The 51,292-nt window shown below is 45.1% G+C and carries 67 protein-coding genes; 19 read left to right on the forward strand and 48 right to left on the reverse strand.

The features are described 5' to 3' along the window. On the forward strand, positions 1-471 hold a 471-nt coding region (locus QUB12_RS24130), incomplete at its 5' end, for a tyrosine-type recombinase/integrase (RefSeq protein WP_333308683.1). Positions 472-512: 41 nt separating this feature from the next. Then, the gene (locus QUB12_RS24135; RefSeq protein WP_333308685.1) at positions 513-1,580 is read left to right on the forward strand and encodes a GIY-YIG nuclease family protein; all 1,068 of its coding nucleotides are present in this window, start codon (positions 513-515) and stop codon (positions 1,578-1,580) included. Positions 1,581-1,640: 60 nt separating this feature from the next. Here QUB12_RS24135 and QUB12_RS24140 read toward each other — a convergent pair whose 3' ends face one another. Beyond that, entirely contained in the window at positions 1,641-2,486 is an 846-nt protein-coding gene (locus QUB12_RS24140; protein ID WP_333308687.1) for a hypothetical protein, read from the reverse strand. Between the two features lie 330 nt (positions 2,487-2,816). Here QUB12_RS24140 and QUB12_RS24145 point away from each other — a divergent pair, with 330 nt between their 5' ends. Then, positions 2,817-3,371 (forward strand): DOPA 4,5-dioxygenase family protein, encoded by a 555-nt coding sequence (locus QUB12_RS24145; protein WP_333308689.1) that lies wholly within the window; start codon positions 2,817-2,819, stop codon positions 3,369-3,371. 2 nt (positions 3,372-3,373) lie between these two features. On the opposite strand, the gene QUB12_RS24150 is transcribed toward QUB12_RS24145, so the two are convergent. Together QUB12_RS24150 and QUB12_RS24155 are read right to left on the reverse strand one after the other, a co-directional pair. Next, complete coding sequence (locus QUB12_RS24150; RefSeq protein ID WP_333308691.1) at positions 3,374-3,715, reverse strand: HepT-like ribonuclease domain-containing protein; 342 nt, start codon at positions 3,713-3,715, stop codon at positions 3,374-3,376. After that, positions 3,712-4,020 carry a nucleotidyltransferase domain-containing protein gene (locus QUB12_RS24155; RefSeq protein WP_333308693.1) on the reverse strand — a complete coding sequence of 103 codons (309 nt, stop codon included), beginning with the start codon at positions 4,018-4,020 and terminating at the stop codon, positions 3,712-3,714. The genes QUB12_RS24150 and QUB12_RS24155 overlap by 4 nt, the downstream gene beginning before the upstream one ends. Positions 4,021-4,189: 169 nt before the next feature. On the opposite strand from QUB12_RS24155, the gene QUB12_RS24160 reads away from it, so the two are divergent. The 3 genes from QUB12_RS24160 to QUB12_RS24170 all read left to right on the forward strand — a co-directional run bounded on the left by QUB12_RS24160 (position 4,190) and on the right by QUB12_RS24170 (position 5,784). Then, a complete protein-coding gene (locus tag QUB12_RS24160; protein WP_333308695.1) occupies positions 4,190-4,570 on the forward strand; it encodes a GNAT family N-acetyltransferase in 381 nt (126 codons plus the stop codon). Further along, positions 4,563-4,754: a hypothetical protein gene (locus tag QUB12_RS24165; RefSeq protein WP_333308697.1), complete on the forward strand. Its 192-nt coding sequence runs from the start codon at positions 4,563-4,565 to the stop codon at positions 4,752-4,754. Before QUB12_RS24160 ends, QUB12_RS24165 begins: the two co-directional genes overlap by 8 nt. 898 nt (positions 4,755-5,652) lie before the next feature. Further along, on the forward strand, positions 5,653-5,784 hold the full coding sequence (locus QUB12_RS24170) for a hypothetical protein (RefSeq protein WP_333308698.1): 132 nt from the start codon (positions 5,653-5,655) through the stop codon (positions 5,782-5,784). 49 nt (positions 5,785-5,833) lie between these two features. Here the strand turns inward: QUB12_RS24170 and QUB12_RS24175 are convergent, their stop codons facing one another. Then, positions 5,834-6,475: a hypothetical protein gene (locus QUB12_RS24175; protein WP_333308700.1), complete on the reverse strand. Its 642-nt coding sequence runs from the start codon at positions 6,473-6,475 to the stop codon at positions 5,834-5,836. Between the two features lie 74 nt (positions 6,476-6,549). On the opposite strand from QUB12_RS24175, the gene QUB12_RS24180 reads away from it, so the two are divergent. Next, a complete protein-coding gene (locus QUB12_RS24180; RefSeq protein ID WP_333308702.1) occupies positions 6,550-6,900 on the forward strand; it encodes a hypothetical protein in 351 nt (116 codons plus the stop codon). Positions 6,901-7,096: 196 nt separating this feature from the next. Beyond that, positions 7,097-7,837 carry a PEP-CTERM sorting domain-containing protein gene (locus QUB12_RS24185; protein WP_333308703.1) on the forward strand — a complete coding sequence of 247 codons (741 nt, stop codon included), beginning with the start codon at positions 7,097-7,099 and terminating at the stop codon, positions 7,835-7,837. A 9-nt stretch (positions 7,838-7,846) separates the two neighbouring features. On the opposite strand, the gene QUB12_RS24190 is transcribed toward QUB12_RS24185, so the two are convergent. Continuing rightward, a complete protein-coding gene (locus QUB12_RS24190; protein WP_333308704.1) occupies positions 7,847-8,170 on the reverse strand; it encodes a hypothetical protein in 324 nt (107 codons plus the stop codon). 297 nt (positions 8,171-8,467) lie between these two features. Here QUB12_RS24190 and QUB12_RS24195 point away from each other — a divergent pair, with 297 nt between their 5' ends. Continuing rightward, positions 8,468-8,740 carry a hypothetical protein gene (locus tag QUB12_RS24195; protein ID WP_333308706.1) on the forward strand — a complete coding sequence of 91 codons (273 nt, stop codon included), beginning with the start codon at positions 8,468-8,470 and terminating at the stop codon, positions 8,738-8,740. Positions 8,741-8,882: 142 nt separating this feature from the next. Here the strand turns inward: QUB12_RS24195 and QUB12_RS24200 are convergent, their stop codons facing one another. The 3 genes from QUB12_RS24200 to QUB12_RS24210 all read right to left on the reverse strand — a co-directional run bounded on the left by QUB12_RS24200 (position 8,883) and on the right by QUB12_RS24210 (position 13,017). Beyond that, positions 8,883-10,262 carry an amidase gene (locus tag QUB12_RS24200; RefSeq protein WP_333308708.1) on the reverse strand — a complete coding sequence of 460 codons (1,380 nt, stop codon included), beginning with the start codon at positions 10,260-10,262 and terminating at the stop codon, positions 8,883-8,885. A 37-nt stretch (positions 10,263-10,299) separates the two neighbouring features. Next, positions 10,300-11,673, reverse strand: coding sequence for a cystathionine beta-synthase (locus QUB12_RS24205; protein ID WP_333308710.1), 1,374 nt, complete (start codon positions 11,671-11,673; stop codon positions 10,300-10,302). A 63-nt stretch (positions 11,674-11,736) separates the two neighbouring features. After that, positions 11,737-13,017: an aminotransferase class I/II-fold pyridoxal phosphate-dependent enzyme gene (locus QUB12_RS24210; protein ID WP_333308711.1), complete on the reverse strand. Its 1,281-nt coding sequence runs from the start codon at positions 13,015-13,017 to the stop codon at positions 11,737-11,739. 232 nt (positions 13,018-13,249) lie between these two features. Here QUB12_RS24210 and QUB12_RS24215 point away from each other — a divergent pair, with 232 nt between their 5' ends. After that, positions 13,250-13,552 (forward strand): hypothetical protein, encoded by a 303-nt coding sequence (locus QUB12_RS24215; protein ID WP_333308713.1) that lies wholly within the window; start codon positions 13,250-13,252, stop codon positions 13,550-13,552. A gap of 20 nt (positions 13,553-13,572) precedes the next feature. On the opposite strand, the gene QUB12_RS24220 is transcribed toward QUB12_RS24215, so the two are convergent. From QUB12_RS24220 to QUB12_RS24275, 12 genes are all read right to left on the reverse strand, one after another. Further along, positions 13,573-14,085, reverse strand: a complete 513-nt coding sequence (locus tag QUB12_RS24220) for a hypothetical protein (RefSeq protein WP_333308715.1) — start codon at positions 14,083-14,085, stop codon at positions 13,573-13,575. A gap of 24 nt (positions 14,086-14,109) precedes the next feature. Then, entirely contained in the window at positions 14,110-14,601 is a 492-nt protein-coding gene (locus QUB12_RS24225; protein WP_333308716.1) for an HD domain-containing protein, read from the reverse strand. A gap of 39 nt (positions 14,602-14,640) precedes the next feature. Beyond that, positions 14,641-15,018, reverse strand: a complete 378-nt coding sequence (locus QUB12_RS24230) for a hypothetical protein (protein WP_333308718.1) — start codon at positions 15,016-15,018, stop codon at positions 14,641-14,643. A 68-nt stretch (positions 15,019-15,086) separates the two neighbouring features. Then, positions 15,087-15,599 (reverse strand): hypothetical protein, encoded by a 513-nt coding sequence (locus QUB12_RS24235; protein ID WP_333308720.1) that lies wholly within the window; start codon positions 15,597-15,599, stop codon positions 15,087-15,089. Beyond that, positions 15,583-15,810 carry a hypothetical protein gene (locus QUB12_RS24240; RefSeq protein WP_333308722.1) on the reverse strand — a complete coding sequence of 76 codons (228 nt, stop codon included), beginning with the start codon at positions 15,808-15,810 and terminating at the stop codon, positions 15,583-15,585. The genes QUB12_RS24235 and QUB12_RS24240 overlap by 17 nt, the downstream gene beginning before the upstream one ends. Further along, positions 15,800-16,291: a hypothetical protein gene (locus QUB12_RS24245; protein WP_333308724.1), complete on the reverse strand. Its 492-nt coding sequence runs from the start codon at positions 16,289-16,291 to the stop codon at positions 15,800-15,802. The genes QUB12_RS24240 and QUB12_RS24245 overlap by 11 nt, the downstream gene beginning before the upstream one ends. Then, positions 16,246-16,584 (reverse strand): hypothetical protein, encoded by a 339-nt coding sequence (locus QUB12_RS24250; protein ID WP_333308726.1) that lies wholly within the window; start codon positions 16,582-16,584, stop codon positions 16,246-16,248. The genes QUB12_RS24245 and QUB12_RS24250 overlap by 46 nt, the downstream gene beginning before the upstream one ends. Positions 16,585-16,633: 49 nt before the next feature. Then, positions 16,634-16,900, reverse strand: a complete 267-nt coding sequence (locus tag QUB12_RS24255; RefSeq protein WP_333308728.1) for a hypothetical protein — start codon at positions 16,898-16,900, stop codon at positions 16,634-16,636. Between the two features lie 94 nt (positions 16,901-16,994). Next, positions 16,995-17,468, reverse strand: coding sequence for a hypothetical protein (locus QUB12_RS24260; RefSeq protein WP_333308730.1), 474 nt, complete (start codon positions 17,466-17,468; stop codon positions 16,995-16,997). Between the two features lie 2 nt (positions 17,469-17,470). Beyond that, complete coding sequence (locus QUB12_RS24265) at positions 17,471-17,701, reverse strand: hypothetical protein (protein WP_333308732.1); 231 nt, start codon at positions 17,699-17,701, stop codon at positions 17,471-17,473. 61 nt (positions 17,702-17,762) lie between these two features. Next, entirely contained in the window at positions 17,763-18,059 is a 297-nt protein-coding gene (locus QUB12_RS24270; protein WP_333308734.1) for a hypothetical protein, read from the reverse strand. A 185-nt stretch (positions 18,060-18,244) separates the two neighbouring features. After that, the gene (locus QUB12_RS24275; protein ID WP_333308736.1) at positions 18,245-19,234 is read right to left on the reverse strand and encodes an HNH endonuclease; all 990 of its coding nucleotides are present in this window, start codon (positions 19,232-19,234) and stop codon (positions 18,245-18,247) included. A gap of 143 nt (positions 19,235-19,377) precedes the next feature. On the opposite strand from QUB12_RS24275, the gene QUB12_RS24280 reads away from it, so the two are divergent. From QUB12_RS24280 to QUB12_RS24295, 4 genes are all read left to right on the forward strand, one after another. Beyond that, positions 19,378-19,641, forward strand: coding sequence for a hypothetical protein (locus QUB12_RS24280; protein WP_333308737.1), 264 nt, complete (start codon positions 19,378-19,380; stop codon positions 19,639-19,641). A 3-nt stretch (positions 19,642-19,644) separates the two neighbouring features. Further along, positions 19,645-19,854, forward strand: a complete 210-nt coding sequence (locus tag QUB12_RS24285) for a hypothetical protein (RefSeq protein ID WP_333308739.1) — start codon at positions 19,645-19,647, stop codon at positions 19,852-19,854. 109 nt (positions 19,855-19,963) lie between these two features. After that, the gene (locus QUB12_RS24290; protein ID WP_333308741.1) at positions 19,964-20,413 is read left to right on the forward strand and encodes a DUF5049 domain-containing protein; all 450 of its coding nucleotides are present in this window, start codon (positions 19,964-19,966) and stop codon (positions 20,411-20,413) included. Further along, positions 20,410-20,835 carry an HNH endonuclease gene (locus QUB12_RS24295; RefSeq protein WP_333308743.1) on the forward strand — a complete coding sequence of 142 codons (426 nt, stop codon included), beginning with the start codon at positions 20,410-20,412 and terminating at the stop codon, positions 20,833-20,835. Before QUB12_RS24290 ends, QUB12_RS24295 begins: the two co-directional genes overlap by 4 nt. On the opposite strand, the gene QUB12_RS24300 is transcribed toward QUB12_RS24295, so the two are convergent. From QUB12_RS24300 to QUB12_RS24370, 15 genes are all read right to left on the reverse strand, one after another. Continuing rightward, positions 20,798-21,655 carry a 3'-5' exonuclease gene (locus tag QUB12_RS24300; RefSeq protein WP_333308745.1) on the reverse strand — a complete coding sequence of 286 codons (858 nt, stop codon included), beginning with the start codon at positions 21,653-21,655 and terminating at the stop codon, positions 20,798-20,800. The two genes, QUB12_RS24295 and QUB12_RS24300, sit on opposite strands and share 38 nt — an antisense overlap. A 167-nt stretch (positions 21,656-21,822) precedes the next feature. Then, positions 21,823-22,113: a hypothetical protein gene (locus tag QUB12_RS24305; RefSeq protein WP_333308746.1), complete on the reverse strand. Its 291-nt coding sequence runs from the start codon at positions 22,111-22,113 to the stop codon at positions 21,823-21,825. 2 nt (positions 22,114-22,115) lie between these two features. Further along, positions 22,116-22,340, reverse strand: coding sequence for a hypothetical protein (locus tag QUB12_RS24310; RefSeq protein ID WP_333308748.1), 225 nt, complete (start codon positions 22,338-22,340; stop codon positions 22,116-22,118). Positions 22,341-22,342: 2 nt separating this feature from the next. Beyond that, positions 22,343-24,202 (reverse strand): hypothetical protein, encoded by a 1,860-nt coding sequence (locus QUB12_RS24315; RefSeq protein ID WP_333308750.1) that lies wholly within the window; start codon positions 24,200-24,202, stop codon positions 22,343-22,345. 4 nt (positions 24,203-24,206) lie between these two features. Then, entirely contained in the window at positions 24,207-24,668 is a 462-nt protein-coding gene (locus tag QUB12_RS24320) for a hypothetical protein (RefSeq protein WP_333308752.1), read from the reverse strand. A 2-nt stretch (positions 24,669-24,670) separates the two neighbouring features. Continuing rightward, entirely contained in the window at positions 24,671-25,441 is a 771-nt protein-coding gene (locus QUB12_RS24325) for a hypothetical protein (RefSeq protein WP_333308753.1), read from the reverse strand. Between the two features lie 45 nt (positions 25,442-25,486). Beyond that, positions 25,487-25,849 (reverse strand): hypothetical protein, encoded by a 363-nt coding sequence (locus tag QUB12_RS24330; RefSeq protein ID WP_333308755.1) that lies wholly within the window; start codon positions 25,847-25,849, stop codon positions 25,487-25,489. A gap of 41 nt (positions 25,850-25,890) precedes the next feature. After that, positions 25,891-26,217, reverse strand: a complete 327-nt coding sequence (locus QUB12_RS24335; RefSeq protein ID WP_333308756.1) for a hypothetical protein — start codon at positions 26,215-26,217, stop codon at positions 25,891-25,893. Positions 26,218-26,230: 13 nt separating this feature from the next. After that, positions 26,231-26,530: a hypothetical protein gene (locus QUB12_RS24340; protein WP_333308759.1), complete on the reverse strand. Its 300-nt coding sequence runs from the start codon at positions 26,528-26,530 to the stop codon at positions 26,231-26,233. Continuing rightward, on the reverse strand, positions 26,520-26,744 hold the full coding sequence (locus QUB12_RS24345; protein ID WP_333308761.1) for a hypothetical protein: 225 nt from the start codon (positions 26,742-26,744) through the stop codon (positions 26,520-26,522). Before QUB12_RS24345 ends, QUB12_RS24340 begins: the two co-directional genes overlap by 11 nt. Positions 26,745-27,109: 365 nt before the next feature. Further along, positions 27,110-27,712: a hypothetical protein gene (locus QUB12_RS24350; protein WP_333308763.1), complete on the reverse strand. Its 603-nt coding sequence runs from the start codon at positions 27,710-27,712 to the stop codon at positions 27,110-27,112. Next, the gene (locus tag QUB12_RS24355; RefSeq protein ID WP_333308765.1) at positions 27,684-28,034 is read right to left on the reverse strand and encodes a hypothetical protein; all 351 of its coding nucleotides are present in this window, start codon (positions 28,032-28,034) and stop codon (positions 27,684-27,686) included. The genes QUB12_RS24350 and QUB12_RS24355 overlap by 29 nt, the downstream gene beginning before the upstream one ends. 103 nt (positions 28,035-28,137) lie before the next feature. After that, positions 28,138-28,323, reverse strand: a complete 186-nt coding sequence (locus tag QUB12_RS24360; RefSeq protein ID WP_333308767.1) for a hypothetical protein — start codon at positions 28,321-28,323, stop codon at positions 28,138-28,140. Next, entirely contained in the window at positions 28,320-28,886 is a 567-nt protein-coding gene (locus QUB12_RS24365; protein WP_333308769.1) for a hypothetical protein, read from the reverse strand. The genes QUB12_RS24360 and QUB12_RS24365 overlap by 4 nt, the downstream gene beginning before the upstream one ends. 160 nt (positions 28,887-29,046) lie before the next feature. Further along, positions 29,047-29,331, reverse strand: coding sequence for a hypothetical protein (locus QUB12_RS24370; RefSeq protein ID WP_333207412.1), 285 nt, complete (start codon positions 29,329-29,331; stop codon positions 29,047-29,049). 257 nt (positions 29,332-29,588) lie between these two features. Here QUB12_RS24370 and QUB12_RS24375 point away from each other — a divergent pair, with 257 nt between their 5' ends. The 3 genes from QUB12_RS24375 to QUB12_RS24385 all read left to right on the forward strand — a co-directional run bounded on the left by QUB12_RS24375 (position 29,589) and on the right by QUB12_RS24385 (position 30,683). Further along, positions 29,589-29,741 carry a hypothetical protein gene (locus QUB12_RS24375; RefSeq protein WP_333308771.1) on the forward strand — a complete coding sequence of 51 codons (153 nt, stop codon included), beginning with the start codon at positions 29,589-29,591 and terminating at the stop codon, positions 29,739-29,741. 199 nt (positions 29,742-29,940) lie between these two features. Beyond that, positions 29,941-30,207 (forward strand): hypothetical protein, encoded by a 267-nt coding sequence (locus QUB12_RS24380; protein ID WP_333308772.1) that lies wholly within the window; start codon positions 29,941-29,943, stop codon positions 30,205-30,207. 158 nt (positions 30,208-30,365) lie between these two features. After that, positions 30,366-30,683 carry a hypothetical protein gene (locus tag QUB12_RS24385; protein WP_333308774.1) on the forward strand — a complete coding sequence of 106 codons (318 nt, stop codon included), beginning with the start codon at positions 30,366-30,368 and terminating at the stop codon, positions 30,681-30,683. Here the strand turns inward: QUB12_RS24385 and QUB12_RS24390 are convergent. After that, positions 30,669-31,514 (reverse strand): IS5 family transposase, encoded by an 846-nt coding sequence (locus QUB12_RS24390; RefSeq protein ID WP_333308775.1) that lies wholly within the window; start codon positions 31,512-31,514, stop codon positions 30,669-30,671. The two genes, QUB12_RS24385 and QUB12_RS24390, sit on opposite strands and share 15 nt — an antisense overlap. Positions 31,515-31,587: 73 nt before the next feature. Here QUB12_RS24390 and QUB12_RS24395 point away from each other — a divergent pair, with 73 nt between their 5' ends. Next, on the forward strand, positions 31,588-32,322 hold the full coding sequence (locus tag QUB12_RS24395) for a leucine-rich repeat domain-containing protein (RefSeq protein WP_333308777.1): 735 nt from the start codon (positions 31,588-31,590) through the stop codon (positions 32,320-32,322). A 425-nt stretch (positions 32,323-32,747) separates the two neighbouring features. On the opposite strand, the gene QUB12_RS24400 is transcribed toward QUB12_RS24395, so the two are convergent. The 12 genes from QUB12_RS24400 to QUB12_RS24455 all read right to left on the reverse strand — a co-directional run bounded on the left by QUB12_RS24400 (position 32,748) and on the right by QUB12_RS24455 (position 50,449). Next, entirely contained in the window at positions 32,748-34,034 is a 1,287-nt protein-coding gene (locus tag QUB12_RS24400) for an MFS transporter (protein ID WP_333308778.1), read from the reverse strand. Positions 34,035-34,069: 35 nt separating this feature from the next. After that, complete coding sequence (locus QUB12_RS24405; protein ID WP_333308780.1) at positions 34,070-35,521, reverse strand: NAD/NADP octopine/nopaline dehydrogenase family protein; 1,452 nt, start codon at positions 35,519-35,521, stop codon at positions 34,070-34,072. 44 nt (positions 35,522-35,565) lie between these two features. Then, positions 35,566-36,468: an archaetidylserine decarboxylase gene (asd, locus tag QUB12_RS24410; protein WP_333308782.1), complete on the reverse strand. Its 903-nt coding sequence runs from the start codon at positions 36,466-36,468 to the stop codon at positions 35,566-35,568. Positions 36,469-36,530: 62 nt separating this feature from the next. Then, positions 36,531-37,160, reverse strand: a complete 630-nt coding sequence (locus QUB12_RS24415; protein ID WP_333308784.1) for a CDP-alcohol phosphatidyltransferase family protein — start codon at positions 37,158-37,160, stop codon at positions 36,531-36,533. Positions 37,161-37,166: 6 nt separating this feature from the next. Next, on the reverse strand, positions 37,167-38,069 hold the full coding sequence (locus tag QUB12_RS24420) for a phosphatidate cytidylyltransferase (RefSeq protein ID WP_333308786.1): 903 nt from the start codon (positions 38,067-38,069) through the stop codon (positions 37,167-37,169). A gap of 36 nt (positions 38,070-38,105) precedes the next feature. After that, positions 38,106-39,053, reverse strand: coding sequence for a diacylglycerol kinase family protein (locus QUB12_RS24425; RefSeq protein ID WP_333308788.1), 948 nt, complete (start codon positions 39,051-39,053; stop codon positions 38,106-38,108). Positions 39,054-39,106: 53 nt separating this feature from the next. Beyond that, complete coding sequence (locus QUB12_RS24430) at positions 39,107-40,717, reverse strand: lactate racemase domain-containing protein (protein WP_333308789.1); 1,611 nt, start codon at positions 40,715-40,717, stop codon at positions 39,107-39,109. 5 nt (positions 40,718-40,722) lie between these two features. Then, positions 40,723-41,949, reverse strand: coding sequence for a zinc-binding dehydrogenase (locus QUB12_RS24435; protein ID WP_333308791.1), 1,227 nt, complete (start codon positions 41,947-41,949; stop codon positions 40,723-40,725). Positions 41,950-42,162: 213 nt separating this feature from the next. Continuing rightward, entirely contained in the window at positions 42,163-42,828 is a 666-nt protein-coding gene (locus QUB12_RS24440; RefSeq protein ID WP_333308793.1) for an HAD-IB family hydrolase, read from the reverse strand. Between the two features lie 31 nt (positions 42,829-42,859). Then, positions 42,860-49,429: a MupA/Atu3671 family FMN-dependent luciferase-like monooxygenase gene (locus tag QUB12_RS24445; protein ID WP_333308795.1), complete on the reverse strand. Its 6,570-nt coding sequence runs from the start codon at positions 49,427-49,429 to the stop codon at positions 42,860-42,862. A 380-nt stretch (positions 49,430-49,809) separates the two neighbouring features. Next, entirely contained in the window at positions 49,810-50,034 is a 225-nt protein-coding gene (locus QUB12_RS24450; protein WP_333308797.1) for a hypothetical protein, read from the reverse strand. Between the two features lie 124 nt (positions 50,035-50,158). Then, on the reverse strand, positions 50,159-50,449 hold the full coding sequence (locus tag QUB12_RS24455) for a ParB N-terminal domain-containing protein (RefSeq protein ID WP_333308798.1): 291 nt from the start codon (positions 50,447-50,449) through the stop codon (positions 50,159-50,161). Between the two features lie 461 nt (positions 50,450-50,910). Here QUB12_RS24455 and QUB12_RS24460 point away from each other — a divergent pair, with 461 nt between their 5' ends. Next, entirely contained in the window at positions 50,911-51,060 is a 150-nt protein-coding gene (locus QUB12_RS24460; protein WP_333308799.1) for a hypothetical protein, read from the forward strand. The last annotated feature ends 232 nt before the right edge of the window (positions 51,061-51,292 follow it).

Here is a 51,292-nt window from a genome sequence, read left to right on the forward strand (position 1 = left end):
GGCACCCGCACTATCCCGATCATTCAAGAGTTGAGGCTGCTGTTAGAAACCTACAAACATCCCTCACACCCCTACCTATTCCCCAGCCGCCACCTCAATCACCGCTGGAAACACGCAAACCCGGAAGCCGCCTCTCACCTATTCCAAGAAGCCTGCGAAAAAGTTGGCATCATCGGCGCTTCCACCCACAGCCTCAGAAGGTCGGCACTCACTCAGATGAGCAACGCCGGGATTCCATTGCGGATTATTCAAGAAATCAGCGGCCACCGCAACTTAGAACAATTGCAGAAATACTTAGAAGTGCGGCCCGACCAAGTAAGGGGAGCCGTCTCTGCACTCTCTACCCTTTCCTACGTCAGGAAACTTCCATATCCTGATATAGCACCCCCAACGCCAGAAAATCCGTTACCCCCTCACCAACTGTCACAAGGCCTATCAGACTCGGAGCCTGAAGAAATTCCCGATTGGTGATGAGCAATTTTAGATTTTAGATTTTAGATTTTGGATTTTGGATGTGGGATGCAAGGATTCAAGTCACGCATCAAGAGCATCGAATGCCGATCGCTTTCTTTCCCAAGGCAGAAGCCCTCACCCCTGGATTTGTTAGAATCGTTGGTCATGTGGAGCGGGTGCATCTCCAAAACCTGCTTTTAGGAGAACTTTTGATAATGTGGCTAAAATTTGGCGTTGCTCTCAGTGGCGAACTGACGAGCATTGATGAGGTTGTGCGCGGAAAAACTAACCTCGCTTGCCTCTACTGCGGTGGCTCGCTCACAGCAAAAAAGGGTTCGGTGAAAGAACATCACTTCGCGCACACCGGGGAGACTTGCAAGCCCGTGTCGCAGCGGATTAAAACCAAAGCGTTTCCATCGCTGCCTCTCTACGACAACTTCAACATCCAGCTTAAGGGTGAGGAATTAGAACAGTTGAAAGTGCTGTGGAAAGAGTACGGGGCCCAAAAGCGATCGATTCCCAGAGACTTGGTAAACTTTCGATGGGAGTTGAAGGGATTGCTAGAGTCAGTTGGCGATCGCTCTTATCACTTTACCGACTTGGGTAAAATTCCAGTGGGTGCGCTTCCCCTGGTGTTGTTCAACCAAGTCCAAGAACCGCTGCTGCTATCAGAGTTAATGAAGTTAGAAGGTTCTGTAGAGATTGCTGAAGCTGCGGGTTTATCTTGTTTGGAAGAACGGCGGGCTGATTTGCTGATTTATCGAGCACAGCTTCGTCGGATTCTAATCAATTCGCTCTATTTCCTTGAGGTCAAAGCAGACGGTCAAACGTTCTACAAAATTGGAATTACTACTCGTCAGATTGAAGAGAGGATAGCTGAAGTGCAGCGGGATGTGAAAGGGCATTACTCGGATGTGACCGTCAATTTGCTGGGACTGTGGGAACATCGGGGGAATGTCGAGCTGTACTTCAAACACCGCTACAAAGCGTTTAATTACCGCATTGGCAAGCTGACGGAGTATTTTGTGTTTCCCAATGTCAAGCTTGTGCTGAACGATTTGTACGGGATGGAACCCAAAATGTTATCGGATGTTGAGTTGGATGCGATCGATCCGTGTTCGAGGTGAGTGCGCTCATCCTCCCTAAAAAACTCTGGTTTAAAGAGAGCGATTTGGAAGTAATAAAGTTTACATAAATTCTGTTTGGATAGAGGGACTTTCAATAAAGTTAATAAACTGCTTTCCTAATTCTGTAGTTTTGCTTGCTTGACTAGATGAACGATTATTTCTAAGGAGAATATCTATATCTTCTCGGTGCTTAAAGGTTTTCATTTTTATCTCTTTTCCGCTCTTTCTTTTGCCTCGATTATAGCTGCTGCCATAAGAAGCTAGAGGTATAGGACCCCCTAACCTTTGCAAATATATATCATCATCATCTTCTTCTGTAATGTAAACTTCTCTTAAACTTATCAATCCTCGATCTGCTAAGTCTTTCAAAACCTGATTGTAGACAGCCCTATTTTGTTCGAGCATAGGAAAATATGTGTGTAATTCCTCTGGTGCATACCTATCCATGTAGTGAAGGTGCTTGAGAGTAAAGATATGAAGTGCGGTAAAACCATCAATCCAGTTGAGAAACATCGCTAAAATATCATCCTCTAAGGCTCTGGGAATAGATGAATTAAGAACTACATTCCTCAAGGCTTCAAGTTTTTGCTCCTTATGAGTGCGACAAGCTATCTGAGATGCATGGAGAAAAGTTGTCACAAAAACGGGACTTTCAAAATCAACTGATTCGATCTTAGATTTTAGCTTCTCTAATTCTTGGACTAAAATTTCTAAAAATTTATAAGTCCTTTGCGTTGCTGGAGGAACAATATAGCTGTCGAAAAAGCCTACAGCTAATGACCCGACTGCTGGTACAGAGCTAACGACTGCTTTGAGAGCATTATAATTTTTGTCAGAATTATCGCTATCAAAAGCCGCTTTGAGTTTTTCTTCGAGCGAGTCTTGATTTTGGGGGCTGTTGCTCATAGTTACTTTTCGCAAAAGGATTTATAAAGCGTAGCGTTCGCTTTTGAGGGGTTGATTAGAATTTTCCGTATTGCTGAGAGTCGGTTTTCACTACCTAACTCCAGAACTTGTTGGCGATCGCAGCCAACACCCAATTCTGGGAGAACTGGAACCACCCAACACTCCTGTCACGCCCAAAATCCATCAGAGTGTGTAGGCTCCATCCGGGGCGGAGCCATTGCGGCCTTGCGGTAACGCACACAACCCCACCTCCTAAGTGACGTTCACCAAGTTAGCCTGAAGTTAACAGCCGTTTTATTATGATGCCGGCTCAATAACCCACTGAAAATAATGAAAGAAGACACCATCGAAATTGTTGGTTTTCACGCACATATTTACTTCGACGCCGATAGTCGTGATGCTGCGGAGCGTGTACGCGAAGGATTGGCTCAGTTTGAGGTGCAGCTAGGGCGCTGGCACGACAAACCCATTGGGCCCCATCCCCAAGCCATGTATCAAGTTGCGTTTTTACCGTCGCAGTTTGGCAAAGTCGTTCCTTGGTTGATGCTCCACCGCGAGGGGTTAGATATTCTCGTCCATCCCGAAACAGGAGATGATGTGGCAGACCATACTCTACATTCTTTGTGGCTGGGAGAGAAACTAGAGCTGAATGTCGAAGTTCTGCGACAAGCGAACAGGCAACGCGAGTTTCTGAGCGATCGCTCCCTAAAAAGTAGCAGTTCCTTCGTTAACTTGCTTTTGAGTTCAATTAACAGTAAAGGCGCTTGGACTGCATTAGACCACGGGGCGCTTTTACGGTCATCAGAAACTCTTAGGAAAAACGCTGCTGCCAAAAACTCTGGGGAAAAACGCTGCTGTCAGAAACGCTGCCAGAAACGCTGCTGAACTCACACCTCTGGTAACTCCTGTAAAATCTGTTGTACTGTTACCTTCAACGGAGGTAAATTATTTTGTACGATCGCCCAAACTAGGTTTAGCGAAACTCTGAAATATTCATGAACTACAAGATTTCTAAACGCTACAATTTGCGCCCAAGGCACGGACGAATATCGGCTAGTTAACTCGGACGATAACGCATTTGTTGCTTCTCCAATAATCTGCAGGTGATGAACAATCCAAATTTGGATTAATTCTTGATTATCAAATGCCTGCCTGCCTTGGCTTGCATATCGCTCAATTGCAGCTATTGCATCTAATATATCTTGCAGCCGTTCCGCTTCCCGCCTCAAAGTGGTACAGCCTCCTGCAAAACGCGCTCCCGAATGCGTTCTTTGAGCATATCGACTGTGGCGATATCAACCTTGCGATTGAGTAGTTGTTCTAAATCAAGCAATAACCCACCTGGAAACCAAGGCGTAATTTTTTCTAAATCGTAATCCACTAACAAATCAATATCGCTTTCTGGGGTCGCTTCGCCCCGTGCTACTGAACCGAATACGCGCACATTGTAGGCTCCGTGCTTTTGGGCAATTGCTAGAATTTGCGATCGCTCATCATGCAGTAATTCTTGAATGCCTAATCCTGTTTTGGTCATCAAACCCTCCTCAACGCCTTAATATGATGCCTCCCACACTGGGGTCATTGCTAGTTAATCAGCAAAAATAGCCTAAATCTGTAAGCATTCAAAGCCAAGCTATCAGACATTGTAGAGTATTGTAGTATGTTCAATAAAGCTTTCAGAGTTAACAGGAGTTCATGTGGGAATGCAAATTGAACCCTACGACCCTCACCACCTTGATGCTGTTGTTCGTCTTTCGCTTCGAGCATGGGCTCCGGTCTTTGATTCGATTCAGAAGGTGATGAATGCTGATGTGTACCAGGCATTCTATCCTAATCATTGGCGTGTGAGCCAACAAAAGGCTGTGGAGGATGTTTGTGCTGCGGAAGACACGAATGTATGGGTTGCGATCGATGCAGGTTCTACTGTGGGCTTTGTAGCCGTGAAACTACACGTTTGGGACAGCATGGGTGAAATCTACATGGTTGCTGTCGAGCCAGACTTTCAAGGTCAAGGGATTGGTAGCGCTTTGATAAAATTTGCTCCCTGTTGGATGAAAGATGCGGATGTCTGTGGCGATGGTTGAAACTGGAGGCGCTCCGGGTCATGAAAGAGCGCGTCGCACCTATGAAAAGGTGGGTTTCGAGCTATTTCCAGTCGCGAGATACTTCAAGAAGCTCGCTTGTGCAGATGTTAAGTCTCAAGGTTTACTTGGTTCTAGAAGGGCGATCGCACTCGTTCGAGTCATGTGTGGTTTCACGTTACCTTGATTCACCAGCAAGGACTTGACAGACTCAACCCAACTTACAGAGGATCTCGCACTGGGTCTATTTGGCTTTACAAAATATCAAAACCAAAGCTATTAAGTTGGAGAAAATACCCAATGAAATTATAGAAAAACTAGGGGGTTCTGTGACTAATAAACTTGACTGTTTAGGATTTTGTAAAAAGCTATTAATCGTAGATACTGTTTCTCGCTTACGTTGGGCATAGTTACTGGATATTGAGCCAAATCTTAATACTCCTTGCTCCGTTACTAAACTACAAACGATTATTTTAGAACGTGGTGATTGTTTGACTCTAGCTTCTTTAAGCTGACTTAGTTGAAATCGCTTAAAACTTTTTCCCCACAAGGTAGAGTGAGAAATTTCACAGGTATTGGAGGCTGTTCCAGTTCGACTACAAACAAGTGAATATACCTGAAATCCTTCCGAAATTAGAAAGATTCCCAGGAGCAGAAGTAGTGTAACACACATCCATTTTTTCCACGGCAAATTACCAATATACTTCATAAGTATTGTTGATAGTTTTTGTCTTCTCATATTTTCTATTTGTTAAGATTGCCTGTTGTTTTCTTTAGGTGTATCGTCAATATTAATTCTGTACGCTTGAGAGCTTAAGATATTTTACAACAAATAAAGTTATTTAATCTTAGACAGACTTGCCGATCGATGTTAAATATTATTAAATCAAGTCAGCACTGGACACAATACCCTGGCTCAATCTATCAAGGAACTACCCAGAACGCCGACACATTGAGTGGTGTTGCTCTCAAAAACTCCCGAAATTCCCAAATCGTCCGCCAATTTGAAGCGTCTGAATTGATTTTTGCACGTTCCAGGTACAGGATGCTAGGAAAGGCTGCAAACAATCAGAGGGGATTTTATTGTGAAATCTCGAAGACTGCAATCATGGTTCCGCGATCGCCACCAACACCTCAATTTTTGGCAAACTAAACCCAGACCAAAACCTCAAACCCTCGCCATGCCCAAACTCTCCGTTTTACGTCATGCTCCCTAACGGTCAAGGCCCTGAGTTTTCACTATTTTCTGGTAATTTCCCCTCGACTCTACCTCTCGGCTTTACCCCGAATTAACGCGAACGAATTGAAAAACTTGTCAGCTTCCTGAGACAGAACCGCCTCTGCTGTTGCGATTGCTATCAGCACGTAGAATCGTTTGTTTGCATAGTAGAGCCTGACTCTCTTGAACGAACCATCAGGAGCTTGGAATTCTATCTCCTTTCCTGAGTAGCCATCCAGTTGAACATCCCGCTCCCTTAGTAGTTTGCCTCTTCCAACTATTTCATCGCGGAAACGGTTAAAAAATTCAGGGCTGGGGTGTGCGTCAACCCGGCTGGGGTCGGATGGATTGGTCAGAACAACCTCGGTCAAGTTGTAATTAATTGTGAACGCGATGGGTGGAGATTTTTGAACGGCTATTAATACACGAATCACAATTTGGGGATTTGAGGAACTGCGCCGCATGAACTCCTGTGGTTTTCCAGGCATTAAGATGCTGAAGCCCCCCTCTGGTGAAGAGAATTGCTGCCATTGTCCATCAGTTGATTGAGTTTGAGCAGTTGTTGCCTGTACCAAGAAAAATGCTGGGATTGACCCGGAAGTCCCCAAAGCCCTGGCTTTGTGGAATGGAACTGTGGCAAAGAGAACAGTTGCAGTGAGAAAGCTGACCTGGCTAAAACGAGAGAGCATGAACGTTCTGAATAATTAAAATTAAAATAAATGCAAAGTAACGGAAACTTGGCATAAACCGCAACCCCCCCGTCATGCCCAAACTCCCTGAGTGCGATCGCTGTCTCCTCTTTGCCCGCAACCCATACCTCATCTGTGCCGTGCATCCCACAGGCCCTAACACCGACACTTGCCTTGACTTTCGAGAAAACCCCGATGCTGAACCCGAAGAATTGTGGGAACCCGAAGGCGCGACCTACTACAACGGCGAATTGATTTTGCAACCGAGGCAGCGGTGGACGCTAGAACAGCAGTTAGAGCTTTTGGACACGCACCCACTATTCACCGGTCGGTGTCCCCAGTGTGAACGCCCGTTCCCCCAGTATGAAACGACCCCGGTGCATTGGGATTGTTCGGAGTGCGGGTGGATGGATGATTCGGTTTGAGGCGATCGTTCTGTTTTGATAATGGCGATCGTTACCTGCTCTCTACAGCATTTATGCAGGTAACTTTATGGTTAAGATTTAATAATTAAAATACACAACTAGGGTTTTTTAAGTAAGCTAGCTGGTATTTAGGTCGTTTGATTACTGAATGGGCTTTCCACTCAACTTGTTTACTATAAAAGGAAATTTAGTTTTTATGAGCAATCTCTACCATAAAATAGCAATTGCCTCTGTTTGCACCGCTCTAGGTTTTGCATTAGGAGCTAACGAAGAAGCTTATTCAGCTACATTTAGCTTGCAACCTACTACCGCCTTTGCAGTCAGAGATTCTAACTCGGACGGACTGGGAGACCTGCTGATTTCTCTTGAAAATACTATCGGTATTCGGAAGGCAGCGCAGGTTGAAGACGCAGAGTTTGCCGAATTCAATCTCAGTTTTCCTTTTACCCCTAATACAGTTGTCAACAGTGCTGTTTTTTACACTCGTATTGCAACTTTTGAGGTATCTGAGGTGGGAATTGGTAACCCTGGTAGTCTTGGTATCTTCGGCTATGTAGGAAACGGCACAGCCGAAACATCAGATTTTGAGGCAGGAACATTCTTAAGCTCTGTAAATACTCCATTCGGTACCTACGATCTTGCCTTTGACGTAACTCAGTTTTTGAATCAACGAGTTAGAAACGCCGATGCTTTTGCTGGGTTTGGCATTCGTGCCTTGAACTTGGGTAACGTCGCCCTGGGGGGTTATCGTGGGACTCCTATCGCAACAAGACTGATAGTTGAAACCGACATCGTTGCCGAGCCTGTGCCTGAACCAACCACAATCTTTGGTTCAGCTCTAGCCTTGGGCTTGGGAGGATGGCTCAAACGAAAGAAATCAAGTCAGCAGCATAAAACAACGCCGATGCGGTTAATCTACGGTTTGACAAGAGTTTAAATAAAGTTATCAGTTACGGGCAACAGCTTGCTCGAAAACCCACTTGGAAGTGCAGCCGACTAATCCCCCAACAAACACCACAAACGCACATTGAGGGAATACAGTTAGCAAGACTAACTTGTGTGGCCACCACTGCCACGCACAGAAAAACATTGCAGTGTAAAGAGCGAGTTCGGTTATTTTGCCACTGTTTGCTTCACCGATCGTCCAACCCCGGTACATTCCCTGACAACAGGCGACTATCAGTTGAACGAACAGCACCAAGTTCAAAACGCTGATGATGGCGCTGTTGATGTTGCTGTTGATGTTCTGCAAAAAGGTGATGAAATCCATAGCGTTGATTTTTTAGGACAACTTCAGGATAGCAAGCTTAACAGAAGTTGTGTAGCCGCTGCTTGTCAAGTTTCCTCACCATCATCAGCCCAGGAGTCACAAACTAAAAAACCTAGGGGTCGCCGGGATTGTGTGCGATCGTCAAGCGAGTTTCTGCTGTGTATTTTGTGTACTCTCACTTGGCGATCGAGCGCTGAGGATCGTGCCACAGTTCAGCAATCACGACTGGCTAAGTTCGGTTATCCGCTGTATTCGTTGAAAAGCTAAAAAATGAGAATATTTTGTACAGGAGCAACCGTGAGCTTAATTAATCTCGTTATACCTTCGCCACCCGGTACTACTGCCGACATTGGCACAATCTTAAAACTGATTTGGGATAATCCCAACAGCATATTAAAAGTCGTGCACTTGTACCGCGAGCATCCTGAAAGTACCAGCACTTTTATTGCATTTTTTAGAAAACCAAACTCTATTTATCAAATTACAGCAGCTCTCAATGTGTGGGGTACGTTGTTTGGATACAGCGGGGAAGGAACTCGCGGTTTGGCGTGCAATTTGTTCTGCAATTGAAGGCTTGAAACTTCCTTTGGAGCAGCACGAGTGGCGGGAGTTTTCCCATATCAAAAAAGGGTTGATTCATCGGGATTGGTCTGATGGTTCTCGGTCATTGCGAATGCCACCAGATGCGCGACACCAATGACAAATCACATTTCTAATATCCAGGTGGGCGTTGAAAAAAACCAGTTACTTGAGTTAATTTTTCCGCAATCTCTAGCAGTTTTAGATCGCTTCCGCGCCGTCCCACCACTTGCACGCCGATGGGTAGTCCTTCTTGTGATTGTGTAAAGGGCAGCACTACGGCAGGGTTGCCAGTTAAATTAAAAATTGTTACGTAAGCACCTATTGTGGTCAAATAAGAGAACTCGCGACCATCCACCTCAATAGGTTCTCCTGGCTGACGGTGGGTGAAAGCAGGCACTGGCACCACTGGACACAGCCAAGCATCCCAATTAGATAAGAAACTTTCGAGATTGGCAATCAGAATATCGCGCTCAATGAGGGCGGTGACATATCGTTGTTGCTGTTGAATCTGTGTCAAGTCTGGGTGAGATAAACCCAATTCAAAATTATAAATATTGAGGTAAGTATCGCGTACCGCATTGCTATCAAAATTTGGCGGATCGTTGTGTTGCTCTACACAGCATCCTAGCTCGGTCAGGGATGATGCTAATTTTTCTAGAGCAGATGAGGTTTGAGCTGTGGCTGGAATCTCACCAAAACCTTCTGTCCAAGCGTAACGGCACGATTGTAGCGCGATTGCTGGGTTAACTTGTGTGGATATCGGTATAACTTCTGACTGGCGGGGGTCTGGATCTTGAATCAGTGACAGGCACAATCGCAAGTCTTCTACAGAGCGGGCAAGAGGCCCTATTGTTTGTAAGTGGTGGATAGTTTTAGGTGTTCCTGGTAATTCTGGAATATGCCCAAATGTTGATACGCGATTCTGGGTTGGTTTCAAGCCGAAAATGCCACAGAAGTGAGAGGGAACGCGGATTGACCCACCAATATCACTACCAAGTTCTAGAGGGGATAACCCCGCAGCGATCGCACTCGCTCCACCCCCAGTGCTGCCACCTGGTGTATATTCATGGTTCCAGGGGTTGTTTGTTCTACCAAACAGAGGACTGTTGGTCTGAAAGTTATCAGCTAGTTGTGGTGTATTCGTCTTGCCCAAAATAATGGCTCCAGCAGCGCGTAATCGAGCGACGACGGTAGCATCTTGCTTTGGGACATAATTAGCTAAGGGTTGATAACTGCTGGTTGTGCGTAATCCTTTGGTTTCGAGGGTGTCTTTGATAGTTACGGGAACTCCATGTAAAATCCCCCAATTTTCTCCTTGAGCTAATGCTCGATCTGCTGCTTTCGACTGCGCGATCGCATTTTCTGCATCCAGAGTCACAATTGCATTTAGCTCTGGGTTGTATTGAGCAATCTGACTCAAATAAGCTTCTATTACTTCTGTGGAAGAGACTTGGCGGTCGCGGATTGCTTTTGCTAATTGATGAGCAGATAAAAAAACTAAATCATTCATTCTACTTAACTATACTGTTAGGAAATCACACTATTTTTCATTCATAATTCAGAGGTTCCGTTGGGCTTGCCCAATATTTAATTAAATCCGTTCTAGTAATTAATCCAACCGGAATACTATTTTGTTCAACAATAATAGCATTAGTTGCTGATAGAAAAACTCTATAAGCTTCGGAAATATCGACTTTCTCATCTAAACTCGGTAAAGGTTTACTCATAACAGGCGCAACTTTTTGGTGAGCAAAATTAATCCCTTCATGCAGTAGTTTCATTAAAGCTGCTTCATTTAAACTGCCAATGATGTGATGGTTTTCAATAACTGGTACTTGTGAGATATTCAGTCTTTGCATAACTTCGATGACTTGACTCAATGTGTCCTGCGAACTCACAGAAACGAGTGATGGAAAATCTTGTTTCTGGGCAAGTATATCTTGCAGTTTTATTGTTTTTTTAGTTGGTTCTTCCCAAAAACCATTTTCCTGCATCCAGGAATCAGAATAGATTTTATTGATGTAGTTTCTTCCTGTATCTGGTAACAGCACTACAATCTGTTTTGGTTCTGATAATCTGGCTGCATATTTAAGGGCTGCTGCTACTGCTGTACCGCAAGAGCCTCCCACCAATAAACCTTCTTCTCGCGCTAGACGGCGAGCCATATTAAAAGACTCGCGATCGCTAACTCTGACCATTTCATCTATTACTTGGCGGTTAAACGTCTTCGGAATAAAATCTTCACCAATTCCCTCAACCTGGTAAAGTTTGGGGCTGTCACCAGAAAAGATTGAACCTTCTGGATCTGCGCCAACAATTACTATATTTTGATTTTGTTCTTTCAGATATTTGCCAACTCCAGAAATTGTGCCACCTGTTCCCATCGCCGCAACAAAAACATCAACTTTCCCATTACTATCTGACCAAATTTCTGGACCTGTCGTTAAATAATGGGCTAACGGATTATTAGGATTAGCAAATTGATCGGGTCTATAAGCTCCTGATATTTCTTTAGTAAGCCTTTCTGCTACACCGTTGAAACTTTCTGGAGAGTCAGGCCCAACTGATGTCGGTGTAATTACTACTTCGGCTCCATAAGCTTTAAGTAAGTTAATTTTATCCTGGCTCATTTTATCCGGCATCACAAATATGCAGCGATATTTTTTTATCGCAGCGATTAGCGCCAGACCAACTCCCGTATTTCCTGCTGTTGCCTCAATTATTGTCCCACCAGGTTGCAGTTTACCGGCTTTCTCTGCGGCTTCAATCATGGACAGAGCTATTCTATCTTTCGTACTACCCCCCGGATTTAGGTATTCTACTTTGCTATAAATTGTTGATTGAATTTCTTGACTAATACTATTAAGTTTAATCAGGGGAGTTCGGCCAACCGCTTCTAGAATATTATTGTAAGTCGCCATTAGAATGTTTCTAGTATTTTATAATGTTGTATTGCCGTTTGATGTTGAGAAAAAAACTTCAGACTAAACTCCACCCAATGCGTTGGCAGTAGCGTGTTCTATAGCTGCTTGAAATTTCGGCAGGGCACGGGAAATCATGTCTTGGTTGGCAGTCAGAGAAATTCGGAAATAACCCGGTATTTCCTGGAGTGTCCCAGGGAATACAAAAACATCGTGGCGAGCTAGCAATTCGGCAAAAGCACAATCGTCTGACCAAGGTGACTCTACTAACAAAAAGAATGTCCCTTCAGGTATTTGTAATTTGTAACCCATTTCTTGGAGTGCCTTCACCATCCAATCGCGTTTGCGTTGTAAATGCTCTATATCGATGGTGAGTGGCTCCAAGTCAACGAGGGCATATTGCATCAATGCACTGGGGAAGCACCAACCAAAGGGACTGCCTTGCAGTGTACGAATTATGCGCCGTATTGACTCACGTTCAGGCATTGTCGGTGGCAAGGCAATATAGCCGATGCGTTGACCAGGAGCCATCCAGACCTTACTGTAACCATAGATGAGGAAGGAAAAGGGGTAGAACTGGGTAGGACTCGGACAAGTTTGCCCGTCGAACACAATGCGGCTGAAGGTTTCATCGGAAATCAGGTAGATGGGTTTACCGTAGCGATTGGAGGCATTGGTGAGCCGATTTGCTAATTGTTGTAGGGTTGTTGCTGAAAAAATCTTGCCTGTGGGGTTGTGGGGTGAATTGATAACGATCGCTCTGGTACGTTCAGTTATGGCAGCCGCGATCGCATCTAGATCCAAATCAAAAGTAGTTGGATTGACGGAAACGCCCACGGGAACTGCACCAGCAACATGAATCATCCGCCTGTAGTTTAGCCAAGGTGGGGTGATGATAATCACCTCGTCTCCTATTTCGGTCAGCATCTGAAGACAAATATTCAGACTAATCAGACTACCGTTAGTCAGGAAAATATCTTCAGGTGCGATCGCGAGTCCGCGTTGCATCTTCAGACCTTCTGACACAGCGACTCGTGCTTGTGGAAGGTTGTCTTTGTAACCGAACCAACTCTCATTTTGCGGAATGCTCCAGCGTTGAAGGGCTTCTACAAAGCCTGGTGGGGGCAGTTCGTGAGCGTCACCCTCAGTAAAATCAATGCTCCCCGGTTCATGCTTGCGATTCATGTAGTTTGCCTTGGCAAGGAGTTCACTGGGGGTCGGGGCAAGAATCGCTTTGAGCAGTCGGGACGAGATTGTATGAGTTTTTATATCGGAATTCTCTTTAGTATCGGCTTCTTGTGCCTCCTGTGGCATTTTACTTGGTGGTTGTATTGGATCTGCCATGATATAAGGTAAGTTGACCTACTTATGTTAATCATAATCGCTGTTAGGACTTACGCACTGAGTGCCAAATTGCATCATTTTGAGCGATCGCATTAGCGCAGTGGCTCCGCAGGATTTAAAACCGACATCCACGCCCACAGGAGCTATCCCCCATTCGAGCTGCAACTGCTGTGGAACCATCAAAGAAGAGTTGAAAATGATTGATAATCAACAGTTGTCACTAATTGATTAAATGACTGATTCGCCCATCGAACCGCTGGATTTACTAGATACGGACTACGCCGATATCCTAGCCCACAGCAGCCATCCCGCGTTTGAAATGCAACTGGTGAGGTCGGGGATTGACCCGGCAAAAGCGCGCACCGCCACCAACTTCATCGCCCTAATGCGCCAAAAACCCGACACTCCCGAAGGATGGGCAGCTTTGACCGAGGCTTGGGAAGAGGCTTGCGGCTTCGAGCCCGAACTCGAACACTTGCAACTGCTCGTACAATTGCTGTGGAACCATCAAAGGAACGGTACAAGCGATAGATAACTCGCAGCGTTTAGTTTAGTTCACCGCAATAAGTTAGCAAAAGCATCAATGGGCAATCCATCTTTGAGCAGCGAGAATTTCTCTATGTAATTGCCATCAAATATGCTGAGGTTATCCATGCGAGTGCGGGCTGCTAAAACAGACTCTACCCATGTTGTAGAGAGCGGAACTCCAAAATAGCAACCTACAGAATCCCAAGTCGGGTCGATGGCATATCCATCGGGTGTGAGCAACCAAGCATGGCTAATTGGAAATCCAACATCGGCATGAATGGCGTATCCTTCAACGTAGGTGAGGCTGTCCGAAGCAAACGCTAACTGCTGGCAATTCCAATAACCAAACTTCGGTGCGCCACATTCGATCGTTTCGGGTAGCGCCTGGGGTTCCATAATGAAGCCGCAGTCTAAGACTAATTCTTCATAGCGTTGATACATCCAATTAGCTCTGGCGGGCACTGGTTCCATTGCTGCAACTACACTTTCTAAGTAGCGCTTTATCTGCTCTCCTGAGATAGTTTGAGTTAGATTAGTCACGGTAAAATTCCTGTTCTATTGAGTTTACTTATTCGAGCTTTCCAATCGATTCCACAAGGGAAATAGCTCGACATACTGGGGATTGTACAGTAGTTCTTTGAATAAGGGGAACTCTTGGAGATACATCTTGTAGAGTTTGGGATTGCTTTGGAGGCTAGCTTCGGTGTTAGCGATTCTATCAGCCAATTTAACAATCAAAGCTTTTTTGTTGGACTGGATTTTTAAGGCAGTCTTGCGAAAGCGATCGACTCTATTTCCCCCCGGCTCAGTGGTTACAGCCCACACAATATCGGTCGTTTCTTTCCCGAATTCGGACACCAGCATCTCATAAGTTGTTGGCGTATCTTCTAGCGTATCGTGGAGCCATCCTGCTGCTGCAATAGCTTCATCGCCTGCATAACCAAATTCGCTCAGCAATTGAGATACTTGAGCTAGATGGTAGGAGTAGGGACGATCGCCGTATTTTTGAGTGCCGTGTTGGGCAATTGCAAATTCTTTAGCTTTTGCGACATTCATTGAATCCACCCCCTTCAACCATCTTTTATACTGCGTCTGCTACTGTTTAACTGAGCGCTTAGTTTGCTTCCTTTCTTCTAACCGCCAATCTTTGTTTAAGTACCCCAAATCGCCTCGTTGCATCCTATCTAAAACTTCATCTTCCCAATTGCTAGGAAAATACTGCTTGATTAGTTCGACGTGTTCAATCTCCAGTTTTGTCAGCCACCACTGCCGACCCGCGAATCTCATAGGGGATGTGAGCTGTTTGTTTACCTCAAGGTACTGCTGTAATTCAGCAATCTCATTCTCATTCAACCCGTAGGCTTCTGCTTCTTTCTGCCACTCCGTCCAACTCATGTGCGTGCCAGAAGGAAAACTGGATAAAAAATCGTGAGTTAGCTCGTCCAGCTCCATAGTGTTGATGTAATTAGTCATTGCTTCATTTCCTCTTTGATGAATGGATAATTTAACTTAATTGGCAACGGTCTTTAAGTAATGGAACGTTAAGCAAGAGCCTCTGCCGGAAATCCTTGTTTAAAAATCGAAAAATCTTCGAGATGATTCCCCTGCAAAATGCTCAGTTCATCAGACCGTCCCTTCTGCTTTCGAGAATTCCAAACTGATTTTACCCACGATGTCGCCAAGGGAATCCCCAAATAACAGCAGCCGGGAGTTTCCCAAGTGGGGTCGATGACGTATCCATTGGCATCGAGCAACCAAGCATGGTGCAGCGGGATAGACACGCCGGCAGCCATTGCGTAGCCTTCGACGTAAGTAAGGCTGCGGTTTTTTAAGACTAAGCGCTGGCAATTGGCGTAGCAGAAGCTCGGCTGACCTTGTTTGATGTTTTTAGGTAGCGGTTTGGGTTCCATCACCCTTCCGCACTCTAAGACCAATTCCTCAAAACCCCGGTACTTCCAATCTGTTCTGCCTGGTACTTTTTTCATGACAGCAACTAAATCTTGCAAGTATCCTTTGAATTGCTCTAATTCAGTAGTTTCAGTTGGATTGTTCATCGGTTTGTTGGGTGTGTGAGTTGGTTGTGTTGGAAGAAATGGCCATAAACAATTGATATTTACCAATCAAATTGTTAACTTTGGAAGCATCCACATTCGTGTGCGAACCTATTACCTTGCCTTCTTTGACCCGACGCGCAATTATCTGCAACGATTCCTCTAATTGTTCGATTTCTGACAGTAATGTTGCCTTAATTGTTTCAAAGTCCACAATCTCCTCCTGATTGTTGTTCCAGATTCATCAACTTTCCCAGCTTGCGGTTGAGCAAATCGGCATCACTTTCATCCTCACATCGCTCCCGTTCTAACCATTCTAAAATCTCTGGTTTAGGGCGAAAGGAGAACACGGGGCGCTTGCTATCGTACTTAGCTTTGGCTTCTTTGATAACGCTTGGATTGTTGGTATGCCATTGTTGCTGCGGGGAGATTTCCACAACTTCGATCTCAGTCCAGCGGCGTTGGATTTTTTCACCCTGCCGCCCCACCAAAACATGAGATGCGAGATACTTTTTAGCACCCCGTTCCGTTTTCCAAGTTTTCGCTCCTTCCAAAGTAGCCGAATCAATGGCGTTGTACTCAGGGTTTCCCTGCGTTTCTCTGGCATAGCGCACTTGAGTATCCTTTTTGAACCTGATGGCGTACAAACTCAAATTGTGACCTCCTGCAACCGCTGCTGCTGATAGCGCTCCCACGCCCGCACCGCCAATTCTTCAAAATGAGTGTCAGGGTATTCGGGTGAGAAAGCCTCGGAACTGTGGTTGCGGTAAGCCTCTTCTGCTGCTTTTTCTACTTGGATGCGAGCTATCAGAAACTGGGATTCGTGTAGGAGTGAACCTATTTCCGCTTCTGCGATTACTATGTAACTGTTGGGATATTGAGCAACGGCATTGTCAGCACCCCTGCGCGTTTTCCAGCGCCTAGCACTAGAGAGAGTATGGGCGTAGTAAAACTGGTCGGGTTGTCTGATGGATTGAGCTACGAACATTTAGATAGCGCCTACTTAAAGCTTGATTGTGTTACGAGTAAATAACCGACTAGCGGACTCGATACTCGGTTTCTAGGTACTGGATTATTAGCTTCCACTTGTCTTCGCAGAGTTTCCGAAATAATGGAAACTGGTCTTCGGTTATTTTATAACCAATCTGCCAAGCACAAAATATGTAACCTCCTTCTCTAAGAAATCTCCCCCCTTTTTCTCCAAAGCGCGAGTACATTTCTTGTATTGCTAACCCTGCGACTAACTCTAGTTCGTCATCTGTTGGCACGGGCAGTTCTTTGGAGGTATCCCAAGTTACTGTCATTTTCATTAATTTTTTTCCTCATTTTGGTTGCAAGGATTCTACCTGCAAGGCATCTAAACCTTGAGTCAATGGCTGAATTAATGAACGCATTTAGTTATGAAACACCCTCCGTTGTAATAAGTTTTAAAATTTCCACCTTTAAACCGAATTCTGAATGGATAGTTTTCAAGCAATTCTCTGCCAGTCTTTTGTATGGTTGCCTTCTTGCCTGCACGAAAAAGTAAACGCTGAGAATGTCTGCCTCATCTAAAGTTCGCATGAGAGCGATCGCCTCGCTGCTGTAGGCTCTGGGATACACCACAAACCGAGAACCCACCTCATCCCAAATGCACTTGACTTTAGTTGCGCCGAGAACATCTTGGAGGTCGCCAACTATCACAGATGGGCCCGACCAATAGAACCGACCGTCATAATGGGTGACTGGCAACTGAGCTGCTGCCATGTCCAAGCAAAATTGGCGGTGTTCCGGTTCTGAGTATCTATTGGTTGTTCCCATAACCGCGCTTCCTAGGGGTGGCCCAGGGCTGCAACCACCGAGTACGGCATCGTATTGATTGGGTTGATTCATGTTTAGCCTTCCTCCTGATTTAGTACCTGCGGCATCTGATACCTTGCATTAACTTCTAAATCTGCGAATTCAATCCCTTGTTCTTCGAGATAATTGTCTGTTTCACCCAAGCAGGCTGCCGCCATCTTTCGATACACTTTCATTCTCGGATTGCCTCCATGAATATCTTCAATCTCCCATCCCTCTGTTTGGGCTAGTATAAGCGCCAATCTTTCGAGTAATTCATGATACATAATGCTAGGCTCCGGGTTATTGGTTTAGGTGATGAATAGATTGCCGTTGCACAAAGGTGCGTCAATGAATATCCTGAAGATATTTTTCGTTTAATTGTTGGAGCAATTGTGGCGCTCTCCAGGATACAAGATTGATGAGAGCTTCTAACCGATCGTGCCAATACTTGCGGAGCGCATCAATTTCGGAATTAGCTAAGTTTTGCTGTTGTTCGGTTAAGCCTGCCGTCGCCCATTCAATCGCTTGCTGGGCTTTTTGGAGCTGGGCTATACAAAGCGCGTACTCCGATTCAATTTCAGCCTCAAATTCTTCAACAAGGACTTGCTGCCGCCCGGTCATGTATTCTTTGCCTTTGAGCATACTCGCCCTCCTGCGATCGCCTTGGAGTTCACCTGCCAGTTAATATAGTTCGTTTACGAACAAGTGTCAAGTCTTTGTATGTCAGATGTAAGCGATTTTCTCTTCCGTCAACTGCTTTCACATTACCTCCGACAAGGATGCCTTTATCCACTCACTGCGACCCTCTCTCCTCGAATGCTAACCGTTCAAACTTGTCGCTCGAAAAAACTTTGGCGATGCCATTGCAAAGCATCAGGCCTGGGACGATACTGTTCTCGCACCGGTAGCAGGATGCGATCGCCGTTAAAATCTTTGATGGGACGAGCGTGCGGAGAATCTTCTCTCAAAGTATCGGAAACTACGATAGTGCAGTCGTCGTTGAGGGTAAACCAGAATCGGTCAAAAGCCCAGTGATGGTTTTTACACAAGCTCAGTCCGTTATTGATGCGATCGTCGTAAAACTTACCGAACGGCTTGATGTGCGCTCCATCTACGACATTCTCCAAATTATTGAACACCTGCAACCCGCAAAACGCGCAGCGGTGTTCGTAGATCGAAATGATGGTTCTCCGAAATGCAGCATCTCTAACAATTGATTCTTGTTCGCCAACGCCTGCAATCTCGTCTGGCTGATAAACGCGCCCGCCAGTCGAAAATAATTGATTTTGCAAGTCACCGAAAGCATTGAATTGCAGCGAACACTCGATTTGTGCGGTTTTGTCAGAGAACCAAGCATCGATCAGGGTCAGCAACAACTGATTCCTGGTTTCGGGATGTTGCAGGAGCTTCCATAATTCAGCATCTAAGTAAGCATAATCTACTGTTTGCCGTATCGCGCTAAGACTCCTCACTTTTACTTTGTTTTGGCTCGATTCGACAAACTCATAACCCGGTTTTGCCTTAAAGTGCCAAAATCCATCGTATTTTAAGTGAAAAAATGGCAAACCAATATCGGCTTTCCTGTTAATCTCCAAGTCGCTCCATAGCTTCAGAAATGCTGCAATTAACTCAGGCAACAGATAAATTTGATTGTGCTGGATATCACCGCGATGGATTAGTTCGATTACCGCCAACAGCAAAACTGGTTTATTGGGAGCTACCCCCGCAGACCGACTCACATTTAAGCCCGTTGGGTTTGTTACTTTTGAGAGAGGAGAGAACTTACGACAGTAGTAATCAATTGTCTTGCCATTCATGCTATTTATTAAGTATAATATTTTTCCTTAATTTGCATTATCATACAAACTGGCAGCCTGCTGAATGAACATCCTCCCACTTTTTCCCCCGCGTTCTCATCAACTACGGCATCGCTCATCCCATTGACGGCATCTGGAATCTCGTGCTAGCTTGCGTTAGCTGCAATCGCGGGGTGGGTGGTAAGTTCGACCAACTCCCCCAATTTAGGTTTCTAGAAAGGCTCAACGCCCGCAATGAGTTTTTGATTGGCAGCCACCACCCGTTACGCGAAACGCTGATACAGCAGACGGGTAATTCAGAACCCAAGCGCCGCTCTTTTTTGATGGGCAACTACAATGCAGCAAAAACGGGTAGGCTAATTAATAGTAACTGGCAACCTGCTTTTGAGTATCCCCCAGCTTTTTAATTGATGGTTCAACCAATGGCTGAGAAATTTCAACGGATTAAGCTTTACTTCAACGTAGAAAAGATTTGTTTGGGCGGTGTAGATGATGATTGGTGGCTCAAAGATTTTGACGGCGATTATTGGGGTTCTGATTACTTTTGGCTGCCAATAGGTTATAACCCAATTGGACAACATGGAGATGAACTTTTACAATTTCTCAAACCTCGTGCTTAGCTAATTCGATGAAAGAATACCGATGCACCCTACTCCCGTGCGACAGTAGTTTTCAAGTTGCTCAAGTCGATCGACTACAAATTCTCCTAATTCACCACACAAATTGTTTATGAACGCTCAAAGTCACTCCATATTAAAATCGCATCCCATCTCCGGTGATGGCTCTCAAGCCCCTGGTTACATTACTCTCAGAGAATGGCGCAAGGATGAAGAATGGGTAACGCACTTTTTCAATGCCCAGGATGGTGGATTTTATTACGGTCGCTACTTCACCGATTTAGCTGAAGCCGAGGCTAACTTCGAGCTGCGGGTCAAGGAATATCTCGGTTTGTTGGGTAAGTTGCCTACTTCACTGGAATCAGAAGAACCTATCAAAGTGCCAGAACACATTCTCCAAGGCATTAATGCAGTTCGAGAGGCAAACACAACCAATATGTTCAACGCAGGTATGGTGCGACTTCAAGCCGTAGCTTTGGGATATCTCGAAACCGCTCAATGGATTGAAGCAAACTTGGAAATTTATTGCAGCGGTGTTTTTCGGGGATTCGCAGCTCAGTGAACTGGATAGAGCCGGTGACAGGAAAAGCGATCGCCCTATTTGCAGAGAAACAAGCTATGCCTAAACCAAAGAGGTATCCCGACAATTGGCAATCCATCGCATTCTCGGTGAAAGAAAGTGCGGGGTGGCGTTGTGCTAAGTGCCATCAACAATGCCTGCGACCCGGTAAACTCCGATCTGGCAAACAAAGTGGCTTAACCAAATCTGAACGATGCGCTTTGACTTTGGCGGTGCACCATCGCAATCGGATACCAGAGGACAACCGCCCAGAGAACTTAATCGCCCTGTGTACCGCGTGTCATCTTTCGTATCATAATCGGGGTCAGTCTAACGTATCGCCAGGGCAGTTGTCGCTGTTCCCTGATGATGCGGTGGATTGGGATATCATGAGTTTTTCTGAAGAATGGGGACGGGGCGATTGATCTGATCCGAATCCGCCGCCATCTTCTTAATTAATTGGAGGGCTGCTATGCAATCTCCTAACGCTCGGTGTCCTCCACCAGGCAGGGGGAAATACTTATAATCTTCGTAATAGTAGCTCCAATATCCCCTCCACTGTGCCGCCCATTCCATCAGGCAATCAGAGCGCTTTGCCAACTTCAAAATGGGCAAACTGTGAAGCCGACAACAGTAATTTAAAATCTTGATATCAAAAGCAGAATTGTAGATTAATACTCGTTTATCTTTCAGAGCTGCATCAATACGGGGATAGACTTCAGGGAAAGTCGGAGCATCGGCTACCATTGCATCGCTAATGCCGTGAATTTCCGTTGCTTCTGCGGGAATTGAAATTGAGGGTTTGATGAAGGTATCCAGCAACATTTCACCGAGACGATCGATAATTGCTATTTCCACAATCTCAGCATCGTACAATCCCGTAGTTTCAGTATCCAGAATCACCAAATCGTTCTGGCTTAATTGTTCTCTTGCCCAAAGAACAGCACTCACTCTATCTTTTTCTATGAAACCTACTTCTCGATACCATTCCCGGTAATCCCGCTTGATTTTAGCTTTGAGACGGTTGGCAGCCAGGGTTTCCAATTGTTTGGGAGATGGCTTTCTCTTGGGTCGGCAGCATTCAGGATTGCTGGGGTCGTAGAGGAACACGTCGTATTTTTGAGTTTCGATAACTCCAAGTGGTTTCAGAGGTGATAAACCCAATTCACCCAACTGCTTTTTAGTTTTGAGATGTTCTGGTGGCTCGTTGGGATTGCCCCACCAACTGTACTTGGTTAGCTCCATATTGGCTGCTCGATTGATTCTTGTGTGTTGCAAGCTTAAACTGTAAGATTAGCTGTTGAGAATCAGCTACAATGGGTAGTATCAGAAAACTAGAAAACCCCCAGTTCCCTGGGAGATGAGTCATCCGCTGCACAACTAAATGACACATTAATTATCTCGATTGGCTGTCACTGTCTAGTAATCGAAACTACTAATCCCGCAGCGCATCCACCCACTGCAATGGCTGCTAAGTTTGGTTTAATGATGCTTCCAAAAGCACATCCAATGATTAACGCTGCAACAAGAGTTAGGGGAGCTTGTCTTTGCCGACTTTCCATTCTAGCTATGCGTTCGTCAAGGGACTGAAAGAGTATCGCTGCTTCTTCTTCATTGTGCCAATTGGTTTGGCTTTGTTTCCTGAGAACCGCTTCTCTGGCTGCACCGTAGAGGGGTTTTCCATTCTTGCCTGTAATCTTCATTATTAATCCTCATTAGTTAACTTTTTAGCTGGACTATTCTCGGTTTGTTGTAAAGCTATTTGTGCCAAATCTGCACATCTCCACCGCCTTTTCACCTTCTCGGCTTCAGGTGTCCGTAGCAGCGTTCCATCGCTCCAATTAGCAGGGTCTGCGTAGGCTGAACCGGCTAGGCGATAGGTTTCGATAAGCTGGTCTTTGCGGTCTGGTTTTTGCCCAGGGAATTCCATAGCTAATCCACAATTTTTCCAAATGTTGATTCAAGTAAACCGTACCAATCTTTAGCTTTCTGGAATGCTTTACCTCCCGTACCACAGCCAAACACATCTCTACTGGTTGCGGTGACTCCTAACTTGAGAATTTTTAAACTCAACCAAAGTGCTTTGTCTGGCTGAGTGGGAATAAGGGCGATCGCTTCACTAATTCGCTCTACTTCACTGCTTCCCCGATTGCTCAGTAGCGCCATCACCCTTGCCAACGCTTTCGAGCGCTCTAGTTCAGGAAGTAGTGAAGCAGTGCTGAAATCCTTATCCTGCAACACTTCACTAGCTTCCTCCGCTACTTTGTCCGCTTCATCAGGGAGTGAAGTAGTAGTATCCTCCCGTGCAGTAATTTCATCAGTTTGCCAGGATTCTAGGAGCCGCTTCTTGGCTAGTTCCCACAGTTCTTGGGTATCCTCAATTTCCTGATTCGGAGCCAACTCAGTTGCTTGAGCGGTTTCACTATTTACGAGATTTTCTGTAGTTGATGAGTGCTTAGGAAGTTCTCGTTTCCATTTGCTCAAGTCGGGTACAACAGCGGGAAATTCGCCTAACTCGCAGCTAATCCATGCTGCTCTATTTCCCAGCGATTCCAAGTAATCCCGTACTTGCTGGTACTTGGCATATTGCTCGGAATCCTTGGGGAATTTGTTGCGATAACTTTCACATTCTTCTACAGCAAACTTACCCAAGAAAATAGAGCAGAAACATTCTAACAAATCGCTCTCCCCTTGCAATCCCCAGGTCATTATTTGTCTGCCCTGAGCTAGGGCAAATATCCGCATTTTTAGTTCCCGACCCAGGGTAAGGTTTTCTCCCTGTAAATCCCTAGCTGACGGTGAGATTATCTGTTTAGTTTTGCGGTCGATAATGGCTTTAATATTTCGAGTTTGAGCCTTCCACTCATCAAAGGCTATGCTCCAGCTAGGAAAGTCAATGCCTTTTGCCATCTGTTCGGTACGCCGAATTCTTTCAGCCCGAATGGATAGCATCGAATGTCGAATAGCATCGTAATCTTCTGGGACTCCGATTACCTCGATAAACTGCCACTGGTGAGGTTTTCTTTTGATGGTGCAGACCCACTTTCTATCTGAGGGAATGACATCCATCAACCAATCCACCAATGTCGTTTTTCCGCTATTTGTGGCACCTACAGCACGGATGTGAGAAAAGTTGTCGGGAGTCTCCCTGAACTGCTGCCAATCAAAGAACTTCACTCCGTTGGAGGGAGTTACTGGCAGTTCTACACCCAATAATTGATTGTTATTTGGTGCGGATGTTGTCTTTGATGGAAGTTCCGCCTTTTCAACTTCCTCGGACTTTGATTCCATTGGAACGGGTAAAGATTTGGGAGTGGGGGTGGTTAGAGCATCCAACAGTTCGGGATTCTTCTCCAAATAAAGCGTGTTGTAGCCGTCGTAGAGTTCGCGCTTGAAATCTTTCACTCTCAAGTCAGCGGCAATCGCTGTTTTCTGGATTTCTTCCTCATCCAAAATGTCGCTGGTAGTTGCCTCTAATTGCTTCTGCCGTGCTTCCTCAACAGCGATCGATTCATCTATCTTCCTCTGCTTTACCGATGCTGCACTGGATGCAAAATAGGCTGCACCAAAGCTGATTGCAGCAATTACGCCGGATGTAGTACGCAGCAGCCCCCAGCCTTGATGCAGCTTCACAAACTTAGCATTCTTGGGATACTGGGAACCCGTTACCACAACAGGCGTACAGGGATTTGTAGCTCCATTGCAGTAACTAAGGTGTTTGTCAAAGTACCCGAACAAGCTAAATCCGCTACATCCGATGCCCACAATCAAAGAAGCAATGGCGCTTTTCATTTAGTCACCTCCGCCACAGTGTAACCAACAAAAGCAAGGCCACCGATACACCAACAATCACGACAAGCTGCCACACTGGGATTAAGCCAAAGCCTACACTTAAAGGCATATTGGCTAGCAGCCATGCTACATCCCAAAATGCAGCAATAGTTCCGACAATCACCACCAACCCACTAATCCGCCTCATTGATAGTAAATAAGAGGTTGGGTTTTTTGGTTTTACTACAAACAGAAACCCAGCTACTAAAATCACTGCGACGAGCATTACAGGAGCGCTGAGAACCCTCGAAACGTGAGCAATGGATAGGCCAACCGCAAACCAAAATCCTTGACCGCAGAAGCTGTTTAGGTTCTTGAGAAACCTCAATTGGTCTGATTCTTCTAGGTCGGGGAGTTGTGGTTGTTGTGAAGGTGAAGAGACAGGGGGATTTTGAGGTTTGGGGATGAGAAATGGTGGTAACTGCATGGCTACTTTCCTGAGAAAAAGTCAAAGGCTTTACCGCCCCAATTTCTCAGCCAACCGCTTTTATTGGTCGCGTTATTGGTTGCGTTATTGGTCGCGTTAGTGGCAGGACTTAATTGTTTGCTACTCGATGATGGCAAACCGTATTTCCCGCGAGTACCGTAAGCGAACAAGTCTTTTATCCTATTTCTCTCTTCGCTTTTTGCCTCTTGAGCTGCTTGTCGCTCCGCATAGTTTGCTGCTTCTTTGTCAGGTTTTTGGGATAGCGCTTCTTTTTGACGGACTAATCTGTTAGCCACAATCTGAAGAGAAATCTCAAGGTCGTATTCCGCTAAATCGCCGTAGTCGATAACTTCTTGGTCGAGAAGTCTGATACCGACATCCGAATCTTTGGCTAGCTTTTTGGTATTAGCCTGCCAACCTTTCCACGCCAAGAACACGTCGAGCGTAGCGCGATCTATTTTCTCCATGCCCTTAGCGCCGGCTTTGACGCATCGGGCTACAAACTCGTTGTATTTGACAATGCCATCAATATAGTCGTTGACGTGTTTTTCTAACTTGTCGAGGTTGTCAATCAGAAACTTGATTTCTTCAACCGAATCTACAAATGCCCCCAATTCTTCCTCGGACATCCCGGCAAAAGCTGATGGGTCGAACCCGTAGTATCCCTGAAAAGTAGTCAACATTTCAGGTGCGCTATCAAATGCTTTGACTTTGCCGACTAGGGCTGGTGCTATGGCTCCACCGCCTGTGTATTTAACAATTGCGCTCATCATTTTCTCCTCGATATTTCATAGCCAATCGCATACCATCACTTTCTCCTACTTGCGCCAATCTTTCTCGGTAATCGCTGCGATTACTGCTGCACTCACCAACACCCAAAATATTCGGTTAACTGTTTTGTTGTTGGGTAAATTCATTGTGATGGCAGGTCGAGCAGTCGATACTTTGATGCCACCAATTACCCTGGGTAGAATCAAAGCCGTTGTAATTGAAGCAACAAGAAACATCAGAATTAGTTTGGTGGTGTCCCCTAGTTTGGGTAGCGGTAATGGCAGTGGCACTTGTCTATCAGGCGGTAGGGCCGCTGGTGCTTTTGGTACTCGCCGTGTTGCTAGTTTCGACTTTACAAAAGCTAGTGTGTGAAGGATATTTTCAGTGGTTTGGCTGCGGTTAAGGGGCATGGGTTGTTTCCTCCTCCAAAAACTTAAGTTTGATGTTTGTATCATTGCCACAATCTCTTTAGTCTCTCAATAAAACCAGTTCTGTTAGCTTTATCTCGCTCGTCAGTATCCTCATTTCCATCCTCGTCTTCATCCTCATCTTCATCCTCATAGTGCATTGAGTAATCTTCATCTTCCGGTTCTGGAGGACTGTGCCAATTGCAATTGGGTCTATCTATCCAGTAGGGATAAACATAAACTGGCTTGCCGTTCACCCGATCTACCAGGTTGATTCCACTGGCGTTGCATTCGGCATAGAACTCGTCTTCTTCGGTAAGAGTCGCTGGAGGCAGTAATTTTTGGGTTTCGATTTGTTCTGGTGCGTTCATTATTTTCTACACCTTAATCCTCTGGATACCTATCTACCCATGCCTCGGCGCTAACTATTGCTTCTTCTTTTGTGCTGGCACAACTTTCTATGAAAATGATACAACCCGCTCGCACGAACCATTTCCACAAGTTACCTTCTTTGTATATTATTATGTCCCATTCCTTGTATTCGTAAACCAAGCCTTCTTCTGCTGGTAGCTCTTCAACAATTTGAGGTTTGGCTGCTGCTTGATTGGCGAAGGGTAAGAATCTCACGTTTGGGATTCTACAGGCAACTTTTACGGCCAGAAACTTAAGAATTTTATTCAGCATTTCGTACCTCAATAGTTTGTAAATTTTTATCAACCGCAGCCAACAAGTGAATTAAGGATGCTGTCAAATCCGGGCTAACTTCGGGTTGAGGATTAGCAACGGACAAGTTGTGACTGATGGTTGTTTCAGGAATCGGTACGGCCCCAGTTTCGGTGATGGGTGCCGATTCAGTCGCTTCGGAGCGCTCGGTATTTTCATTGGAGTATGGATTCATTAATTTTCCTCACTCGCTGCAAGTAGGTTGAATGATGGAGCAATCGATCGAGCTGTCAAACATTTTAGGCACAACCTCCCACAAGCACCGCCACTTCGCTAATTGCTGCAAACTTAGACTTGATAGTTCTCCAAAGCGTTAAGGGAACCATCAAGTACATTTCAACGAATCCAAAGCTCTCAATCATAGGAACCTCATTAATGCGATTGTTTCTTCAGCATAATTGTGATTGGGAGGCAATATAATGCCAGGGTTTTTAGGTTGCCTCCCCTGTTGTAGGCTCAGGAAAAAGATTACATTCAGCAATACTTTTTCACGCTTAGCCTGTTGGAAAGCTAGGGCTTCCCCTAGCTCTTTGTGTGCGTCTACCAGAGTCCTGGTAATATCCTCCGCTGCGGTGCTGGCTTGATTGGTAACAAAGGCTTTGGGACGGGTAGATTGGCATCCCTCAAGTCCAAAGGAGCTGCTTTCACGGCATCGCTCAGGACGCCAAAATTACCTCGAATCTGAGATGCCATCTCGGTCAATCCATTGGTCAAATTGGCGGTAAGAGAAATCTTAAAAGCATCTAAGATTTGGTCGCTCACTGCTCCAGCTACATCGGCCATCCCCAAGGATGCTTCGTGGGTCATTCCCTCAATGGCTTGTATCGCTCCGCTTTTCTCTTCCTCAGTATCCCGGTTTTCCCCGTTGGCGATCGCTTCTGAGTCGATGTCATTGCAATATTCACCGCGTCCGTTCCGAGTTCCCACTACTTGTTCGAGTGCCAAAGAAGGTGCAATTCGCTGATTCAGTACCAACTCGAAGTAAAGGTCGAGTTCAGCAGCATCGTCAGAGTTGAACTTAGAGTTTTGCCAATCTGGGTGTCCTAAAGCTTTCCGAGCGTTGGTTACATCAGAAACTTTGTTGAGTCCCCATTTGGTTTTGATGTCACGGCGGTCAATTATCGATTCGGTGTTCGCATTCATATTCATGGGTGGGTAATCCTTCTTCTTGGAGTCGCTGTCGAACAGTTGCAATGCAGTGGTGGGCTTCTTGTATCCAGGTTTCTAGGGTTAGCAAACAGTTCAAATGAAATGGAGAAAACGTGCGCCGGTAAGGCGGTCTTTGAAACTCCGGGCATTCTGCTTCCAAAAGCGCGAGTCGGGTTTTGAAAGTCGCTTCGGGCATCGGTTTTCCCCCTCTACCCAGAATTAGCCTTACCTCGGCTCGAAAGTAACTGAAGTGCTTCCACTTGCCCCACCGACTGTTAAAAACTGCTACATCTACAGGCTTTTTAGGTGTTGGCATTCTCTGGTTAGCGGATTGTTAGCTACTTAGCCCGAAACTATGATTGTTTGGTTAGCTATTTGCAGAGTTGACCCGAAGTAGCTAACCAAGAATTAAAAAAAAATCATTGTCTCACCGGGACACCGAAGGATTTAGCATCCCAGATTCCCCAGACTTCGCGGGCAGAGGAAACAGCACCCAGTAGCGCTTCTTCTGACGATCGCCCGAAAACTATAATCTGGCGGGGTGGATTGTACTTGCGGGTGACGGTAACGCTCCACTTGAATTGATGGCTTTTGAGTGCTTTCATCGATCGTCCCTCCCATCACCCGGTGTAGGTGCTGTCGGTGCGTTGGATTCGCTTGATATTCGCCAACACAACGCGCTTGCTAGTTGGTTTTGTTCGACACGCTCAAGAACTCGCACTGTCGGGAACCACGCCTGCAAGTGGGATAAGTCGTTGTTGACGCTACCCGAATACGCTTGAAACGGGTCGCTCTCCAAACAAACAAAGGTTCGCAAAGCGTAGAGTTCATCCAAGTTGAGTCCATCCAATCTGTTGATTAAGGATTCGAGGGAATATTTTCGGGGCGTTGTGTGTCCCGCAATCGCTTGTTCCCTCAGTTCCCACCAACTCATCACGTCGGCTCGTTCGGTGGAACACACAATCTCATGTTTCCGAACGCAGATGTAAACTGGCTGCCCGTCTTCCTGTATCAAATTATCTTGGTCATCGAGTAGGCGACCGGTGACGGTTTCAGGGCGAACGTCGGTCACTTCCATGCGTCCCATTGTGGTGGTGACGCGGGGATTGGGTATTTCTACAAAGCTTGGTCGGGCGGGTTGCGATGGCTGCCCGTAATCTGCGAACATAAGGCTGCTCCTTGGTAGCTGGTGTTATCAGCGAATGGGAGAAGTCCTGGGTAAAGTGTTTGCACCACTGCACCAGGGCGTCATTCCCACACTAAAACCTGCGTTAGGGTCGGTCAAGGAGTTTACCGTATATTATCTGGTATTACTTTCCGGTGAATTACTAATGGGATTGTTTGAGGCGCTCGGCAATGATGGTGGAGAGTTCGGGATTGTTGCCCGCTGCGTCCAGGATAGAGCGGAGAGAATTGGCATAAGCGAGGGTTCGTTCGTACTGTTCGGGCATTTTCTCGAAATCAATGCCGCTTCCCCATTTACTCGAAATAGTCTCTGTTTGCACGGCTAGGATGCGGCTCAACAAGCGAACGCATTCCGCTCTATAGCCCCTAGTAGCTTCCATCTGGGCATCGGCATTGAACCACAGCCTACAAAACTCGCGTGCTTTCACAGGTTTTACAAATTTATCGATAGAACGTCTTTTTATTACCAACATAATTGTCCCTAGCTCACCTTATATCTTATGGTAAACTAGGGAGAAAGAATCGTTTGGATTTACACGATAATATCATGTAACGAATGGTTAAAACTCCACAGCGGTTTGTGAACAAAGCTCAGGCTTAGCAAAACCACGGCGTTGGCACAACATAGGAAGCCCGCGACAACAACCAGCAAGCGTTCGAGTAAAGGTCAAACACGGGAAAAAATATGACCGAATCAGTTAGAGCCGTTCGAGCCTCGGTACAGATAGGTTCCCTTACAGTCGATGGGTTTATGCTGCCAGATGGCAGTTACCGGATGAGCCAGACACAGGCGGCTGAGTGTATTGGGGATGAGCCTGTTTACGCCAGAAACTTTTGAAGTTGAACCGACGGGACAAGTCAGGGGACAAACTCGCATTCGGGGATGGCCCTTAAGGAGGTTTCGCGACCAGGGGGAAACATCACCCACTCATTCCAATTCACTTTCGACGCTTATCCCCCACAATCTCCCCACTGATACGGAGTGCAACACAGGGCTAAACAGGGTGGATACGGAGTGGATACGGGGCGAATAGGGGATGCAGAATCCTTACCAATCTGTTGCAGCTTCCAACAAATCCACCACCAACCAAGTTGCCACCACCGAATCCGAGTTTGTTCAGAAGCTGCAAGCGCGGATACTCCAAGCAATCGCGGACAAAAACCCCGCAGCCGCCAATGATGTCTATTACCAAGTGCATCAATTGGGAGTTAAGGAAGCGGTTAAAGCGAGGCTAAGCAACGATGAAAATGAGAATTTCAGGCAGTTGGTCAAACTTTGGAAGAAAAGCAAAAGTCAGCCTTAAACTAACCCCAAGATGCCTGTCTAGTTTGGTGTATACCCGCCTAGCCTTAGCACTTTTAGACCCTGGGTCAGGATATGCTTCTATGCTGACCTAGGCATAGCACTCACCTCAAAAACTTAGAGATATAAGATTGTGATACTCATAATTGCAAATGAAACATGAATTTACAAAATTGGTATCGTAAACAGGGTTCGGTAGGGATAGTTGGGTTGATACTAATTACTTTTAGTACGATCGTTCTAGCATCATGTATGAATAAACCTTCCATGTTAGGGGTACTGGGTCAGCCGAAAAACAGGGGAAATGAACCTTCCCCAGTGGTCGTGCAGGAACAACGGGGCGATAGTGGACGAACATTTGCTGATTGGTGTCGTCAAAAGGCTTCTTTGAGTCCTGAAGTTAAATATACTGTTGAGGCGCTGTTGAAGGTAGCAGGGACTACTAGACCTCTTGCGAAAGTCTCAGGCGATCTCTAATTTAGTCTTTAAAGAAAGTTCATAATTATAAATACCAGCGATCAAATTAAATCTTAATCCGAAGCGCCTTCTTCGATTCCGATATCGGGATGAAAGTATTCTAAATATATTTAAACTTCGATGTATATTTTCAATAATAATTCTTTCTTTTGCCAGTTGGCGATTTAAAACTTTTTCTGCTTGACTCAGTTCTTTATTCTTGGTTTTTTTGATGGGGGTTCTACTATTAGTATGAATCTTTTTGATTCCTTGATAACCTTTATCACCTAAAAGTTCAAGTTCTTTATTCATCCCCATCTTGCTTTTTTTAAACAAACTAAAATCATGCGTTTTCCCGTTACTAAAAGCTGTACATATTATTTCGGTACTTTTTGTGTTGGCTAAAACTTGCGATTTTATTGTATGATATTTTTGCTTGCCACTATAATATTTTTTTTGCTTTTTTTTGGGACGCTCTATTTCATGCTCTGACACATCCACCGCTACAGTTTCTATCTCATTTTGACTTTGATAAAAATTTTTTTTGCCCGGTAAGTTAAATAAACCTGAATTTATTAAAGCTTTCTCAGTTCTAATTACAATTCGATAAGCATTTGATTCATTAATACCCCATTTAATTCCCAGATGAAAAAAAGTAGGATATTCTCGCAAATAGGATAATGTCATTAAGATTTGGTCTTCTACGCACAATTTACTTGGTCTTCCTGATTTTTTTTGAAATATTTTTTCCGCTTTGACTATTTTTACCATCTCTTTGAATGTCTCTTGATGTACTCCACAGTAGCGTTTAAAGTCTTTGGGGGTTAACTTTTGTAATTCTTCGTAATTCATATTATTAAGCTAATTTTTTCTTTTATTTTACCTAGAACTAGCGCACTTTCGCAAGAGGTCTACTGAGTGCGACGTGGCTAATCAGAGACTTTCGAGTCGCACGGAACTCACCCTCGACAACAATCAAATCAGCGACATCAAACCGCTAGAAGCGTTAATTAACCTGGAGATGCTTGCCCTCAATAACAATAAAATCAGCGATATCAAACCGCTGCAATCCTTGATTAATCTGACTGACCTCCGCCTCAACCACAATCAAATTAACGACATCAAACCGCTAGAATCCTTGACTAAACTGACTAAACTCGACTCTTTCAACAATTCTATCAGCGACATCAAACCGCTACAATCCTTGACTAACCTGGAGCAGCTCCACCTTGGCGACAATTCTATCAGCGACATCAAACCACTACAATCCCTGACTAACCTGACGGTCCTCATCCTCAATAACAATAAAATCAGTGACATTCAACCGCTAGAATCTTTGACTAACCTGACTGGGATATCGCTCGACAACAATTCTATCAGCGACATAAAACCGCTACAATTTTTGACTAACCTGAGACAGCTCTTCCTCGGCAACAATCAAATCAACGACATCAAACCGCTTAAATCCTTGACTAACCTGACACAGCTTTTCCTCGAAAACAATTCCATCAGCGACATCAAACCGCTCGAATCTTTGCCTGAACTAAAGGAGCTCTACCTCAGCGGAAATCCGATCGCCCCCAAAACTTGCCCACCCATGCTAGATTCTATCTGTAAGTGGGAACCCTTTATGGAAATGGTATCACCTGCACGGAACTAATTGTGTCTTACAGTTTTGTCTTATTGTCTTCTATCCTGTAAGACGGTTGAGCCACAAGGCTTCCACGTCCTAGGCGAGAAAATATTGCTATCCCCGCCTAGCTTGATTTATAAATAGTTCAGCCTGTAAATCAGCAATACTCCGGACAGTTTTGGGAACGAGACTCCAAGCTTACGCGGGGCAAGGATCATAAATAAAGTCGAATTAAATGTAAGTCAGGGGTGGAGCTGACATTGATTTAATTATCCACAGTGGCTCAAAGTCTTAGAAAATAAGCCATTGCCCTATAAAAACTGTCCGAAGTTTTGTATATCACATCTTTAAAAAAATGGTATTAGACAGAGATTCTACAGGTAATAGTGCAGGTACCGTTTTTTGATTAGATATAGCTCCTAACCCGTAGTTTTGTGTAATTTGTGTGTAAATCAATGTCCTACCATGTCTGGTAGCTCATCTTCTACCAGCCGTAACCGTGGGTATCGATAGGCTGCAACTGTTGCCAAAATATTGATTGTTCCGACCAAAATGAACATCAGAGCAATGCCTCTACCTGGGCCCACACCGATAATCTGTCCAACGCTGCTGGTTAGAAGCCCTCCACTAGCAAACAGAGGCTCAAAAATATAATCTGCTAGAATACCAACTGTAAGATAGGCAATTGGAGGTGGCAAGTGTTCGATAAGGTAGCGCACACCAAAAACCCGTCCCTGAAAGTTAGGAGGCACTTTACTTTGCCAGATCGCTTGACTACAACTTAATAGAATTGGATAGGCAAATAAATAGCCAAAGATCCCAGTGGCTGCAATAGGGATTGAAGGTTTTAACGCACCGAGAAATAACAATAGCCCTTGCAATATTACGAAAGTGAATACACCATATATACGGCGTTTAGGACCTCCCCAGAAACTAATACAAAGGCTTCCACTTAGCCAGCCAACACCCCCAATGGATAATATAAGACCTAGTTGGGCAGTAGAGGCAAAACTCAATATCATTGGTGTAAACAGTGTTTCTAAAGTCCCTAGAGTAAAGTAGGGAATTGTGAAAAATAGGAGCAATCCCAATAAGCCCGAACGGGTGGCAATGTATTTCCAGCCAATTGCCATATCCTGGAATAGAGATTCCTTCCTTACAGAACTTTTACTGCTACCTTCTGGTTTCGGAAATCGAACGTATAAAAGCGTGGCAAGGGCAAACAGGAAAGTCATACAATCAATTAATAAAACACCCTGAACTTGGATAGTTATTACTAACATACCCGCTAGCATTGGGGCAAGAATCTGTGAAGCTGCCTGAGCAAGTTGCACCAGGCCACTAGCGCGACTGAAATGTTGCTTAGGAACCAACAGTGTGATTGCCGCTGTGTAAGCAGAAAATAAGAGAATATTGCAGGTTGAAACGACTGCCAAAGCAAGGTATATCTGCCAGGTTTCTAATCGTCCAGCAAAAAATAGCCAAGCCATGACCAAGCTACTAAGCCCAGATCCACAATTGCTGGCAATCATCACCTTACGGCGATCATAGCAGTCTACCAATGTCCCTGCAATCGGTGAAAGCAGCGTCCCGGGTAAATAAGTAAACAGGTAAATAAGGGCAAACTGGGTAACTGAGTGAGTGTGCTGGTATGTCCAAACTCCTAGAGCAAAGCCTGTCAACCGAGAGCCAATCACAGAAACAAATTGACCGAGCCAAACCAGCAAAAAATTTACCATGCTTTTATTTCCCTTATTTTCTAATTTTCACCCCACTAAAAAGTTTGGATTAAGTCTTCGAGGCTATTTAAGCCAAAGCGTTGGGGTGCACCGGATTCTGCTATGTGCTGCCCCTGAAACTTCCCATCTACCAAATACTCGCAACCCATCTTTTCCTGCGCCCATATCAGAACACGATCTAACATGGGAGTTGGAACATCTGCTAACTCAGCTAACCCTTTAAGGACAACTACGCCATAGGGAATATCTTCCAGGAAGAACCGATTTTGATAATTGGGAACCCAGCCATCTTCGACCTGAGTCATGGGAGTGCGAATTCCGGCATAAGCGAGGTTGGTAGCGATAGTAGAACGAAGGGAGGTCCGATCGATTACTGCTGCTCCATAGCCCGCCTGAATCGAGACAGCCAAAGGAAGTACGGCAGACAGGTGAAGATGGGGAATGCGTTTCTCTAAGGCAAAACGCAGCATCATCAGTTCATCACTCATTTGCTGAAGGATGTCGGTGGCATCTTGCGTGATGTCTTCATAGAATAGGGGCGGTTCGGAGAGTGGAGTGCCATCCCAGTTATGGAACATACTGTATGTGATTCCGGGATGCAAAAGCTGGTTGCCAGGATTAAGGGTAATTTGCAGGAAGTTTTCGATGTTCAAAACAGGCATCTTGAGCAAGTTGCCCATTAATTCTGATACTTCAGGTGCTCGATGGGCAGGAACACTTACCTGTCCATTGATAGTTTTGGTTCCTAATACCTTCACTTCTTCGCCATACTTGGCAATTTTGCACATCCAAGGAATTGCGCCCATGCCGAAAATGGTTGCTTTTTTATCAGTTTTATCCAGTAAATACTGAGCAGTCCAGTTGAAGCCTCCAGGTGCGGGAACGGAACCAATAAAGGTATCTTCATCTAGGAACGGAATGATTTTGGTCAAAACGGCTGGTTCTACAAAGGAAGGCAGGCACAGCAGCACCAGACGGGAACCTGGAATGGCTTTTTCCGGATCTGCCGTGACTAAGTGCGGATGCCCGACCACATCGCCTTCTCGCCGTTTGAGTACAATACCATTGTTAATTGCTATCCCTTGCTGTAACTGTGCGGCTTTCTCTGGTGTAGAAACCAAAACATTCACCCGCAAATCTTGACGAACCGATAGCCAACCTGCAAAGACATGACCCAAGTTACCGGAACCGCAAATGGTGACCTGCATCGGCTCATCAGGATTAGCAAAGAGTCCCGGCAGGAGTTGGCTCAATGACTCTGTTTCAGGGTCATAAACGACTAGACTTCCAAGTTCTACTGGGTATGCCTTGCAAATGGATTCCAGTATCACTGTGTTTGGAATCAATCGTTCGTCATCATAAAGTTCCTGGACAAGCTCGGAGCTGATGCCAGTTTTCTGACAAAACTGCTCAAGGGAGCAATCTTGTTGTACAAGCATCGATTTGAGACAATTTTTTGAAGTTTTGCTGCGAATGAACTGACTCATGACATACTCCTTAATAACAAAAAATGGGGTCTGAAAAAATTCCTTTAGGGTTGTTTTCCAAGTTGGCTTCCTGTCAAGACGTGAACTTCTAACCCATTGGCTGAATCTTTAATCAGGTCAGAATCAAATGTAATCGATTTCGGCTCAAATAGCAAGACTAAGGTAGAACCGCCATATTGGAAATAACCTTTTTCTTGCCCCTTCTTTACACAAGCAGGTGTGTAAGTTTGGACAATACTGGCCACGGTCAATGCACCGATTTCAATGTAAGCAATCCGTCCAAAGTGCTTAGAGTTAAAGTCAGTGACTGTCCGCTTGTTTCGGCAAAATGTACCGGGAACTCTGGCTAATGCAATGGGATTGACTGAGTGATACTCTCCCTTGATTGCCTTAGTAAGATTGGCTTTTCCGTCATCGGGAAAGTGAAATCGGTGGTAGTCGTAGGGAGCAAGACGGATTACCAGTGCTGACCCCCCTACATAGGGTTGGGCGGCTACCTCGGAATCTAGCAAACTAGCGATAGAAATGGAGCTTCCTTTTATCGGAATTAGTGTGTCGTCTTGTAGCTGGGGATAAACTAAAACTTTGCCATCACAAGGAGAGCAGAAAATTTCTGACTGGGTGACAAAGGGGCGAACGCCTGGTTTTAGACGACGGGAGAAAAAAGCATTAAAACTTGGGTAGCAATCCCATGATAGTTCTACTTCTTCGAGGTTAATTCCATAGCAACTAACAAATTCAGGAATCTTTGTACAAGTGCTAGGTGAATTCTGCCACCAGCCGTAGAGCGAGCAAAACACTCGATTATTCAAGAATACATTGAGAACTTGAAACCCCAAAACAGTTTCGTAAAACCAACGCAATGTGGTTTCTGCAAAAATAGGCTCTGTAACGATCGCACCTGTTTGCCTATCGCGATAGCACAGGTTTGTTCGAGCAGGACTCATTTTAACTGCATTTGTTTTGGCCGATTTACCGATGCTCATTGGGTTGCCTCTTGATCCCCGGATTATAATCCAACAGCGATTGCCCAACCGTAAACCACTGTGCCAACGAGGGCAGCTAGTGAAAAAATGCCGTACCAGATACCACGGAGCTTTAACATTTTGAAGTCCGCTACCATTGCGATCGCCAAAGCTAAGTAGAGACTGTCGAGAACCATTTTCATTAGGGGTTCTGATAGAGCAAAGCTCGCCAAACAAGTGAGGGGAATAAATAGCGCTGCATACGTTGTCGGAAGTCCCGTGAAGTATTGTTCGGTTCCTTGGGAGGATAAGCCAGCACAGTTGAAATAAGCTAACCGCATAGCCACAGCACTAATGTAAACCATCAGTACAGCTACCGATAACGGATCTCGCAGTCCAAAGCAGTAGGCAAAAACTACGGGTGTACAGCCGAAGGAACAGACATCAACAATGCTGTCAATCTGCTTGCCTACTTGGCTTTGCAACTCAGTACGCTCAATTTTGCGTGCTACAAAGCCGTCAAATAAATCAATGATTCCTGCATAGATTAGACAAATCAATGCAATATAAAACTGACCCTGGATAGCAAAGATAGAAGAAAAGGTACTCAGCAGCAGCCCTACTAAAGTTAAACCATTGGCAAGATCGATTTGTCTCAGAACTGGATTAAGCATACTCGTTTAACCTCCAATCCACATGGTCACGACATAAAACATGGGAAGCGAAAACAATAGGCTATCGAATTTGTCCAAAACACCACCTGTGACAAACAAAACTTGACCAAAATCCTTGATTCCCGCTTCTCGCTTCAGGGAAGAAGTAATCAAGTCACCTGTAAGTGACAGTAATGAAATGCCTACGGAGATTGATAAAACTTGCCAGAGATGCCATTCTGGCACGGTAAAGTGAAGGAAGAAACCCGCTACTGTACAAGTTAGCACTCCTGCGATCGCCCCTTCCCATGTCTTGTTGGGACTGATGGCAGGACAAAGGGGTGTCTTTCCCAAAAACCGACCAAATCCTGCAGAGAATCCGTCATTCGCCATCACTAGCAGAATTAGAAACGTAAATATCCTATAGTCGGCATCGACCAATACCAGCAAAATTGCTAGGGGTAGAGTGATGAAAATTATGCCAAACCCAGCCGCTAATATACCATGCATAGCAGGAGGTTTTCGAGAAATGATTATAGGCAAGGCGATTACTCCCCAAGTGGCTATAATAACTCCCAAGCAGACGCTGAATGAAGTTCCCCCAAGTCCTCCTAAAATCCCCAGGATTCCGAGAATGGGCAACAGCATCGAATTGGTTATTTCACCATATTTCTTTTCGACACTTTGTATTATTTCTTGCCAAGCGAAATAGCCAAGGAATAGAGTAACCGGAAGAAGCCCCCATTTGCCAAAGCTGCCTGCACCAAGCATAATTATAATGAGAAGCAATAAAATGCCAAACTTTAGCCATTCCGCTTGGTATTTGGCCCTATCCGATCGATTGACAATACCGATGCCTCCCATTAAAACTGCGCCACAGGTGGCTGCCACGCCCACTATAAATAATGTATTAACAGTTACTTGCTCCACTCAAAAATCCTCTCTACGGAAATAACTTGTTACGGGTTAAATAATAACTTTTAATCGCTGGGGTTGAATTTCAATGTCTAATGCATCTGCATTAATTGTCAGCAACTCTCCATCGGCATGAACTGGCAGTGTATCTTTACAAACAATGCCAATTTTACAACATTGATGAATCATTATCTTGGGATGGTTAGTATGCGTACCTCTTATGACTTTGGGCAGTAGAGCTAAGATTTGATACCAAGGCATCGCCTCACCGATCGCCAGGTCAAGTAATCCATCATCGAGCAGCGCTTGGGGAGTTACATGAAAACCCCCACCGTTGCGATCACTGTTGCCAACACTGAGCATCAAAACTTTTTTAAGAATTGTTTTTTTTTCCCCCGTTGGCGTTTGCCAGTTTAACTCAACCAAGGGCTGAGTGTAGTGACACAATGCTTTACAAACGGCGGCAATATAGATAAGAATGCCGCGCAAATGCTTAATGGTTTTGATTTCTTGAGCCAGTTGTCCCTCAAAGCCAGCCCCCAGATTGTTGTTGAAATAACGCTGCCATTCCTGAGTTCCCACACGCAGTTTAATATGACCGAGATCGACACAGCGCGTTTGACCTTTAGCGATCGCCTCTGCTGCTGCGTTTAAATGGATAGGACAACCCACAGTATTGGCAAAATCATTACCGCTACCCATCGGTAAAATTGCCAGGGTACCTACTTGTTCTTGTGAAGGCGTAACTTGAGCTAGACCGTTCACAACTTCGCTTACAGTCCCGTCACCACCAGCTACAGCGAGAGTATGATAACCTTCCAAACGAGCTTGTCGAGCCAAATCAATGGCATGACCTACACTGGTTGTTTTGGCTAAGTCAAACCGTACATTGGCGCGATTGAGTGCCTGACAAATGTTCAGCTCATTTCTGGCAGCACTCCCTCGACCGGCATAAGGATTGAGAATAACTTTAATCGTTTGCCATTTGTCTCGTATCATTTGGATTCCCAACCTATTAAAAGCAGCATCAGGTAGACTAAACGGCTGTTCTGCTAGGACACATCACAGAGTAAATACGGTGGAGCCTGATAAGTAGTAATAGAGGGATTTAAACCCACAAAATCTTTGGCGCGCTCGATTGCCTCTGCCAAACTATCTGCTGTTTCAAAGCCCATAATTTCTGCCGGACGTTTTGAACGGGGTTTCACCACAATGACTTTACCAACCTGAGATAACCCATGACATCCCCAATACCAAGCATAGAAAGCATGAACTCCGTGGAAGGCGTAAGAATTCCGAAAAAGGTCGATATATTTGGGGTTATAAGCAAACTCTTCTTCATACTTCTCTTCTATCGTTTTGGGGTCTGTCGTCTCGGTAAGTACCCGTTCATAAAACTCGATATAGGACGGGTGATGGATGGGATGAAAGTCCTCATGAAGAGGATAGAGTAAAATATAAACACCTCCCTTCCGCACGAGTGGCTTGCCCCGATAGAAGTTAAAGAAATAGCCCAAGGTCTGGCACATGAACAGCACTGGGTTCATAATTGAATTCACGCTATAGGGACCGAGGTAAGGAACTCCAGAAATCAGAATGTCAGCCTGTCCCTGCACAGGTACGACGTGCTGGCGATAGACATTTTCTAGCGTTTTTTCATGTACCAGTTCGGTACGGCCTGCATGAATGCCAGTTATTCCATAAGGTGCGCGCATCCGATTAAAAATTTCTCGTTTCAGATTCGTCGGCAGAATATCGGTTGTCAGTTTGTTGGCATAAAGGTTGATCTGATCAAGAGCGTTATAGTCCCAACTAGGCTTGAGTAAAAATCCGAACGTTTGAGGCAAAGACGTGTTATCGGTGGTTGTCTCTATTCTGAAGATATTCATGTGAGACTCGATAATCTTACCCATTCGGTTACAGGAGCGATGCAAAGCGGAATTTTGCGGGTCCATGTAGGAACGGGAGTGCATTAGGGTATGCACGTTATGGTGATGCTTTAGGGTTTGGTAAGTACCGAGTCCCGTTGCAATGGCTTTATGTCCGCCACTCTGAGAAGCAATGTTGATGTTGACGTAAATCAACAAGTCAGACTCAACCGCTCGTCGGTTCACCTCTACTACCTCGTGCTTTTCGGTCTTACCCAAAAAGGCGATATTGTCTTTGTCCTCCGCATCATGGTTATAAAGCTTATCTGGATAGAAAGCGTTAAAAATATTCTTGCCTAGAGCGTGCTTAAGTTCGGCGGGAGTCATCCGTCGGTGTAGACCCAGTGCTGCAATCAAGTGGATGTCACTAACTCTTGCATCAGCTAACTTTTGCAACACCTTCTCAATGATTCGCTGTCGGATATCAGGTGCTCGCATCGAGGGAAGCGGAACCGAGAGATCGTCAAAGGCGATTGTAACTTTCATTCCCGGCTTTAGCTGTGCCGATAGCGGGTCGCACCCCAGGGGATTCTCTATGGCGTATTCAATGGCGGCATCAACATCTTGGATCGACTCAATCGAAGGCGGTGGATAAATGACCCGCGTACCAGCAGGTACAGGCTCATACATGAATCCTTCGCCGTAGTGGAATAGAATCTTTTCGCTCTTCTCTAGGGTTTTGACGCAATTAGAGCGATCGAAGGTTTTATTGTCATTCGGTGAAATGAGACTCATAATGGTTAATCTTCCCGTAAGTCAAAAAGAGTTTTGATGGATTTTGAGTGACCCGGATGCATTGCTGCTTTGAGTGCCTCTCGATAATCTGGCAATTTGTAGCAACCTGTGATTAAGCAACGCAACTTTCCTTCTAGTCGTTGCATAAGTTGCATGGCCAAGGTAAAGGTATGAATGCGTTCTTCACTATAGGTTTCGATGCCGTAAGCATAGGCTCCCATCACTTGGAGTTGTTTAAACCAAATGGATGTCCAATCTACACCGTGAGGAACGGCAGGCATCCCTACCAGCACAACTTTCCCATGTGGACGGGTGAAGCGTAGAGCATCATCCAGGGTGGTAGAACTGGCAACACAATCAAAACTGCAGTCAGCGCCACCGGTAAAGACAGGTTTTCCCAACTCTGGTTGAAAAGATTCAATGTTTAAAACTTCGCTCACCTCAGAGTAGAGTTTGCTGCTTGTATAAAGAACGGAATCGGCTCCCAAGGTTTGCGCTATCTCCCCTTGATGAGGATATTTTGCTATCGCCACCACCCGTCCCTGAAACTCCACTGCTCGAAGAGCAGCAATAGTGAGCAGTCCGATCGCACCACAGCCAATCACCAGAACCGTTTGGTCGGCTTGTAAATCTACCTTCAAGACGGCATGAATTGCACAACTAAAGGGTTCAATCAACACGGCTTCCCAATCCGATAAAGACTCTGGCACCCGATGCAATTGGGATTGGTGGGCAACTAATGCATGGCTCCAACCCCCACCTGTGCTTTGACAGTAACCCGTCTGCATCCCAGACGCAATAATGCCTCGCGTAATGTTTTCACAATTAGCATAATTTCCTTGAGAGCACATTGGACAAATCGGAGAAATTCCCCGTACCTGGCAACCTAAAGCAGGTTCAATCGTGACGCGATCGCCAATCTGAATTCCGTCCACTGCACTACCAATTTCTGTCACATCCCCCACTACTTCATGGCCCAAGACAAACGGACAAGAGATAAATGGGGAAAAGTAAACGCTTCCTTGCCCTTGAATGGTTGCTAAGTCTGAGCCACAAATACCACTGACTCGGGGACTGATTCGCACCCACTCTTCACTAGGAAGAGGCGGATCTGGAATGTTAGCAAGTTGAATTAGAGAAAAATTGCCTGTACCAATTTCTGTCCAGTATGGAGTTAGAGTACGCATCATCAAATAGCGAGAGATGCTTTTTCGGTAACAAATTGCTAACATTACATTAATATCAACCCCATTTTAAATGAGAGTTTAGTTAGTATAGCGCGTCTAAATCCTTTTGACAATAGCTCCCATCCCGATTATTGGGGATGGTCGCACATTGAACTCATGTCGCATATTTTGCATCGAGATTTGTTTCCTTTCTGCCAAATTCATTTAGACTGGTCATATCATCCGAGTGCTTTAATAGAAATTGTTATCGGGTTGGCTTTACGTCTTCCAATATTGAACCTCCCATTTGTTTTTTTTAGCAAATCGATAGAGAGTCGAGTCTGGATTCACGGCTACCGGGTATCCAACCATTTGAAGCATTGGTAAGTCAGCAGCACTGTCTCCATAGGCATAGCTTTGGGTAAGATCAATTCCCTGTTCTAAAGCGAATTCTTGCATGGCTCTGCCTTTCTCCTTTCCTATCAAGGGAACGCCTACTAATTTTCCCGTATATTTATCATTCACAGCTTGAAGACAAGCTGTAAGTGCCTTAGCATCCAGAAATTCACTCAACGGAGCGATAATAAAATCCAAAGAGCCCGTCACTAGCACAATTTGTCTTTCCTGTTCTCGATGCAGGTCTATGCAATCTAGAGCAGCAGGAAACAATCGGGGATAAATCATTTCTTTGAAGTGGATCTGACTCCATCTTTGGCAATGTTCAACAGAGATTCCTCGGTAATTACGATAAAACATTTGATTAAAGTAATCACGACTCAGAGAATCCAGTAGCAGGTAGTAGGGGACTTTACTAGCTAACTGTACAGTTGTCCACCATCGCTGTAGAGGAGATACCCCTTGGGTTGCTAAGTAAAGGTAGTAATCCACTACAGTGGATTTTACCAAAGTACCATCGACATCAAAAAAGGCTGCGGTTAAAGACAAGAATTGTACTCTCCTTTGTTACTCAGACTGGTCATTTATCTCGGAGTTGAGTGAGTTCAGCTTGCACCTCATCCACAATTTCCTGACAAATTTCTCGATCCGGCATAGTCCCTTGTTTAGCTTTGTAAGAAAATACCTCTAAGGGTTTACCGATTATGATTCGGATGGGATGTTGGCGAGGCAACCATTTGCCTTTTGGTAAAGCTTCGTAAGTCCCTCCGATGTAAACAGGGAGAATAGGCACATTTAACTGCAACGCCAACCACCCCAGTCCCGGTTGAAAAGGCTGAATTTTTCCGGTAAGAGAGCGAGTTCCCTCTGGAAATATCAATACAGGCTTGTGACGGGCTAAAGTTTGTTGGCATTCTTGCATTCCTTCGAGAAAGTTGCCTTGTCGCTCTAATGGAATCATGTGCAAGAAGGTTTTACAGAACCAGCTTTTCAGAGGGTGATCGAAAAAGTAATCTTTAGCTGCCAGGATAGAAATACGATCACCATTTTTCGCAAGTGCCACTGCAATGGCTTGCCCATCCAGATGGCTGGTGTGGTTGGCAGCAACCAAGTAAGGTCGATCATGAGGAATGTTTTCAAATCCCCAGCAGCGAAGCTGAAACCACTGCTCATATAACAGCTTTACAAGCCCCCAAAACAGATAAGCAGTGATTTTTTGGAGAAGATTGGGCTGCTTGCCGGGTATCGGGCCTAAACTGGTGTTTGCTCGATTGGTTGTCTTATCTGCATGCGTATGTTGAGCGAGGTGCTGGCTTAGTGCTTCAACCGTTGGATAGCTGTTCAACAGATCGAGAGAAAGCTCGTACCCCAGCCATTCCTCTAATGCACTGAGAAGGCTTGCAGCTTGAACGGAATCTAGACCGTAGCAGGTCAATGGTTCGCGAGTATCAATGTTTTCTGGCTGAACCCTTAACTGTTGCGCCACTTGGGAAACTAACCAGCTTGTAATAGAGTCTACTTCAGAGGGTTTTAGAGCCTCCTGTTGAGAGATGAGGGGAGCTAGGTCTGCTTTATTTAATGAGATTTGCGAGTTACAAAGTTCAGACGGTTTCTCCAACACGCCACTCTTAAGAAAATAAGCGAAGTAAGTATTCAGCAAATCAGAGTTCACCGGCGGACAGTCGAGTTGACTTCCAACAAGAGCCTTGAGAGTTTCTGGGCAGCCTAGTTGGGGCATTCTCCCCGACCGGTAAAGCTGTGCTATGGTTAATTTATCACTTGTCCAATGCCCTAGAAATAGAGGGATGAGAGGATATAAGGGATTCTCCTCAGTGGGCAATAAATTTCTTAGCTTAGACTGCCACTCTACATAAGGAAGCCGATCGATAGAATAGCCTAGCGATCGCATCCAGTCCACGAGCTGATTCCAGTGTAAGGGATGGGGGCTAATTAAGTGAAAAATTTTGCCGAGTCCGTCCTGCTGTCTCGATAGATGAACAGTTGCCTGACTAACATAATCAACGGGTGAGATGTTCCATACATAATCCATCTCCGGCGCTACACCCATTTGAATGCAACCTTTCATTAGTCGGCAGATAAAGTCTTCCTTGTTGCAGACACCCGTTTCGCTATGTCCAAAAATCCAGGCAGGTCGATAGATCGAGATCGGCAATCCGCGATCGCCAGCAATGGATACTAACCTTTCCGCTACCCACTTACTCTGAGCATAACCAACTGCAATTTCCCTGGAATGGTCGAGGTTTTCCTGTTCGGTGACAATCTTTGAGCCATAGCTTGATGCGTCAAATACCGCCGTACTGGAAATATAATGAACGGGTTTAGTTTTACTTTGGCAGGCTAGTCGTAACACCTCCTGAGTACCCAACACATTAATCGGCTTCAGGGCTGCATAGGGATAGACAAAATTTAAGTAGGCAGCGTTGTGGTAGATCAGATCGAGTTGCCGTGCCAACGAGTCGAATTGCTCTAGGGTTAATCCTAACCACGGCTGAGATAGATCGCCGACAACTGCCACGATTCTATCATTGAAGCGATCACGCCACAACCCATAGGTTTGCAGATTCTCGCGAATTCGCTGCATTCCTCGTTCTGGGTTAGCTGCCCTTACTAAGCAGTGAAGTTGAGAGGAGGTTTGTTCGAGGAGTTCGTAGAGCAAAAATGCTCCCAGAAAACCTGTTGCTCCGGTTAAGAAAATGTGGGTAGGGTCGATGACGGGTTCAGTTAGAGGAGTGGCAGGACGAATCGTTTCATCGAGAACTGCTTCAGCCTTCAAATCAACCACAGTGGAGTGAAGTGTCTCGTCATTTGAGAATATCTGTTTGTTCAGTAAGGCTTGCAAATGGTTCTTAGGGGAAGTGGCTTTCTCCTTCTGATGTTTTAGGAAAATTTCAGGAGTTGTTAAAGCCGATCGCTCAAGCATTGCATAGGGTGTTGGCGAACTTAAGGAGTTTTGATTGAGCGTTTTGATGTCATCTTGCGATAGGTTACTGTCCTTCTGCAACACAATCAATACATAGCTGGCTAACTGGCTTTCCAGCAGCTTTCCTAAGTTATCCCAAGAAGTAAAATGTGCATTAACAACGGCATCAACGAGTTCGGGAGCAAGGTTCTCTAAATTTTTTTGAAAGTTAGGATCATAGAGAAAGTTGGCAACTTCTTGGCTGATTTCAACACAATTCACAACCTTCAGATTGTTGACAGAAAATACCTCAACCCACTCTTTGGTTGTGATAATGTAAGACGAGGTTCCCTGATGGTCAATTGAGGAAAATGTGTTACTGATAAACTCAGCTAACAGTAGCGTTCCTCCCTCATTTAAATGGCTGGAGATGTTGAGGAATAAATCTTGTTTTTGTTTGACATAGACAGCCACTTCAAAGCCAAAGATTAGATCGTAGCGATTGGGGAAAGCATCTTTAGCACTGTCCCGGTTGTAAATATTGATGCGCTCTTGCAATTGAAGTTTTTCTATCTTCTGGCTATCGGTTTCCGCTTGTTTAGCAGATATCGTGTAACCCGTAAGCTGCAAGTGAGGATAGGTTTTTCCCAGACGGATGAGGTCTGACGCATGGCCACAGCCGAAATCCAGTACCTTTGAAATGGTTGAGAAATCAATATCACCGAATAATATATTTCTCAACTCAAGTTGGGACTGAAGCGCTATCTGAGCGTGTTCTGGATAAGCTTGGGGATTATAAAACGTGGAAATCCAAGAAAAATTTGGGACTTTTTCTGGAAAGATACCAAAAGTTAGAAAACTTTCATCGAACGCATAAACATCATTGAGTTTAGAAACAGCATCGTAATGATGAGAAATAGTAGTGAACGCTGCGTTAGTTGCCAAACTTTCATCAGATTTGGTAGAAATAGCTTTTAGCTTTTTGAGCGAGTAAAGACCTGCCATCGTTGAATCAATATCAACCCCAAAATCAATCAGACAAGCAATCTCATTGACTCCAATCCGTGCGAGGCGATTAACCATTTCCAAACAGCTATCTGGAGTACCAAATAGAGTGCTGGTTTGGTAGTAGCGCTCAAAGGCATAGTTCAACAAGTCTTCCTGTTGTTGTGGCGATAAATCATCTAAGTTATCGGACCCCTGACGCCATAATCCAACTGATGTTTTGAGATACTCGATAAATGGTTCTCGAACCTTACTGCGAACTGTTTTCAATTCCTCACTAACAAAGGTATGGAGCATGAGGGTGATATGCCCTGTTTTCGGATCGTGACCGTGCTGGGCTCTCGCTTCTCGATACAGGGCGATCTTTTCAGCTAATTCCTCAATAGATTGGAACAAAAGAGCAGTAAGAACGTTAGTACCGGCAGCACCCGCTTCAATAAAACGTTCTTTGCCTCCAGTACAGGTTGTCCAAACTGATAGGTTCCGTTGCTTGGGGAGGGGGTAAATTTTAATCTGAACTGACTTGCCAACCCCATTCGGTAATGCAATTGATTCTCCGCGCCAAAGTTGTTGCACGGTTTGCATACCTGAAAACATAGCCTCTGTGCGGTTGCGATAATTTTCTGGAGCCAGCGTAAAGTCGTTGGGATTCCAACCAGCAGCAAAGGCGAGATCTACTCTACCGTGAGATAGGTTATCTACAACAGACCAATCCTCAGTAACACGAACTGGATTTTGCAAGGGTAGGACGACGCTACCTGCCCGAATGCGAACCCGCTTAGTCACCATTGCTAAGGCTGCACCCAAAACCGATGGATTTGGGTAAAGCCCGCCAAAGGCATGGAAATGCCGTTCTGGCACCCAAACGGCTGCAAATTCGTTTTGATCTGCAAACTTCGCTCCTTCAATTAAGAGACGGTATTTATCGTCTGCAAACTCTGCTTCATTACTGGAGAAGTAGAATAAGCTGAATTGCATCCCTGTTTTAGCAATCCCAGCGCTGGGGTTAGCGGATCTGTTAAACACATCTAGGTTGTTCTGGGAAGATGGCCTGGATAGGACTGGGACTCCGCTAGATTGCAGACTTGGGGTAGGTAATGTTGCTCCCGATCGAATTTGGCTGACCAGCTTTTCAATGGTGATCTCGTCTAAAAATACCTCAATCGGTAAAATCAGACCAAAGTGGGTTTCAACATAATTTTTAATTTCAACTACTTTGAGAGAATCTAACCCAAACTTACTCAGTGGCTGGTCTAAGCTCAGATGATCGCGGGCAATACCCAGAATTGCGGCAATGCGATCTCCCAAATCAGAAGCTAAAACCTCTGGATCGTGGATTGGAAGAGCCGCTGATGAGATGGGTTGCGTGTTGGTTGTATTGTTAGCCGATCCCTCTGTTTCGCCAATAATGCTAGAGCTGATAACTTTCAGGGTTCCAGCTAAGAATGCTGCCTGACAAGCATGACGCTGAATTTTACCACTGGACGTTTTGGGAATGCTGCCAGTCTTTAGCAATAGCACTCCATACACTTGCAATTCGTGTTGCTGTCCCACAGCTTGCCGGATGCTCTTAATTACTGCTGTGGCATCGAACGATTGAGGACTCTTGACTTCATCACTTAGCTCTACCTCAATCCTGTCTTTATTGGTTGAAATCTGCCGTTCTCGATAGCGTCGATCTAACTCAGCTACTACTACTAAGCGCTCTTCACCATCCACTTCAGCCGAGAATGCTGCGGTAAAGCCCGGTTGACGGATGGCAGGATGGCTTTGTTCGACAGTCAATTCAATGTCTTGTGGGTAGTGGTTACGCCCCCGGATGATAATTAAATCCTTGAGACGGCCTGTAAAGAACAGTTCTCCATGTCGCAGAAAACCTAAATCCCCTGTACGGAGGAAGGGGCCTTCCCTTTTATCTGAGAGGTAAGCCTGGAAGATTTGCTCTGTCTGCTCCGGTTTGTTCCAATAACCCTGTGCCACACTTCCACTCGCAACCCAAATCTCTCCGATTTGCTCATCAGGACATTCGGTTAGAGTTTCGGGATTTACAATCAACACTTTTTGCTCAGAGCGAACATGACCACAGCCGACTAACTTTCTAACTTTGACTTGCTGCTCAGGTAGTTCTAAAACTTGATTCTGTGGTAGAGCTTCTGCATCCACTGTATGAATCAAGGGAGGGTTCGCTTTTAATCCACCTGTAATAAACAGGGTTCCTTCTGCCATACCGTAGCAGGGGTAGAATGCCGAGCTGCGAAAACCACAGGGTTCAAATGTCTTTGTAAATCGCTCTAAGGTTTCAGCCCTAATTGGTTCTGCTCCAGTAAACGCGACCTCCCAACTACTCAGGTCAAGATGTTTTCGCTGCTCTGAAGTAATTCTGCGAATACATAAATCGTATGCAAAATTCGGTCCCCCACTGATGGTTGCTTGGTGGCGGGAAATCGCCTGCAACCAGCACCAAGGTTTTTGTACGAATATGGCAGGTGACATGAGCATCACTGGAAAGCCGCCAAACAATGGCTGGAGGATTCCCCCTATCAACCCCATATCGTGATACTGTGGCAGCCAAATTACGCCTCGGCTGTCAGGAGATGCCTCAAAACTTTGATTGATCAGAGCCAGATTGTGCAGTAAATTGCCATGACTTACCATTACACCTTTGGGCGTGCCTGTAGAACCTGATGTGTATTGGAGAAACGCTAATGTATCTTGACTGATTGCTGGTGGTTGCCAGTCCCCGGCTAAGTTACTGTCTAGGTTGTCAGTTGCCAACCATTTCATTGTTGCCAGATATGGATTGGATGCGATGCGTTGCTCCAGACTGGACAATTGAGATGTTGTGGTAAGCGCAAAGCTTGCCTGAGCATCGGCTGCGATCGTTTGCAATCGCTGTATTGACTGATTGGCTCGCGGTGGATAAGCCGGTACTGCAATGGCACCTGCGTATAAACACCCAAAGAATGCTGCAATGAACTCCAGCCCAGGGGGATGGAGAAGCAGAACTCTTTGCCCAAAAGCATTTGAACGATGCAACAATGTAGAGATACTACGTGCCTGTCGATCTAATGCTTTATAAGTCAAACTCAAGTCTTTAGTTTCACCCTCTTTTAAAAAGGTAAAACCAATTTGGTCTGGTTGATAAAGTGTTCGGTATTGCAGGATATCGACCAAAGTTGAAACTTTATTCAGGAACCCATTAGGTTCAAGCTTTTTGGTATTCATTAAACGGTTTACAATTTGTTAACTGGTTGACTTGAGTTTAGGGGTTGTTCATTTGCAAGCAAGTTTTTTAAGTAGCCTACGAGGTAATCTACATTACAGACTCCATCCCTCGATTGGACAAAACCACCGCAATGTGTAACTAAATAATGCGGTCGCTGCTTTCTTCTCCTCAGTCACGGTGACAACTCTAGATATAAGTAGATAAACAACAATATCTTCCTATTCGGTTTGACTGAAAGACTTTCACAGCAAGGATTTCTGTAATTATTGAAGTTGACTTTAATTACGTCTACCTACTTAGCGCTTTTAAATCTTCACCCGAACAAAAGAATAAGTAAACACAGTTAAGCTTCATACTTATCTGACAGGACAGACTCTATTTATTGAAGCAGTGGTTTGATTTTAGAATGCTTATCGGCGTTGTCCCATGCTTGGAGTTTATTAATTTTTTTTGTAATAGCTTCGATACGAGTTTGCCATTCTTTTCCTTGAACTGGTAATTGTTGCGTCTTGACTAGCTCTCGAACTTCACTTGAGGAAAGCAAATTAGTAATTGCCTCTTGAAGAACTTTTACCCTGATTTCAGCATCTTTAGCTTTAGTCATCGCTTTTCCCTTCGTGTATTCGATTGGCCCCTGACAAATAGCATTTAGAATGTCCGGTCTCAGAAGGGGCACACGGTTGGTTCGGAATGACTCCGGCGAAAGCCTGCCGGGGTTGAAAAACCCGTTAGATAGCTTGCCCATCTTCATTACTGATAACGTTATCCGTAAGCCCTCTTGTTTTATTAGCCACCCGGTTGAGCAACGAAAGAACAGGTTCTGGGTCAGTTTGCAGGCTCATTTCCAGCAGTTGCAAAATTTCCTCGGTTTCCTCAATGACGTTCACATCCTCGCGCTGCAAGTTTTCCATCAGGGCGTAGTGCATAGCTTCAGCATCGCTCCTTTCTCTTATCACCACAGGCACTTCCATTAGTCCAGCAGCCTTGGGTACTTTATAGCGATGTTTTCCCGCTACCAACTAATAGTGGTTTTCTCCCCCTGGCCGCACTAGTATCGGCGTGATGATGCCATGCTCCTTGACACTGGCAATCAATTTTACCCTTATCCCTTCATCAAAATAATTCCAGACTGGGTACTTTGATGCGGAAATTTGTTCAAGTCGAAGTGTCTTGAAAACAGATGAGCAATTGCCAATAGCTTGAATAGTCTGGCTGTCCCTCTGCATTTTAACTATCGACACTGATTTCGGAGCCATTACAATAGTGGACGATGCTTTTAATTCCATGATGCTAGGTGATAGTAGATCGTACTGAACTGAGCAGCTTTTTCCGGTTTTACCCGGAACAAGTTTTGCTCTGACTGTAAATGCCCTTTTATCTATGTCCTTGTTAATATACATCTATCTTTAGATATATTTTTAACTTTAATGAAATTTCTTAATAATTCGTAATTAAATGCTGGGGGGGGGTGAGAGCAGCCATGTCACGGTGCACTTCGCAGCGTGGCAGTGGCGATGGTAGGGGTGGCAGAGACGGTAGCCAGTTTAGGTGGAGTCGATGTCGCTACGCAACCCGCAAGCTACGATTTACATCTCAAAGTCGGGAGCAGTCGGCAAATATCCAGTGGTAACGGTACTCCTGTAGGTTAGGGATAGGTGATCGCATCCTGCTCAAAATGCGATGCGATCGTAAGAATTTACTCACTGCGTTTGCAGACTTTGCCGTCCCTGAACCCAAGTCCATGTCCGGGACATATCCTCCGACATGCGTTAGGGTCGTATCATGGGTGACAAGTTAAGACTTAATTGCATTTGTCAATCAGTAATATTACTCAAAAAACTGCTTTTTTAGGAGTGGAAAAT

It is taken from the genome of Microcoleus sp. B7-D4 (assembly GCF_036705125.1).
GTDB lineage: Bacteria > Cyanobacteriota > Cyanobacteriia > Cyanobacteriales > Microcoleaceae > Microcoleus.

Coding starts and splice junctions, on each gene's coding strand:
- QUB12_RS24135 (WP_333308685.1), top strand. CDS start 513: ATGTGGGATGCAAGGATTCAAGTCACGCATCAAGAGCATCGAATGCCG.
- QUB12_RS24140 (WP_333308687.1), bottom strand. CDS start 2,486: ATGAGCAACAGCCCCCAAAATCAAGACTCGCTCGAAGAAAAACTCAAA.
- QUB12_RS24145 (WP_333308689.1), top strand. CDS start 2,817: ATGAAAGAAGACACCATCGAAATTGTTGGTTTTCACGCACATATTTAC.
- QUB12_RS24155 (WP_333308693.1), bottom strand. CDS start 4,020: ATGACCAAAACAGGATTAGGCATTCAAGAATTACTGCATGATGAGCGA.
- QUB12_RS24160 (WP_333308695.1), top strand. CDS start 4,190: ATGCAAATTGAACCCTACGACCCTCACCACCTTGATGCTGTTGTTCGT.
- QUB12_RS24165 (WP_333308697.1), top strand. CDS start 4,563: ATGGTTGAAACTGGAGGCGCTCCGGGTCATGAAAGAGCGCGTCGCACC.
- QUB12_RS24175 (WP_333308700.1), bottom strand. CDS start 6,475: ATGCTCTCTCGTTTTAGCCAGGTCAGCTTTCTCACTGCAACTGTTCTC.
- QUB12_RS24180 (WP_333308702.1), top strand. CDS start 6,550: ATGCCCAAACTCCCTGAGTGCGATCGCTGTCTCCTCTTTGCCCGCAAC.
- QUB12_RS24185 (WP_333308703.1), top strand. CDS start 7,097: ATGAGCAATCTCTACCATAAAATAGCAATTGCCTCTGTTTGCACCGCT.
- QUB12_RS24190 (WP_333308704.1), bottom strand. CDS start 8,170: ATGGATTTCATCACCTTTTTGCAGAACATCAACAGCAACATCAACAGC.
- QUB12_RS24200 (WP_333308708.1), bottom strand. CDS start 10,262: ATGAATGATTTAGTTTTTTTATCTGCTCATCAATTAGCAAAAGCAATC.
- QUB12_RS24205 (WP_333308710.1), bottom strand. CDS start 11,673: ATGGCGACTTACAATAATATTCTAGAAGCGGTTGGCCGAACTCCCCTG.
- QUB12_RS24210 (WP_333308711.1), bottom strand. CDS start 13,017: ATGGCAGATCCAATACAACCACCAAGTAAAATGCCACAGGAGGCACAA.
- QUB12_RS24215 (WP_333308713.1), top strand. CDS start 13,250: ATGACTGATTCGCCCATCGAACCGCTGGATTTACTAGATACGGACTAC.
- QUB12_RS24225 (WP_333308716.1), bottom strand. CDS start 14,601: ATGAATGTCGCAAAAGCTAAAGAATTTGCAATTGCCCAACACGGCACT.
- QUB12_RS24230 (WP_333308718.1), bottom strand. CDS start 15,018: ATGACTAATTACATCAACACTATGGAGCTGGACGAGCTAACTCACGAT.
- QUB12_RS24235 (WP_333308720.1), bottom strand. CDS start 15,599: ATGAACAATCCAACTGAAACTACTGAATTAGAGCAATTCAAAGGATAC.
- QUB12_RS24250 (WP_333308726.1), bottom strand. CDS start 16,584: ATGTTCGTAGCTCAATCCATCAGACAACCCGACCAGTTTTACTACGCC.
- QUB12_RS24255 (WP_333308728.1), bottom strand. CDS start 16,900: ATGACAGTAACTTGGGATACCTCCAAAGAACTGCCCGTGCCAACAGAT.
- QUB12_RS24260 (WP_333308730.1), bottom strand. CDS start 17,468: ATGAATCAACCCAATCAATACGATGCCGTACTCGGTGGTTGCAGCCCT.
- QUB12_RS24265 (WP_333308732.1), bottom strand. CDS start 17,701: ATGTATCATGAATTACTCGAAAGATTGGCGCTTATACTAGCCCAAACA.
- QUB12_RS24270 (WP_333308734.1), bottom strand. CDS start 18,059: ATGCTCAAAGGCAAAGAATACATGACCGGGCGGCAGCAAGTCCTTGTT.
- QUB12_RS24275 (WP_333308736.1), bottom strand. CDS start 19,234: ATGAATGGCAAGACAATTGATTACTACTGTCGTAAGTTCTCTCCTCTC.
- QUB12_RS24285 (WP_333308739.1), top strand. CDS start 19,645: ATGGTTCAACCAATGGCTGAGAAATTTCAACGGATTAAGCTTTACTTC.
- QUB12_RS24290 (WP_333308741.1), top strand. CDS start 19,964: ATGAACGCTCAAAGTCACTCCATATTAAAATCGCATCCCATCTCCGGT.
- QUB12_RS24300 (WP_333308745.1), bottom strand. CDS start 21,655: ATGGAGCTAACCAAGTACAGTTGGTGGGGCAATCCCAACGAGCCACCA.
- QUB12_RS24305 (WP_333308746.1), bottom strand. CDS start 22,113: ATGAAGATTACAGGCAAGAATGGAAAACCCCTCTACGGTGCAGCCAGA.
- QUB12_RS24310 (WP_333308748.1), bottom strand. CDS start 22,340: ATGGAATTCCCTGGGCAAAAACCAGACCGCAAAGACCAGCTTATCGAA.
- QUB12_RS24315 (WP_333308750.1), bottom strand. CDS start 24,202: ATGAAAAGCGCCATTGCTTCTTTGATTGTGGGCATCGGATGTAGCGGA.
- QUB12_RS24320 (WP_333308752.1), bottom strand. CDS start 24,668: ATGCAGTTACCACCATTTCTCATCCCCAAACCTCAAAATCCCCCTGTC.
- QUB12_RS24325 (WP_333308753.1), bottom strand. CDS start 25,441: ATGATGAGCGCAATTGTTAAATACACAGGCGGTGGAGCCATAGCACCA.
- QUB12_RS24330 (WP_333308755.1), bottom strand. CDS start 25,849: ATGCCCCTTAACCGCAGCCAAACCACTGAAAATATCCTTCACACACTA.
- QUB12_RS24335 (WP_333308756.1), bottom strand. CDS start 26,217: ATGAACGCACCAGAACAAATCGAAACCCAAAAATTACTGCCTCCAGCG.
- QUB12_RS24340 (WP_333308759.1), bottom strand. CDS start 26,530: ATGCTGAATAAAATTCTTAAGTTTCTGGCCGTAAAAGTTGCCTGTAGA.
- QUB12_RS24345 (WP_333308761.1), bottom strand. CDS start 26,744: ATGAATCCATACTCCAATGAAAATACCGAGCGCTCCGAAGCGACTGAA.
- QUB12_RS24350 (WP_333308763.1), bottom strand. CDS start 27,712: ATGAATGCGAACACCGAATCGATAATTGACCGCCGTGACATCAAAACC.
- QUB12_RS24355 (WP_333308765.1), bottom strand. CDS start 28,034: ATGCCAACACCTAAAAAGCCTGTAGATGTAGCAGTTTTTAACAGTCGG.
- QUB12_RS24360 (WP_333308767.1), bottom strand. CDS start 28,323: ATGAAAGCACTCAAAAGCCATCAATTCAAGTGGAGCGTTACCGTCACC.
- QUB12_RS24365 (WP_333308769.1), bottom strand. CDS start 28,886: ATGTTCGCAGATTACGGGCAGCCATCGCAACCCGCCCGACCAAGCTTT.
- QUB12_RS24375 (WP_333308771.1), top strand. CDS start 29,589: ATGACCGAATCAGTTAGAGCCGTTCGAGCCTCGGTACAGATAGGTTCC.
- QUB12_RS24380 (WP_333308772.1), top strand. CDS start 29,941: ATGCAGAATCCTTACCAATCTGTTGCAGCTTCCAACAAATCCACCACC.
- QUB12_RS24385 (WP_333308774.1), top strand. CDS start 30,366: ATGAATTTACAAAATTGGTATCGTAAACAGGGTTCGGTAGGGATAGTT.
- QUB12_RS24390 (WP_333308775.1), bottom strand. CDS start 31,514: ATGAATTACGAAGAATTACAAAAGTTAACCCCCAAAGACTTTAAACGC.
- QUB12_RS24400 (WP_333308778.1), bottom strand. CDS start 34,034: ATGGTAAATTTTTTGCTGGTTTGGCTCGGTCAATTTGTTTCTGTGATT.
- QUB12_RS24405 (WP_333308780.1), bottom strand. CDS start 35,521: ATGAGTCAGTTCATTCGCAGCAAAACTTCAAAAAATTGTCTCAAATCG.
- asd (WP_333308782.1), bottom strand. CDS start 36,468: ATGAGTCCTGCTCGAACAAACCTGTGCTATCGCGATAGGCAAACAGGT.
- QUB12_RS24415 (WP_333308784.1), bottom strand. CDS start 37,160: ATGCTTAATCCAGTTCTGAGACAAATCGATCTTGCCAATGGTTTAACT.
- QUB12_RS24425 (WP_333308788.1), bottom strand. CDS start 39,053: ATGATACGAGACAAATGGCAAACGATTAAAGTTATTCTCAATCCTTAT.
- QUB12_RS24430 (WP_333308789.1), bottom strand. CDS start 40,717: ATGAGTCTCATTTCACCGAATGACAATAAAACCTTCGATCGCTCTAAT.
- QUB12_RS24435 (WP_333308791.1), bottom strand. CDS start 41,949: ATGTTAGCAATTTGTTACCGAAAAAGCATCTCTCGCTATTTGATGATG.
- QUB12_RS24445 (WP_333308795.1), bottom strand. CDS start 49,429: ATGAATACCAAAAAGCTTGAACCTAATGGGTTCCTGAATAAAGTTTCA.
- QUB12_RS24450 (WP_333308797.1), bottom strand. CDS start 50,034: ATGACTAAAGCTAAAGATGCTGAAATCAGGGTAAAAGTTCTTCAAGAG.
- QUB12_RS24460 (WP_333308799.1), top strand. CDS start 50,911: ATGTCACGGTGCACTTCGCAGCGTGGCAGTGGCGATGGTAGGGGTGGC.